Below are 57,671 nucleotides of genomic sequence, written 5' to 3' on the forward strand. Positions count from 1 at the left end.
ACTGCGCGGATTGAACGCAAAGGAAATTCACGCGCCGTGGGAAAAAGAAATCAAAGTAAGCGGTTATCCGGTGAGGCCGATCATCACACGCGATAAGAATCGAACCCTTGCGGCATACGGCGAGTCGAAAGAACGATGGAATGCAAATGGAAAAACTTGAAGTTACATTTCGACAAATGGGAGAAAACGATATCCCAGAAATCGTGCAGGCTTTTCAAGAACTTGGCTGGAATAAACCCGCCCATCAATACGAAGGTTATTTAGTTGAGCAATTTCTCGGTGACCGCATTGTCATTGTCGCTTTCGTCGGCGGGGAATTCGCGGGTTATCTCACCATCTGGGTGGGCTTTCCAGATTATGCGCCTTTCGTTGAAAAGAACATTCCCGAGATCAGCGACTTCAATGTTTTGCCGAAATTCCGCAGGCGTGGAATCGGCACGCAGTTAATGGATCTGGCGGAAGCCGAAGTTGCCAAAGTCAGCCCGATCGCAGGGATCGGCGTGGGACTGACCACTGATTATGGATCAGCCCAACGCATGTATGCCCGCCGCGGCTACATCCCTGATGGGCGTGGACTTTACAAAAAAGGCCATCATCTCAAATACGGTGAAAACGTTATCGTGGATGACGATCTCGTTCTTTACATGACCAAGGATATTTCAAACCTTCAACCATGAATTCAAAAATCACACCTGAACTCGGGCGCGCCGCAATGCGCGCGCTCTTCGAAACAAGATCGCCTCTTGGCCCATTAAAAGTGATGGCCCAACATGTCGGGCGCTTCTTTCAAATTCCGCTTCCAGGCTTTCGTCCCTATGTTGTCTTCGGTCCGGAGGCGGCCCGCAAAGTGCTTGTGACCGAACGGGACAAACTCCTTTGGCGCAACACCGACCCCGTGACCGATCTGCTGGGGCGTGGTGTACTCATCACCGATGGCGAGGAACATGACCGCTATCGTGAACTCATGGAACCGCCGTTGCACCCGTCGAACCTCTCTGGCTATACGCAAATGATGATCGGACAGACCGACCGGGTCACTTCACAATGGAAAAACGGCGATACAGTGGATATGCTCGTCGAAAGTCGCAAGATCGCCCTGCTCATCATCATGCAAACCTTGTTCAGTAAAGATGTCTGGAAAGACTTGCCGCGCATCTGGAATCCGATCCTCAAAGCGATCGATTTCATCTCTCCGGGCGCGTGGATCATCTGGCGAAACATTCCGCGTTTCGGGTTCCGCAAGCCGTTGCGCGAGTTGGATGACTATTTGTTTGAGATCATTAATGAAAGAAGAAAGACGAAAGAAACACACCAAGACCTGTTACAGCATTTAATTGACGCGGGCTTAACGGACAAGGTAATCCGTGACCAAATGTTGACGATGATGATCGCCGGGCACGACACATCCACTGCCCTGTTGGCATGGATCTTTGCCCTGCTAGGTCAGCACCCTGAAACACATGCGCATGTCGTTTCAGAAGTGAACTCAAAAGACAGGTCACCACTGCTTGACCACATCATCAAGGAAAGTTTGCGGCTGTATCCGCCCATTCATATTGGCAATCGCCGCGTGGCAGAGAACATGGAATTTGCAGAAGGCACGGTCCCTGCTGGCGAAAGGATGTTTTATTCCATCTACCTCACCCACCGCGACCCATCTGTTTGGGAGAACGCCGACGATTTCTGCCCTGAGCGTTTCGCCCACGGACGAAAGACCCCGCCGATGAGCTACATCCCCTTTGGCGGCGGCCCACGTGCATGCATCGGCGCGGCCTTCGGTCAGGCTGAAGCGCGGATCGTGATGGCCAGACTATTACAAACCTTTTCATTTGAGCCAATGAACGCAGACAAAATCCACGCGCATATGGGTGCGACCCTCGAACCGCGTCCAGGCGTGATGATGAAAGTGCTACGCATACCCCCTAATTTCTAATCCTTCCACCATGACTTACTTCGGCTTCCTCCTACGTTTTCTCGTCATCCCCATCTTCGTCTTCCTTGCGATCACCTGGTGGGACAATAAAAACAAACGCCCCACCCTCGGTTTCAACAATGGCCGCGCGGTTTGGGTTGCAATCCTCGTCCACATTCTGCTGGCAGTCACCTACACCACGCCGTGGGATAACTATCTCGTCGCCACGGGTGTATGGTTTTACAACCCAGACCTCGTCACAGGCATCGTTTTCGGTTATGTCCCCATCGAAGAATATACTTTCTTCGTGCTTGAAACGATTCTCTCCGGACTGTGGTGGTGGTTCCTCGCGCGAAGAGTTTCGGAACCAACTGGTTTTCAATCTTCAACACCGATCCGAATCATCTCAGCGCTGATCCTGTTCGTTGTTTGGGTCACCTTCACAGCACTCTTCTTCAGTGCAAACGAGTCCATCACCTATCTCTCCATCACGCTTTTCTGGGCGCTTCCCGCCATCCTGCCGCAACTGCTCTACGGTGCAGACATCCTCTGGCATCACCGCAAACTGGTATTCTTGAGCATCCTCGTCCCTGGCACCTACCTCTCACTGATGGATGTTATCGCGCTCAAAGAGACCACCTGGTCCATTTCAAAAGCACAGACCACAGGCATTTTATTCTTCGGCATTCTTCCACTCGAAGAAGTGCTTTTCTTTTTCATCACCAACATCCTCATCACATTCGGCATGACCCTTCTGCTTTCCAACATCGGCAGGCAGCGGTTCAGTGACTGGAAATTCAACAACTACAAAGGTCTCCCATGAAACTCAAGCAATTCGAAAAACAACAATATCTCAGCATCGAATCCCTCCGCAAAAACGGACAAGCCGTCAAAACCCCGGTCTGGTTTGTGCAGGATGGAGAAACGCTTCTTGTCTGGACCCAGGCTGGATCTGGCAAAGCCAGGCGGATTCGCAGGGACGGCAAGATTCGTATCGCGCCATGCACAGGCTCAGGTGAACCCATCGGTGAATGGTCACAAGCATACGCCCAAACAGACGAATCGTCCGAAGCGGTCAAGCATGTGACAACATTGATGAAGAAAAAGTATGGCGCCATGTTTGCCATCTTTGGGTTTATCGGTAGAATGCGTGGCGGCTCAAAATACACCGCGATCAGCATTCAACTACAAAACTAAAACGCGGACCGAAGTCCGCACTCCGAAAAGAGAAGAGGCGGTCACATGATGCGACCGCCTCTTCTCACTTCTTTCCTCTTATTCCCCTTCCCTATCCCATATTCTTTTTCATCACTCGCTTCAACGCAACTCTGTAAATCTCGGTGAGTTTTTCGCTCATTGCCTTGGCTTCGAGGTTTTCCGCGCCTTGCGAATCCATCTGGGCGACAAGGCCGCTCAACGCATCCACGAATTGCTGGTTGACCATGGCGTCGTTCTGCACAAGCATCGCATCCACAGCGGCTTCATCAGGAGCCTGGAGCAATTGCTCAATGAATGCGATCTCTGGCGGGGGTGCACTGGCAGCCTGCAAGACCTGCACCATTTTTTGTAGTTTACCCATGCGGGCATAATCATTTTTCTCGGAAGCTTGTCGCAGCAATTGATTGACTACTTCCACAGAATCCTGGGTGAAGTTATCGATATTTTCTTGTGTGACCTTTTCAATGTCATCCTGTGCCAGCAGCGACTCAACAAAGTCCTGCGCCTGTTTGAAGCGCGCTTCAATCTGCTTATCCACATCGCCGACAAATCCCAGCAGTTTTTCGCGGATGCCTTCCAGCCGTACCTTTTCATCGCCAGAGGCCTTTTCGATTTTGTCCGAAAGATTTTGGAAGAAGACATAATCCATGCCGCCGCGCGCAAGCGAAACATAAGCGCGGATACGGGAATCAGTCTGCGATTCGAGGACGAAATCGAGCAGGGTTTCGCGGGTAAGACTTTGCCCCGCATCCTGCAGGACCTTTTGAGCGGCTTCAAGCTCCGCGACAGATTCCTTCAGCTGACGGCCAAACGCGGTTTCGTCCAGCAATTGTTTTTGCAGGTCGATCAATGCCCGCGCAATGGATTCCTGTCCGCTTTGCATGGCGTTCTGCGCGATGCGGCTGAACAGGGAGAAGAATTGTTCATCGATGGCGGCTTCGTTTTGCTTGATCAACTCAAGGCGCGCATCTGCCGAGGTCATGCGGATCAGCTTCTCGATCAGCATGACGCGGTCCTGCTGAGTCTTGATCATCTCGGATGAAATTCCATCCTTGTTGAGAATGGTCTCGATCATCGATTCATAGGTCAGGTTGGCCTGCGGACTAAGTAAATAGCCTTTTCGTTTTTCAGGCGGAAGACGATCCATCACCTGCTTGATCAAGGGTCCGATCATTTTTTCCTGCTCGTTGACGGGTAAACCCAATTCAAACGGGAAGAAGGTCAGCAGCAGTTCTTTTTCGTTATCGTGATATACGACGGGTGTTGCAAGGCGGCCTTCATAACCACAATACTGACAGCGGGCATGGTTGGACTGTCCGCTCAACAGGCGCTGCTTGGAGGCGGGTTCGTGCGTCACATCGAACAACTGCTCGACGTTCGCGGGAATCATTTGTTTACAACGGGGACATGAAATGGTGGTTTGGGGCATCAGATTTCCGATTTACGATTTGGATTAAAGGTGACAGTCACTTTAGAAGTGACTGTCACCTGCTTTTTATTATCCCAACAATTCTTCCAGACGATCGATATAGCCTTCCATCACGGCAAAGGTTTCTTCGACGGGTTTGGGAGTGGTCAGGTCAACACCGCCCTTCTTAAGAACGTTGAGGGAATAGTCAGAATTACCAGATTTGAGGAAGCCAAGATAATTTTCCACGGCATTCGGTTCGCCGCGCAAAATGCGTCCAGCGAGCGCATGTGCGCCAGAAATGCCCGTGGCATAGGCATAGACGTAATAATCCGCGAAGAGATGCGGGAACGTGCTCCAAGTCATACCGACGCGTTCGCGGTCCATGTCAAAGTGCGGACCAAATCCCTCGGCAAACAGATCAGCCATCAGGTCGATCATAGAATCGGCGGTCAACGGTTCGCCGCGTTCGGCGCGCTGGTGAGTCTCCAACTCAAAACGGGCAAGGGTTGGCATCTGGAAAAAGTAGCGGAACATGTTACTGCCCACCGCTTCGAGGATCAATGCGATCTGGAAATTCTTATCCTTCACAGTGTTGAGCAAATGTCCACGCAACAGGGCTTGATTGAAATTGGAAGCAACCTCAGCGACGAAGAGCGAATAATCGGTGTTGATGAAAGGCTGGGTCTTGTTCGTGAAGTAGGTGTGCATCGAGTGACCGAGTTCATGTGCAAGCGTGCTCATGCTCACCATTTCATCGGTGTAGCTCATCATGATAAACGGATGCGTTCCATATGCGCCTGAAGAAAATGCACCATGCCCCTTGCCTTGATTCGGATACACATCCACCCAACGTTCGGTGGTGCAGGCACGGCGGACAATACTCACATACTCCTTGCCAAGCGGGGCGAGGCCTTCGCAGATCAAATCCACGGCTTTGTCGTATGGAATTTTCACTTTCTTCTTTTCGATGGGAGCCCAGATATCGTAGTAGGCAAACTTCTTCAAGCCAAGCGCCTTGCGGCGAATATTGAAATAGCGATGCCAGACAGGAATGTTCTTTTTGAAGGTGTTGATCAGGTTGTGGAACACATCAGTGCTGATATTGAGGTCGAACAGCGATGCATCCAGCGTGGTCTCATGCTTGCGCACGCGCATATTGAACACGTTGGCTTGAATGTTATGAGCCAGATTGCTCGCCAGTGTATTCTTGTGCTCCACATATTTATCCATGTAATTGGTGTAAGCGGCTTTACGTGCCTTGCGGTCAGCGAGGCCCATCAACTGTGTGTCGTAATTTCCCTGCACCACATCCAGCGTATTGCCCTTGCTGTCTTTAATAGACTTGAATTTGAAGTCGGCATTGGTCAACATGCTGGTGGAGTTATAAAAACCGCCGAGCGGCTCGCTCACCATGCCAAGCACTTCCTCCACTTCCGCCGAACGGACGTGCGCCTGCTTGCGGAAGAGATTCTCAATATAAAACTTATAAGCGCCGAGCTTCGCTTCCTGTTGAATGAATTTATCGAGTTTGGCTTTTCCGATCTCAAGCAATTCAGGCTGAAGGAATGAAACCACAGAGGCCACCTGCCCGTACATGCCGCCAGCCTTGGCGCGCATGCCCGCGGCTTTTTGATCGGTGGTGTCAACCGAATAGGCAAAGCTGGCATACATGAAGGCTTTCTGCGCACGCACTACAAGGTCTTCAAAAGCCTTGAAACCTTTTAGAAGAACCGCCGCGCTTTCACCCAGAGTTCCCTGATATTTTTTCACACTTGGAATATCAGCGATGATCTTTTCAACTTCCTTTTCCCAGGCTTTATCGTTGGGAAAAACGCTTTCGGAATTCCACTTATACTTTTTGTCAATTTTGCTGCGAGGAGGAATGGAGGCCATAGGTTATCCTTTTAATATGATTATATTTTTGATTTTACCATTAGGTCGTAGGGACACCGCCACCTACCGTGGGAGGGAAAAACAGATTCTTGCACCAGATGCGCCCGCCGAAGCGTCAGCCCAAATGCGCCCGCCGTGCGCTTCTACGATGGCGCGCGTGAGATAAAGCCCCAGCCCCGCACCCTTTGTCTGCTTTACGGCATTGGTTGAGCGGTAAAAACGATCGAAGATATGCGGCAGGTCTTTGGCTTCTATCCCCGGCCCTTCATCGCTCACACAAATGATAACCTGCTCGGGCCGCACAGAACCGCTGATCTTGATCTCACCATTCGGTGCATATTTCAAAGAATTGGAAACTAGATTCGAAACCACTTGCTCCAACCGATTTTCATCGCCGAGGATGACTGGGAAATTCGCGGGGAAATCCGTAATAATTCGGTGTTTTGGAGATTGTGATGCAAACCGCTCGCTCACCCTTAACGCAAGGCTGGGTATGGCGACATCGGCATGATTCAAGCTGAGACCACCCGCCTGCAACCGCGAAGCATCCAGCAGGTCATCGATCATCTTCGATAAACGGTCCGCCTCTTCTTCGATGACTGCCAGCGAATCGCTGATGGTGTGCTTGTCCCATTTCGCGTCATCACGCCGCAGTGTGGACGCGTAGCCTTTGATCAATGCGACAGGCGTCCGCAACTCATGGCTGACGATGGAAATGAACGTGGCTTTAATTTCATCGGCCGTGCGGAAATGCGAAATATCACGCACGCTGAGAATGACATTGCGAAGCTTGCCTTCTTCAGAAAGCAATGGCGCGTATGTAATCCCCACCGGAAGCGGCGGAGGCGCAGGTCTTGCGAGGTCGCCTTCTACATATAAGGTGGCATTTGGAGTCAACGGCCAATTCCCGGCAACGGATTCCTCGAGCGTTCTGCCCTGTGGTTCTTTCTTCCATTTAATAATACTGGAATGGTTCTTGCCTGTGATCTCTTCACGGGTTTGCCCAAAGAGTTTTTCGAATGCGCCGTTGCATCTTTCGATATCGAGGTTGGCATCCAGAATCAAAATGCCATCCGCGGCAGATTCGAGCAATGCGGCCAGTCTTTGCTTTTCATAGGAAACCTGTCCATAAAGCTGGGCATTGAACACAGCGATCGCGGCCTGATCTGCGAAGGATTGCAGCAGGGTTCTATCATTGGGCGTGAAAAGATCCGCGTAATTACGGAAAATAAAGATCACGCCGATGACTTGTCCGTGCGCGGCGAGGGGCAGGCCTGTGCCGTTGAGCAGCCCCATACTGGCGGTGTAGGTCAATTCCTTCAACATGCGGTTGAGTTCACGCACGTCCAACTCGCGGACCTTTTCCTCGGCAAGAAGCGGGGTTAAGTAGGAGAGAAATGCCGGGGCGATGCCATGTGCCGCGCTGACGCGCCAGCCGTCGGGTTGTTTGAGTGCGATAAGTCCCGCCTGCCCGGCCAGCATTTCAATCGAGACCCGTAAAATGCGCGCAAGCAGCTTTTCAAGGTCAAGTTCCTCAGTAAGCAGGCGCGAAATCTCAAGCAGATAATCCCGTTGACGAACGCGAAAATCAGGAAGCATGGACGGAATAATGGACATTCCTTTTATTTTATCACTGCGGGCGTTGAAAGACAAAAACCAACAAAGTTTGTACAAATACGCACGATAATTTCTTTCAATATTGAAGGGCAATAATATTGCACGGAAGTTAACATAGTTGTAAAATGATAAGGAAATTAATAGTACTTAAGGATGGATGCTGAGATAAAAGACTTGCGCCCATGCTTTTTATATATTTTTTTGAAAGTCTGTTTCCCGTAGTTATTTTTGCAAGAGGATAATCAAATGGTCAAATCGTTTAAGCTGTTTTTCTCGTCATTAATCCTGTCAATTTCACTAATAATGTCATCAGCCTCTCCTGTTCTGGCTCTGTCATTCCCGGCGGAGATCAACAAGGAATTTACGCCGATCCAGATCGACCCGGGTGAAACATCCATCCTAAGGGTGTATATCTACAACCCAAATTCGTTCCAATTAACAAATGCCGGTTGGACGGATAACCTTGTTGGCGTCCAGCCTGGGATGTATCTTGTGGCTCCCGGTCTGGTATTTAACAACTGCGGCGGGGCAGTGACCGCAGTGCCAGGCCAGACAACCTTTTCCTTGAGTGGCGGGACGGTTCCAGCCCAGTCAGGACCGACGCCGGGCCAGTGTTACGTGGAGGTTGCTGTAAGCTCCATCACACCCGGGAACTTGATCAACACCATCGGCACGGGTTTGGTAAACGGTTTGAATGCCAAAGGCAATGATGGCGGAACCATCGTTGATATTACCAATACAACCCCGGCAAGCGCCACGCTGGTTGTCTCCACAGTTACGCCCCCCACACTGACCAAATCATACTCTTCGACAAATATTTTCGTGGGCCAAACCAGCCGTTTGACCATCACTCTCAACAATAACGATACTACGACAAACCTGAGCGGAGTTTCCTACACGGATAACCTGCCTGTGGGTACACGTTTTGGAAATCAGCTTATCCTCGCAACCCCGGTCAATGCAACCATAACAGGTTGCGGCGGTTACTCGTTGACAGCCAACCCGGGCGGAACCCAGATCGCGCTCACAAATGCCACGGTCACACCAAGCGTCAACTGTGTGGTGGCAGTGGATGTCACCGGCTTAGCGGACCAGTATTCAAATGTGATCCCTGCTGGTCCGGGAGCCCCCGCGATTCAAAGCAATCAGGGTGTAACAAATCCCGCCGCAGCTACTGCTCAATTGAACATTCAACCTGTCAGGATTACCAAATCATTTTCCCCCACCAGCTTCCAGGTCGGCGGAACGACGACACTGACCATCCGAATCCAAAACCCAACTGCATCAGCGTATACCAATGTAACAAACAATGGTGCGGCGCTTGATGCCCTGCCCGCTCCCTTTGTGGTAGCCCCTACACCCGGCGTAACAAACTCCTGCGTAGGAAGCGTTACCGCGGCTGCAGGCAGTTCAAATATCAGCATTTCCGGCCTGACGGTTCCCGGTGGAAGTGTTGGAGCACCGGGTGAATGTCTGATCACAGTTCAAGTGACTGCTACAGCTGCCGCCAGCAATGTTACCAATACGATCGCCTCGGGTACATTGGCTTCACCTGATCACCCAACCCTTACAAATTTTCCAAATTCTACGGCAACCATTTCAGCCTACGCCGTGGGCGTGGGCTTGACCGGTGCCAAATCATTTTCGCCCACCACCATCGACCCGGGGCAAAACACGCGTCTACGCATTGACCTGACCGCCCCCCTCGATACAAATCTGACCAATTTCTCGATTACAGACGACCTCTCGTTGATCGGTTTGACCATCACCAATTCGACCCCTGCCTCAAAGACGGCCAATTGTATTGGTGGAACGCTTACCGCCACTACTGGCACAAATATCATCACCTGGGCCGGCGGCACGATCAACGCCGGACAATTGTGCCGCATCGAAGTCTATGTGACGAGCAACACCGCCGGAGCAGTCACAAATAGAATCACCCCCGCGCAAATTTCAAACACGGAAAACCGTGACCCAGCCGCAGACATCACTGCCGTTCTGAACGTAACCCAGCCCAGCGACCTTTCAGTATCCAAGCTTTTCAGCCCCAACCTGGTCGTCCCCAGTGGAATCACCAGGCTGAGAATAACGATTCAAAACACCAATGCACTTCCCATTACCGGCCTGTCCGTGCTTGATGACCTCGCCAGCATGGGCAGCGGCGGCAACGCTGTGCGTGTTGCACCCACGCCGAATGGATTTACCGATTGCGGAGGCACATTTGCGCCCGTAGCCGGGGCATCGACCGTCTCCCTTACTGGAGGTACAGTTCCACCGCAGAATCGGAGGCGTCCCGGGCATCTGCACCATCGAAGTCAATGTCCGTGCGCAATCCAACACCGGAACGCGAACCAATACGATCACCAATACCAATATCAGCGGACAGGTGCAGGGAAGTGGAACCACGATCTTCGCTCCGATCAATGCGACTGCTACGCTTCAAACCACAGCCTTGAGCCTGGTTATCAATAAGGAATTTGACCCAAATCTTGTTTACGGTGGTGCATCTTCTGAATTAAGGGTGATTCTCGACAACCCAAGCGCAACCGTCGCTCTGACGGGTATTGCTTTCACCGATGACATGACCCTTCTGGGTTCAGGCATGGTCCTCGCCAATCCGGTCAGTCTCAATGAGGGCACCTGCGGAGGGACTCTCACTGGCAACCCAGGTGACACATCCTTCTCATTCAGCGGCGGCACCCTCGCTGCCGGAGCGACATGCACATTGACCTTACGTGCAACATTGACGGTCAATGGAAATATCACCAATCGTATTCCCGCAGGCTCAGTAACCACCCTGCAAGGCGCCACCAATGCCATGCCAGTAGAGGCTTCACTGTCTAATCTTGCAGGTGCCAGTGTAGGCAAGGCATTTTCACCCGGCGTCATCATTGCAGGTTCGGGCGGTGTCTCAACACTCACGATCACCATCAACAACACCACCGGCCTCACCCTGACTCAGGTAGGCTTGGTCGATAACTTGCCAGTTGGGCTGAACATTGCCGCCGCACCTGCGGCAATCAATAACTGTAGCACCGGTTCATTGACCGCCATGGCGGGAACGCAACTTATTGAATTGATCGGCGGAACCCTTGGACCCAATTCGTCTTGTACGCTCGTGGTGCCTGTCACCAGCGATGTTCCGGGCAGTTACACCAATACAATTCCAATAAACACACTTACAAACACAGAGGGTTATACCAACACAGAGCCAGCCGAAGATACACTCATTGTCACTGGCTTCAGCCTCGGTAACCGTGTTTGGGAAGATAACGGCGCGGGCGGCGGTACAGCCGACGACGGTGTTCGCAATGGCACCGAACCCGGCATTGACGGCGTCACGGTCAATCTTTACCGTGACTCAGACGACAACGGCACACCCGATGGCGCAGCGATTGCGACCATGAACACAGCAGGTGGCGGATTCTATCGCTTCGACAACCTGAAAGCTGATACCTACATCGTTGAAGTGGTCACCCCGGCAGGATTCTCCAGCAGCACCGTGGATGCAGGTGACGCCGACGCCGATGTGGATGACGATGACGACAATGGCGTGGTCATCTCCGGTGTCAACGTCCGCAGCAACCCGGTCACACTTGGACCGACTGCCAACGAACCCACGGGCGAAACCAACCCTGCCACCAACCCCGAAGCAGGCGAAGCCGTGGACAATCAATCCAACCGCACCGTGGACTTTGGCTTCGTCACATCCTACAGTCTCGGCAACCGCGTCTGGGACGACAATGGTGCAGGCGGCGGCACAGCCAGTGACGGCCTCCGCAACGGAACTGAACCCGGCCTTGACGGTGTCACCGTCAATCTCTATCGTGACTCAGATGACAACGGCACACCCGATGGCGCGGCAATCGCAACCATGAATACAGCGGGCGGTGGTTTCTATCGCTTCGATGGCCTGCGTGCCGACACCTACATCGTTGAAGTTGTTCCACCCGCTGGTTACACCAGCACTGTGGATGCAGGCGACCCCGACGCCGACGCAGGCGATGACGATGATAACGGCGTGGTCATCTCCGGTGCCAATGTCCGCAGTAACCCCGTCACACTCGGACCCGGAAACAGCGAACCCACCGGTGAAACCAATCCAGCCACCAATCCAGAACCCGGCGAGGCAGTGGACAATCGCTCCAACCGCACCGTGGACTTCGGCTTTATCACTTCCTACAGTCTCGGCAATCGCGTTTGGGATGACAACGGCGCAGGCGGCGGCACAGCCAGTGACGGCCTCCGCAACGGTACCGAACCCGGCATTGACGGCGTCACGGTCAATCTTTACCGTGACTCAGACGACAACGGTACACCCGATGGCGCGGCAATCGCAACCATGAATACAGCAGGCGGCGGTTTCTATCGCTTCGATGGCCTGCGTGCCGACACCTACATCGTTGAAGTTGTCCCACCCGCTGGTTACACAAGCACAGTGGATGCAGGCGACCCGGATACCGACGCAGGCGATGACGATGATAACGGCGTGGTGATCTCCGGAGCAAATATTCGCAGCAACCCCGTCACGCTTGGACCGGGGACAGCTGAACCCACCGGCGAAAATAACCCGGCCACTAATCCAGAAGCTGGCGAAGCAAATGATAATCAATCCAACCGCACTGTCGACTTCGGCTTCGTCACTGCCTATAGTCTTGGCAACCGAGTCTGGATGGACGACGGCACAGGCGGCGGCACCGCCAACGATGGCGTGCGCAACGGAACCGAACCTGGAATTGATGGCGTAACAGTTAATCTATACCGCGACTCAGATAACAACGGAACACCTGACGGTGCAGCCATCGCAACCATGAACACAGCGGGTGGCGGATTCTATCGTTTCGACAACCTGCGGGCTGATACCTACATCGTTGAAGTTGTTACCCCGGCTGGAACCACCAGTACCGTGGATGCTGGCGACCCCGACACTGATGTCGATGATGACGACGATAACGGTGTAGTCATCGTCGGCGCAAATGTCCGCAGCAACCCTGTCACTCTTGGACCCGGAAACACAGAGCCTACCGGCGAAAATAACCCAGCCACAAATCCCGAAGCAGGCGAAGCCGCAGATAACCGATCCAATCGTACCGTGGACTTCGGCTTTATTACATCCTACTCTCTCGGTAATCGCGTTTGGGAAGATACAGGTGTAGGCGGCGGCACTGCCAACGACGGTCTCCGCAATGGCACCGAACCTGGTATCGATGGTGTTACCGTCAACCTGTACCGCGACTCAGATAACAACAACACACCCGATGGCGCAGCCATTGCCACAACCACAACTGCAGGCGGCGGATTCTATCGCTTCGACAACCTGACAGCTGACACTTACATCGTTGAAGTCATCGCCCCGACGGGTTATACCAGCAGCACCGTGGATGCAGGCGACGCTGACGCCGACGTAGATGATGACGATGACAACGGCGTGGTAATCTCCGGCAGCAGTGTCCGCAGCAACCCCGTCACACTTGGACCGGGCGCTGTCGAACCCACCGGTGAAACCAATCCGGCCGTCAACCCAGAGGCGGGCGAAGCGGTTGACAATCAATCCAACCGCACCGTGGACTTCGGCTTCTACTTCATCCCCTACTCCCTCGGTAACCGTGTCTGGATGGACGACGGCACAGGCGGCGGCACCGCCAGCGATGGCGTCCGCAACGGCACCGAACCTGGAATTGATGGCGTAACGGTTAATCTATACCGCGACTCAGATAACAACGGCACACCCGATGGTGCCGCGATCGCAACCATGAACACAGCGGGTGGCGGATTCTATCGCTTCGATAACCTGCGGGCTGATACATACATCGTCGAAGTTGTTATCCCAACGGGAACCACCAGCACGGTCGACGCCGGTGACCCCGACACCGATGTGGACGATGATGATGACAATGGCGTGGTCATCGTCGGCGCAAACGTCCGCAGCAACCCGGTCACACTCGGACCTGGAAACAGCGAGCCCACTGGTGAAACCAATCCAGCCATCAATCCCGAGGTTGGCGAAGCAACAGACGATCATTCCAACCGTACCGTAGACTTCGGCTTTATTACATCCTACAGCCTCGGCAACCGCGTTTGGGCTGACACAGGCTCGGGCGGCGGTACTGCCAATGACGGCCTCCGCAACGGCGGTGAACCCGGTATCAATGGTGTCACGGTCAACCTATACCGCGACTCAGATAACAACAGCACACCGGACGGCGCAGCCATTGCCACAACCACAACTGCTGGCGGCGGATTCTATCGCTTCGATAACCTGACAGCTGACACTTACATCGTTGAAGTCATCGCCCCGACAGGTTACACCAGCAGCACAGTGGACGCTGGCGACCCTGACGCCGACGTAGATGACGACGATGACAACGGCGTGGTCATCTCCGGCAGCAGTGTCCGCAGCAACCCCGTCACACTTGGACCGGGCGCTGTCGAACCTACTGGCGAGAACAACCCTGTAACCAATCCTGAAACGGGCGAATCGGTTGATAGTCAATCCAACCGCACCGTAGACTTCGGCTTCTACTTCATCCCCTACTCTCTCGGCAACCGTGTCTGGATGGACGACGGCACAGGCGGCGGCACAGCCAACGATGGCGTCCGCAACGGAACCGAGCCCGGCATTGACGGTGTGGCAGTCAACCTCTATCGTGACTCAGACAACAACAGCACACCCGATGGCGCGGCCATTAATACCACCACAACTTCCGGCGGTGGCTTCTATCGCTTCGACGATCTGATTGCCGACACTTACATCGTCGAAGTTGTTATCCCAACGGGAACCACCAGCACGGTCGACGCCGGTGACCCCGACACTGATGTGGATGACGATGACGACAATGGCGTGATCGTTTCCGGCGCCAACATGCGCAGCAACCCGGTTACCCTTGGGCCGGGATCCAGCGAACCCACCGGCGAAACCAATCCCGCCATCAACCCCGAAGCGGGCGAGGCAACCGATGACCACTCCAACCGCACCGTAGATTTCGGCTTCGTAACAGGCTATAGTCTCGGCAACCGTGTTTGGTTGGACGACGGCGCAGGCGGCGGCACAGCCAATGACGGCCTCCGCAATGGCACCGAGCCCGGTATTGACAACGTCACAGTTCGCCTCTATCGCGACTCAGATGACAACGGCACACCGGACGGCGCAGCCATCGCAACCATGAACACTTCTGGTGGCGGCTTTTATCGCTTTGACGGTCTCAGAGCCGACACCTATATTGTTGAAGTCATCCCGCCGACAGGCTATAACAGCACGGTGGATGCGGGCGACCCGGACGTCGACACCAATGACGATGATGACAACGGCGTGGTTATTTCCGGCAGCAACATCCGCAGTAACCCGGTCACACTTGGACCGGGAGCCAGTGAACCCACCGGCGAAACCAACCCGACGGTCAACCCTGAAGCTGGTGAAGCGGCCGATAATCAATCCAACCGCACCGTGGACTTTGGCTTCGTCCAGCAAACAACACCTCCACCAACGTCATCTGCCATCCAGATCGTGAAAACCCCGAGCGTCACAGTAGTCAATCCTGGTGATAGTGTTACATATTCATATGTAGTCACCAACATCGGCAAGACTCCGCTGTCATCCGTTATCGTGACAGATGACAAATGCTCACCTGTGCTTTATGTTAGCGGTGATCTCAACACAAACAACATCCTCGAAACCACGGAAATCTGGAACTACACCTGTACGACAACACTGACCGTAACCACCATCAACATTGCCACAGTCACCGGCACGGATCCGGGTAGAGTGGTTGTCACAGACACAGATACTGCCACCGTCACCGTTGCAGACACCGGCCTTTCCAAGGTCATCACCGGCACCAGCGAAACCTTCACCAGCGGAAACGATGTAGCAATCGGCGAAATCGTAACCTACAAAGTCACCATGACCCTGCCCGCCGGACTACCATACAACAACGTGGTCGTCACTGATCGCATGGATAAAGGCCTCGCCTTCGTAGACTGTGTATCAGTCACCCTTGGTGGAACAGACATCACCAGCATCGTCTGCCCGCCAACCGTTTCTGCAATCGACTCCCCCTCGAATCCGGCCAATGCGGGTCGTCAGGCGCAATTCAACATCGGCAACATCCCCGCCTCTACAACCCCGACAGCACTTGTCATCACCTACCGCGCCATCGTGCTTGACATCATCGAGAACCAGGAATATGACAAGCTGAATAACAGCGTCACCCTCACTTGGGATGGCGGTTCATTCACCACGAGTGCACCGGAAGTCATAATCCTTGAACCCGATATTGATATCGAAAAGGACGCCGACCCAACCACCGTAACGGCTGGCACATCCATTAAATTCACCCTCTTCATCACCCACACTTCCCTAAGCCTCACTGATGCCTTCGATGTGGTGGTGACCGATATCCTGCCGAAGGGCCTCGAATATGTGGCTTGTACACCGATCACCTACAGCGGTGTTGTTCCAAGCGTCCAACCCGACCCATGTAACATTCCGAACGGTAACACGCTTCAATTCTCGTGGGATGTCCTCCCGCTTGGGCAAAATGCCACTGTCACCTTCTTTGCCCGTTACGATGGCACCAAGACCAGTGTCATGAACAGCGCATCGGTGGCATGGACCTCTCTTCCGATTGATTTCATCAACGGCAAACCGCCGCGCCTCTCTGATTACAACGACACATCCACCGAACGTTGGTACGATCCTGAGGATCTCGTCAACATCTACCAGATCGGCGATAACGTCTGGATCAACCCGCCGACCTTGGAAGAGCCTGTTGAGGATGTGGAGGATCTGCCGACCAGCCTCCCTGCTACAGGCTTCGCTCCGAATATCATCACCACCCTGCCAGCTCAGCCTGCCAATAAGGCCTACACAAACACTGACGTTTGGGTGGAGATTCCAAGCATCGGCGTGAATATGCCGATCGTGGGCGTTCCCTTGGTGGAAGATGAGTGGGATGTCTCCTGGCTGTGGAATGAAGCAGGCTGGTTGAACGGAACAGCCTTCCCGGGTTGGCAGGGCAACAGCGCCTTGACCGGTCATATCACACTGCCCAACGGCAGACCCGGCCCGTTTGCCATGCTTGGCAATCTGCAATGGGGCGACAAGATCATTGTCCACGCCTATGGAACGGTCTACACCTATGAGGTTCGCGAAACCCGCACGGTCAGCCCAGACAACGTATCCATCCTCAAACACGAGGAAGATTCTTGGATTACCTTGATCACATGCAAGACTTACGACAAAGCGACGAACACATATTCCCGCCGTACTGCTGTGCGCGCCATATTGGTCAGCACCACTACCGATAAGCAAACGAAAGAAGCCAGAGGCGGCAGATAGATTTAGCAGCAAAAAACTTCCGGGCTTGTCAGCCCGGAAGTTTTTAATTTAACTCGATCTGTTTTACTTCTAACCTTTTTCAGCTACAGTCAACGCTTCCTCGAAGATCCTCAAACCTTCATCCATTTCAGACTTGCTGATCGAAAGCGGAGGCGCAATGCGGATCACACTCTTGCCACAGGAAAGCATCAACAATCCGCGCTCAAAGCCGAGGTCCACAACGCGTTCGGTCAGGTCGTGATCGGGTTCCTTCGTTTCACGATCCTTCACGAATTCAACACCGATCATTAAACCTTTTCCACGGACATCTCCAATGCTGGGATGGCGCGTCTTGATCTCTTCCAGCGCATCCAGCGCGTACTGACCAACCACTTCGGCATTCTTCATGAACTCTTTTTCGATGAGGTCAATTGTCGCAAGCGAAGCCGCGCATGAAATGGGATTGCCACCGTATGTATTCCCGTGAGTGCCGATCTCCCAATCCATCACAGACTTACGAGCAATGCATGCACCGAGCGGCATACCCGAAGCAATACCCTTGGCTGAGGTGATCATATCCGGTTCCACGCCAAAGTGCTCTATTGCCCACCACTTCCCTGTACGCCCCATGCCGCACTGCACTTCATCCAGAATCATCAGGATGCCATGCTTGTCACACAATTTTCGCAATGCAGGGTAAAAACCTTCCGGCGGGACGATGTACCCGCCTTCACCCTGAATCGTTTCCACCAAAATTCCTGCCACATCCTTGGGCGGAAGAATCTGATTGAGGATTTCCTCTTCGATGTAGCGCACGACCGCCTCGCCGTAATCCTCACCTTTGCGACGCTCCAACACTGGGCGGTATGGATTCGGAAATGGCGCATGTGTTACGCCATTCATCAACGGATAAAACCCGCCATGATATTTTGCCTTGCTCGCCGTGAACGTCACCGCACCCATCGTGCGCCCATGAAAGGCGCCCGTGAAACCAATGAAATTCGTACGTTTGGTGTGATATCGCGCCAGCTTAATGGCGGTTTCCACAGCTTCGGTCCCCGAATTGGTCATAAAGGTCAACGCATCTTCCTTGAACGGCGCGATCTCACTCAGTTTCTCGCCAAGCTGAATCCAATTTTCGTGATAGAAATCCGATGAAATATGAATGAACTTTTCGGCCTGTTCCTGAATGGCCTTCACCACTTTCGGATGCGAATATCCAGTGGAAACTACTGCAATACCGCCCATAAAATCCAAAAAGCGATTGCCGTCCACATCCCATACTTCACTGCCTTTTCCGTGATCCATCACAAATGGATATCCACGCGGGTAGGAAGGTGAGATCACCTTCCGATCCCGTTCGATCATTGCCTTGGCTTTCGGCCCGGGTAAATTAGGTTTTGTCATACATTCTCCTTGTTTCAATTAAGCCGTTTTTTAGGCGCACTCAAACCAGGCAATCCCCAACACGATGGAAAATTGCAATTTGGAAAGAGCACTCCTCTCAACGACATTATTTCCCAAGTTTCAACTCAGTCAGCGCGTCAGGCTGCCCCGAGTCATCCCCCAATTCCGCATCTTTTTTGGCATTATATTGTAAATATGCAGGGCAATTATACCGTATGGAGCTTAAGCAGGCACTCAACCGCCTATAAAAGCGGCAACACAAAAAGGAGTAAAAAATCTCCCTTCTTAGAGGGTTTGACTCATATATTCAACCCTGCTATCATCTTTTTTATGCGAAAAAATTTTCTTGCAGGTCTTTGGCAGGCATTGCGCGATATTCCCCGCTGGTTGCGGCCAGGGCTGGGTGTGAAACGATGGTTTACTCTGGTCTTGATCGGCATCACAATGCTGGGACTGGGTCTCGCCGTCATACTAATCGACCTGTATCGCACTGATTCAGAAAACCCGATCCTGCTCACATTTCTTTCTTATGCCTCCCTGCGTTTCATCCCACGTATTTGGCGTGCCGTCATTTTTGGTGGATTGGGAATCGGTATTGTTATTTACGGTATCTTGCAGCTCAACCGTTCCCTGTTAAAACCATTTATCCGCCCCGGATCCGATGTGTTCGACCAGCTCACAGAATTTCGCCGCCGCGAACGCGGCCCGCGCATCGTCACTGTCGGCGGCGGGCATGGACTCGCCACCTTATTGCGCGGATTAAAAGTTCACACAAGGAATCTCACTGCTGTGGTCACGGTTGCAGATGATGGTGGTTCCTCGGGAAGGCTTCGCGAAAGTCACGGCATCCTTCCACCAGGGGATATCCGCAACTGTCTCGCCGCGCTTTCCAACGACGAAGCCATGCTCACGCAGCTTTTTCAATATCGTTTCAGCGGCTCTGCCGGACTGGAGGGGCATTCCTTTGGAAACCTTTTCATTACAGCCATGGCTGATATCACAGGCAGCTTCGAGGAAGCGGTGGCTGAATCAGGTCGCGTGCTTTCGGTAAACGGACGCGTACTTCCCTCCACATTGCATGATGTAAAACTGGTCGCAAGCATGGAACTGCCGCACTCATTGAACGAAATCCGAGTGGAAGGTGAAAGCAAAATTCCGACAATGGCTGGCAGGGTTCGTCGTGTATGGCTCGAGCCCGATGATGCCCCTGCATTTCCACCCGTCATCAAGGCCATTCTCAATGCAGATGTGATTGTGGTTGGACCAGGCAGCCTTTACACAAGCCTTTTGCCCAACCTGCTCGTCAATGATCTACTGGCCGCCATGCATGCCAGCCGCGCCATCAAGATGTATGTGTGCAATATTGCTACCCAATCCGGTGAGACGGATTCTTACACCTGCTTCGACCACGTCCGTGCACTTGAAGGGCACGTGGGTGAAGACCTATTCGATATCATTCTTTGTAATGACAATTACCGTGGCACGATCAGCCCGGACTCAAAATGGGTACAGGCCGATGAAAAGATCCTGTCTGACGCGCGAACTTATTGCACCGACCTTGTAGATGATGACCATCCATGGCGACACGATTCGGAGAAACTGGCAAGGGAAATCATACAGATTTACTCCGAAAAGACTGGGCCATTGATCTAGCCAAAGGCGTATTTTCGAAAAGGTAAACGATTACATTCATCCTATTAATTATGGACGTACGAAAATTCACAAATTTTGCTTAAAGAAGTAAAATTCAGGTTGTATGAAAGCTCATACCAGAGCAGGCACAAATTAAGTTGTCACGTGTCCTCTGTTGCAAACAAACCAAATTGGAGGATTTTCTCATGTCAGTAAAAGTTGGTATTAATGGCTTCGGCCGTATCGGACGCCTCGCCTTCCGCACTTTGAAGGCTCGTTACCCGGAACTTGAAGTAGTGGCGGTCAATGACTTGTTCGACTCTGCGACAAACGCGCACCTGCTCAAGCATGATTCAACCTATGGAAATTTTGACAAGAGTGTTGAAGTCAAAGATGGCAATTTGGTCGTCGACGGCAAAACAGTCAAAGTCACAGCCGAAAAGGACCCGGCTGCGATCAAGTGGGCCGAAATGGGCGTGGATATCGTTATCGAATCCACTGGCTTCTTCACCGATGCCACCAAGGCAAAGGTTCATATCGAATCAGGCGGCGCGAAAAAAGTGATTATTTCAGCGCCCGCCAAGAACGAAGACATCACCATTGTTCTGGGCGTGAACGACGATAAATATGATGCCAAGAAACACAACATTGTTTCCAACGCATCCTGCACCACCAATGGCCTTGCGCCAGTAGCTAAAGTGCTTAATGACAAGTTTGGAATTGAACGGGGTCTGCTCACCACAGTCCATGCCTACACAGGCTCACAGAAATTACAGGATGTCGGTGCAAAAGACCTGCGTGATGCCCGCGGTGCTGCACAGAACATTGTCCCTTCTTCGACTGGCGCAGCAAAGGCCGTTGGTTTGGTCATTCCTGAACTCAAGGGTAAATTTGGCGGCATGGCTTTCCGCGTGCCCACCCCTACAGTTTCAGTCGTTGACTTCACTGCCATCTTAAACAAGGAAGCCTCCATCGAAGAGATCCGCGCTGCGATGCTTGAGTATGCCAATGGTTCGATGAAGGGCATTCTCGATGTCACCGATGAGCCGCTCGTTTCCACCGATTTGCGCGGCACCACATTCTCCAGCGTCTTCAGCGCCATGGATACCCTCGTGCTTGGCAACATGATCAAAGTTGTAGCCTGGTATGACAACGAATGGGGTTATGCCTGCCGCACTGCCGACCTCGTCGCGATGATGGCGAAGAGCCTGTAGGAGTAAATACGTAGACAAGCAGACAGGTACACAAGTCGCTTCAAGACCTGTGTACCTGTTTTTCATGTTTACAAAATTTGGAGCAATCATGAACAAGAAGACAGTCAAAGACATTGATCTAAAAAACAAACGCGTTCTCATGCGTGTCGACTTCAACGTACCAATGGCAGATGGCAAAGTCACCGACGATAAACGCATCAAAGCCGCACTGCCGACCATCAAATATGTTTTGGAACAAGGCGCATCATTGCTTTTGATGAGTCATCTCGGGCGACCAAAAGGCGGTCCAGACCCTGAGTTTAGCCTGCGTGCTGCTTCAGAGGCATTGGCAGCCCTGTTAGGGACTCCTGTCAAAATGGCGCCCGATTGTGTTGGTCCCGAAGTTGAAAAGATGGCCAAGGAATTGAAGGCAGGTGAAGTGCTGATGCTCGAAAACACACGCTTCCACAAAGGCGAGGAAAAGAACGATCTCGACCTTGCCAAGCAGATGGCCGCTTTAGGCGACGTATACGTCAACGATGCATTTGGCTCCGCTCATCGCGCCCACTCCTCCACCGAAGGGATCGCACGTTTCCTGCCTGCCGTTTCTGGCTTTTTGATGGAGCAGGAACTCGAATATCTCGGGCGCGCGGTTGCCAACCCCGAACATCCCTACATTGCCATTCTCGGCGGCGCAAAGATCAGCGATAAGATTCTGGTCGTTGAAACCCTCGCCGCAAAATGTGACAAGCTCATCATCGGCGGCGGCATGGCAAACACCTTCCTCTCTGCAAAGGGACTGAACATGCAGGATAGTCTCGTCGAAGCAGAAGCGCTTGAAACCGCAAAGACGTTGCTCGGCAAACTCGGCGATAAACTCGTCTTGCCCGTGGATGCCATCATCGCAGACAAGTTCGATGCCGAAGCCAACACCCAAACCGTGGATGTGGACAAAATTCCCGCAGGCTGGCGCATGCTGGATGTAGGGCCGAAAACCGTCAGCTTGTATCAGGCTACTTTAGACGGAGCCAAATTAATCGTTTGGAATGGACCCGTTGGCGTCTTCGAAATGCCAAAATTTGCCGAAGGCACATTCGCCCTTGCGCGCATGTTGGCTGAATCCAAAGCCATCACAGTCATCGGCGGCGGCGACTCGGCCAGCGCGGTCAAGAAGGCTGGCGTTGCAAAGCAGATGACGCATGTTTCCACAGGCGGCGGTGCATCGTTGGAATTTCTTGAAGGAAAAGAATTGCCCGGCGTGGCAGCATTGCTTGATAAATAACGTAGGCAATCGACCAAATTCTACATATCAGTTTACAAACAATTTACATGGGCGCAACCTAAATTAAGGACACTCGGCTATAATCTAAAAAAATGCAATCGGAGATAGTGTATGTCGTTCAACATCGGTGAAAACGTCGGTCCATATCGGATTCTTGAACAACTTGGGCAGGGCGGTATGGCTACGGTTTTCAAAGCCTACCATGCCTCGCTTGACCGTTATGTGGCTTTAAAAGTTTTGCACCCGGCGTTTAATCAGGACCAGTCCTTCATCTCCCGTTTTCAACGTGAAGCACGGGTGGTCGCAAAGCTGGAACACCCGAACATCGTTCCCATTTACGATTATTCCGAACACGAAGCGCGTCCTTATTTGGTGATGAAATACATCGAGGGCGATACGCTCAAGGCGCGTTTGAACAAAGGCCCGTTGACCTCGACAGAGATCGAGAGTGTGGTGAATTCCATCGGCTATGCCCTGGCATACGCACACAGACAGGGCATCCTTCATCGCGATGTAAAACCATCCAATGTAATGATCGCCGCGGATGGAATGATCTATCTGGCTGATTTCGGCCTCGCCCGTATCGCGCAGGCTGGCGAATCGACCATGTCATCTGATTCGATCATGGGAACACCGCAGTATATTTCGCCCGAGCAGGCCATGGGTAAGAAAGACCTCGACTCTGGTACTGATATTTATTCTTTCGGCGTGATGCTTTATGAAATGGTCGTGGGGCAGGTCCCATTCAGTGCGGATACCCCCTTCTCGATCATTCACGACCATATCTATACCCCTCTGCCCCTGCCAAGAAAAGTAAATCCAAGCGTACCAGAACCTGTTCAAAGGGTGTTATTAAAGGCGCTTGCAAAAGACCGCATTGACCGCTACGAAACAGCCGAGGAATTGGTTCAGGCATTCAAAGACGCGTGGACAGAAGCTGGCGTTCCCATGCAGGGTACAGCCATCGCCATACAATCCACAAATTTGCGGAAGCAGGTTGAGCAGACCGCATCCAAACCAGCCATGCCAACCGCCGTGGCGGAAAAACCATCAGAAAAAGAACCCGCCAAAAAGAAAGGTTTCGCGTGGATATGGGTAGGCGTCGGCGTGGTTGGCTTTCTCTGCCTCATCGTTGCCTTCCTCGCGATCCGCAACAGCAATCGCGCCACGCGCTTGTCTAATCAGGCAAATTCTGAAGCACCCACTTTGGCCGCTGGGCTCCCTGCAGCCACCCAAGTTGTACCGCCGACATTGCCCGCACAAAACCCAGGAAATGGTGGCCCCGGCAACGGGCTTCCTCCCCTTAACCCGCAAGGCACAACTCCTGAGATCACAGCCGCGAAGGACGCGGTTGTAAAAAATCCACAGGACCCCAATGCGCACCTTCAACTTGCCTTCGCCTACTGGGAAGCAAAACAGGTACGCCAATCAACAGATTCGATGAAAGAAGCCCTGACACTCGCTGGCCCTGATAACAAGGAATTTCTTCAACAAGCCGCTGAAGGTTTCAAACAACGCGAGGCCTGGGTGGCGTCAGCCGCTGTTTATGTTCGGCTTTGTTTTAGCTATGGAAATCAGCAGGTACCGTTTGATGTTCGAGCGGAAATGCATCAGGCAGTTTACAAAGCATCTGACCATAAGGATATGCCGCTTGTTCTCCAATTCGAACAGATCGAAACCATCGACCCGCTCATCGCCGCTGTGGCACGCAGTCGTTACGCACTCTACAACGGCAGTCTGACAGATGCAAAAACCTATTTATCAGAAGCGGAAAAGATCGATCAAAACCTGCCAGAAATTACCCTGCTCAAAGCCGAAATCGCCATGAAGGATGGAAACCCCACGGAAACAAAAGCCATCCTGCTTTCAATTACAACCAATCCCAACATGCCAGAATGGATCGTCTTCATGGCAAACAACTATCTTCTCACAATGCAATAAGGAAAAAACACAATGCGAAAACCACTCGTAGCTGGCAATTGGAAAATGAACAAAACCATCGCAGAAACACGCGACCTGGTATTCACAATGAGCATGAAACTGCGCAAGATCGAAGGCGTGGAAAAGGTTATCTGTCCGCCGTTCATGTCACTCATGGCCGCCTCCGCTTTGCTTGAAGGCTCAGGCATCGGCCTCGGCGCACAGAACATGCACTGGGAGGAAAAAGGCGCCTTCACCGGCGAAGTTTCTCCCGCCATGGTCAAGGAATTATGCGGATACGTCATCCTCGGTCACTCGGAGCGGCGCTCCTATTTTGGAGAAACCGACCAGACTGTGAATCGGAAACTACTCGCCGCCCAAGCCATGGATTTGGTGCCGATCGTTTGCGTCGGCGAGACTTTGGAACAGTACGAATCCAAACTTACCCGTGAAATTGTCTCTGCTCAAACGAGCCAGAGTCTCAGGGACGTAGCTCCCGCCTATGCCCCACGCATGATCGTAGCTTACGAACCCGTCTGGGCCATTGGCACAGGCAAAGCCTCCAACGGACCTGAAGCGAACGACGTCGTCAAAGATGTCATTCGCCCCGCGCTGGCGGAATTGTTTGGAAACGAAACCGCACAAGCCATCCGCGTGTTATACGGCGGATCGGTTACTTCTGCGAATGCCGATGAATTCTTCAGCCAACCCGATATCGATGGCGCACTCGTCGGCGGCGCCAGCCTGAAGATTGATGAATTCGTGGCGATCACAAAGGCCGCCGCAAGCACAGAGGCCTAAAAACGAAGGATCAAGGAAATCTCCCCTTCCTCTTTCACATCCTTTTCCTCCATGCCCTTCACTGGCTTTCTGCTATTCATTCTGTTAATCCTGCCGCTGGTATTTCTCCAGCGGCTTTTACATCGTGAGATTCAAGCGGTTCTGATCATTCTTACCCGCAACTCGCAATTGACCATTGGTTTGTTCTCGGTTCTTTTTTTCCCCGGTATATTCCTGCATGAGTTAAGCCATTTTCTTATGGCAAAACTACTGCGGGTGCGGACAGGAAATTTTTCGCTCATCCCAGCCACCCTGCCGAACGGCCGCCTGCAAATGGGCTATGTGGAAACCGAAGAAACGGACGTGGTCCGCGATTCGTTGATCGGGTTGGCGCCTCTGATCGCAGGCTCGCTCTTCATCGCCTATGCAGGGCTAAACCGCCTCGGGTTTGGCATACTTATGGATTTGCTTGCAAACGGTCAAATTGAGTTGTTTTGGACGGCGGTGGGTTATCTGCCGCAGGTGAATGATTTCTTCCTGTGGTTCTATCTCGTGTTCGTGGTTTCCAGTACCATGATGCCCTCTGAATCAGACCGCCACGCCTGGCTCCCACTCGGTCTGTGGACAGCGGTGCTGTTTACCCTGGCTACCTTCGCCGGTGCAGGCACATGGATGCTTGAAAATCTGGCTCCATCGTTGAACGATTTTCTCGGTACAGTCGCAACCCTGTTCGGGTTAAGCGTTACCGTGCATGTGATTCTTCTGCTTCCCACCATGCTTCTGCACCGCGCAGTTTCAAGGATCACCGGGCTGGATATAAAAAAATAACAATGGGAACACATTCGATCACGAAAACGGGAACCACCATTTGGGTCTGCTTTCCTTCTGCAGCTTCTTCAACGCTTCGGGACTACCCATCTGAATCAACACGTTCTTTGCCATGTTTCTGACAACCTCGCTATCATCCTGCAGCATGGCAGCAATGGCGTTGATCGTTCCCTTGTCGCCAAACTTTCCCAGCGCATCCACAACCCAAAAGCGGACGGGGATTTCCTTATCGCCAAGGGCCGAAAGCAGGCATGGTATTGCCCGCTCATCTCCGATATCACCAAGAATTTGCGCGGCACCATAACGGGCATCAGGGTCTTCACTGGTCAGCAGTTGAATCAGGGACTCAACCGCTTCTTTTCCAAAAATGCGTATTCCTGCAATGGCTTCAGGATGGTTTTCGGGTTCGTTCAATTTCAGCAACAATCTGTTCAAATAATCTTTGTGCTCCTGTTCGGCCTTTTCCAGCGCCTGTTTCCGTTCGCTGGCATGTTTTTCCCTTTGAGCAAGCCATGATTGTTGCCGTCTCCATGCCTTTTGCAGGTCAATGCCACAGTTCTTGCAATGCAGGTCGGTGAGGCTGTTTTGGGTATAGCACATGGGGCACCCAGCCTGCAACAAAGCATCGCAGGCATCGCAATATTTATTGAATTCAGAGTTGAGTGTATTGCAACTGGAACAGATGATCTTTCCGCTTTTTGTCCAATTGGTCAGGACAATAGCCGAACCGCAGGCAGGGCAGCGAAATGGCTGATTTGGATTGAACTTAACATCCACGGGTGAACCGCAGGCGGGACAATTGAGCAGGTCAATTTTCATGGAGTAGACAACTCCCCTCCAAAGCACTTAGTGAACAGGCGGCATTTCTGATTTTTTATTGAATGTATTCCATGCAATCGAGTGCAGGGCTTTCTTTCGAGCAGGAATAGCTTCCACACGCTTGAGCCAGTCTGCTTCGGCTTGTGCGGCTTCATCGAAGCATTGTACCAAGAATTCCGCGCGTTCCTTTGCGGAGGCTTTGGCAAGTCTGCGCGATTCCTGGATGAATTTCTTTTCAAGTTCATCGCGGTCGCCAGCGTAGGTTTTGATGCGTTCGGGGTAATTCAGTAATGTAGCGCGGTGCAAACGTTCATGAGCCCAATATGTCGATGCTGAGTCGTATTTCGAAGCGGGAGCAGGCCCAAGGTTAAGAGAGGACGCGGTGTCCATCCACATCGGTTTGAAAATGCTGGTGCAGGGGGCGGATGTGCCGGTGGCGTAAATGAGCGGGGTGTTGCCATCCAGAAGCACAACGAGGGAGGCAGTGCTTTGGCTTCCGCGAATGGGGCCGAACCCCGCATGCATGCAGACGTCCATGACGGCAACACTGTTTTGGGGGTCGTAATGTTCATCGTCGTGATGGCGGAGAATGCCCATCATGGATTCGAGCGTGACATTGCCTTTTTTCGTTTCAAGCAAAGAGGTGGTGGTGGCACGGCGGACACGGCCTTTACCGAAGTTGGTATAAATAAAATCGGAATAATTTCCCGCATAATCGAATTGCGCGGCAGATTTCACCCAGCCTTTTTGCACAGCGTTTTCAACCAACTCCGTCGAGGCGATATCAAACTGACCGCCAAGCGTAAAACAGTTGGAAATGGAATACACATCTGTGATCTGTTTTGCGGCCCACTGCCTGTCAACTGTTTCAAGCAGCCAGGTCTCGTTTGCATCTGCGATCAAAAAGCTATTGTGATAGTACATGGTTTCGCCATGCGATGCCGAGTTTCCGCCCTGACCAAATTGTTCGAGCAGATCAATGATGACCTGCACGGCTTCACGCGGTGTGACTGCGCGTTCGAGCCCGGCGCGAAGCATATCCATGCCAAGCAAGGCGGGCGTTTTGTTCGCAGGCACTTTCGAATACACCGCTTCGTTGCCGATCACGAGCCCGTGTTCATTCACGCCCATTTCCGCGCCCCACATCCAAAACGGTTTGGATAACAGAACTGCGTGAGTCTTTTCAACCTGCGGAATTTCAATATAGGTGCACTTCAACCTGCTCCCCACCGCGTGAGATTGCGCGGGGACATAAACAATATGCTGGCCTTCGTTCGGGGGTCGGTCTGAATTCTTTGCGAAGATGGCGATATTGTCAGAGGTTGCTTGCTTGCTGGCGATGAGAGTGTCACACATGTTTGTTAATGCCGAAGTATAGCATATTCATTTTTGATTCGGACAGGCCTTGTCTTATTATTTCAGGGCGCGAGCCTCAAGCGCACAATGAATGTCGTTCCCTGATTCAACTCACTCACCACATCGATCTTCCCACCCAGTTCATCCACGATGGATTTCACGATATACAACCCAATCCCCGTACCGGGGATCTCGGCGACGGTGACGTTCTTTGCGCGATAAAAACGCTCAAACAGATGCGGGATAGATTCGGGCGGAATACCAAGCCCATGATCTGTGATGGAAATACGCGCTTCACGCTCCGCGCCGCTCTGAGTTGCCACCACATCGACAGTGCTGCCTTCGGGTGAGAATTTCACAGCGTTATTGATGAGATTGATGAAGACCTGCGACAGTCCGCCCGTATCACCGAATATCGTGCACAATTCGGAATCAACTTTTAATTCAATGGTGATATTGCGCATCCTTGCAATCGATTTGACTGCCCGTACCGATTCATGAAGGATGGGCAGCAGGTCCATAGGAACGGCATCCAGTTTCATCTTTCCGCTTTCCAAACGTCCTGCGATCAGCAATTCATTGATCAGGTTTTTCTGGCGGTTCAATTCACTGGTGAGCGTGTGCCAGTATTCACTTACCTGCTCTTCCGTGCCGCCTTGCTGTAATAATTCAGTCATCATAATGGCGGCGGTCAACGGGGTACGCAATTCATGCGAGGCGCGATTGATAAAATCAGATTTCATTTGGTCGAGCCGCGCCTGCTCGGAAATATCGCGCACGATGATCAATGCCTCTTCCGCGCTGATGGGATGCAGGCGCGCTTCGAAGGTTTGCTCGTGATTAGGCAGGTTGAATCCGTACACCCAATGAGAAGAGAGAAAGGCATCCTGGTCATCCGTTTCGATGATCATGCGCACAACATCGGCAGGCCAAAGTTGGTCGAGCCTTTTTCCAACCACCGATTCGCGCGGCGCGTACAGCGGGTGGCTGGGATGTGCGTTGTAATCCAATATTTGACCAGTCAGGTCTGTGCGCAAGAGCAGATCGGGCAGGGCATCAACAATGATACGGTTGCGCATCTCGCTCAGGCGAATGGTCTTCTCGTAATGCAGACGTTCCAGCGCAGCGCCGATCAAGTTAACTGTCGTCTGCACAGTATCAAACTCGGCGGTCAGCCAGGAGAGATGGGTCTCCTTATCAAAGAGAGCCAGAAATCCCCACGACCCCAGTGTGCCCTGAACAGGAATCACGAGAATGGATACAGAGGAAATTTCTGGATTCTGAAGTTTTACATCGGTTACAGAAAACACACTTTTTGGATTTTCGGCAATCGAATCGAGGAAAGGCTCAAGGGCTGAAAACACGTCAAAACTGGCAGCATCGAAACTCTTCCACTGAAATTGCACCTTCATGGAGGTTGATGTGATATCGAATAATGCACAGCAAAACACATCTACGGCGTATCCCAGCGACTCCAATACCTCGGGAATTTTTGTCTCAATGTTCGACGAGCGGAAAAGCCCAGCCGATGCCTCGCCGATGACGGAAAGCGAAAGCATATGCCGTTTTAAATTAACTTCGGATTGTTTGCGGTCTGAAATATCGCGCGCCAGCATTTGAATATAGGCGGGCATTTCATGCTCGTTGTGAACCACCGAGATGCTTAATTCAACAGGCAGCATTGAGCCGCCCTTCTTTCGAAGGGTATGTTCAGACAGATTCAAACGCTTTTCGAGAAACGCCTCCCGTCCCTGGGAATCTTCGAGCAGCATGATCTCTTCCACAGGAAGACCCATTAATTGGTGCTCTTCATAGCCAAGCAACTTTAAAGCCTGGCGGTTGGCAGTGATGATCCTGAAATCAAGGCCAATGATGAATACACACTCCCCCGTCTGCTCAAATAGCGCACGATAATCGAGATCCGCTCCCAGCTTGTTTCTCCCTGCGAGATGCACTTTCACATCAACAGGAAGCCTGCTGAGAGGAACGGTTTTTTCATCCATATTCAATGTCTTCTGGCCGCATGTCTGGCAGAGTGGCCACCACACAACATCCTTTTTCAGAATCTACAATCTTTACTTCGCCGCCCAATCTGGAGAAAACCGCCCGGGCAACCGTGAGCCCAACACCAAGTCCCTGGAATTCGCGCTGGTCGCCTTTGCTGACTTGATAGAAGCGCTCGAAAACTTTTTCGCGCAAGGCAACTGGAATCCCAATGCCTTCGTCTTGAATCGTGATCGTCGCGCCGCCGTTCTCGCCGGAGCGGACTTTTAGACTCACCTGCCCATGTTCCGGGCTAAATTTGAAGGCGTTGTCTGCAAGGTGTGCAAGTGCCTGTGAAAATTCACGGCGCGGCGCCTTGACAGGGTTCGCCAGCTTGATGTCATAAACGAAATTGATTCTTTTAATCGGGTAGCGGTGAAGCCGCTTTTGGATCGGGGCGAGAATATGATGTTCAACATCGATCAGCTGTCGGGTTGCGTTAAGATCGTGCTGATCCAGATCCGATAACAAAATGATATCCGCAACAAGCGCATCCAGACGATCGACACTGGAAAGCGCGATATGGATAAATTCCGCCTGTTCATCGGGATCTTCGTATTTTGTATTAACCGCCATCTCCAGCGACATGATCACGTTGCTGAGCGGTGTACGCAATTCATGGCGAAAATTCTGCAGGATCTCCCTGCGGAGTTTGTCCATTTCCTCGTTTGCGGCCTGTTGCACCTGCTCGCGACCACGTGCCTGTTCAGTTTGAACACGGCGCAAAACTGCTTCTATACGCGCCATTAATTCCTCCGTTACGAATGGTTTTGTTACATAATCATCCGCCCCTCCGCGGATGCCCGCCACACGGTCCTCACTGGCCGTGCGCGCCGTAAGAAAAATAAAGGGAATGGACGCCAGCTGCGGGTCTGTGCTCATTTGCTTTTTCATTTCAAAGCCATTCACAATGGGCATCATCACATCCGAGACAATCAGCACAGGCGGAGATTTCTTCGCCTTGACAATGGCATCACTGCCATTCACAGCGGTCACAACACCATAGCCATGTCGTTCGATCGTGGCGGCCAGCCCCATGCGAATGGCGGGTTCATCGTCTACTACTAAAATTACTGGTTTATTTTCCATGGATCGTCTCTTGGTTGGGGCATACAGAACTGCATCCTCTTACTGTCCCTGATTATCATCACATCACACCGAAATATCATTGTAAGGACATAACAGTTTTAGGCAGTGTTTTTCCACACTTTCCCGGGAAAAGAGGAAATTCGTCCGTTTACAGGGTTTATGCAAGCCAGACCCGTTCCAGCCAGTCCACCCGTTATAATAGGAGCATGTTTATAGATCACGTAACAATCCACGTAAAATCAGGCAAGGGCGGCGATGGCATGGTACATTTCCGCCGCGAGAAATTTGTCCCGCTGGGCGGTCCCGATGGCGGCGACGGCGGTAGAGGCGGTAATGTCATTTTTGAAGTGAAGGCCACACTTAATACTCTTTCTGCATTTCGACCGAACGAGAAGTTTGCCGCAGACCCAGGGAAAAATGGGGGCGGCTCGCAAATGACGGGGCGCGGCGGCAAGGACCTCATCATTTATGTCCCTCCCGGCACGATCCTGTATGATGCCGAAACGGGCGATCTACTTGGCGACCTCACGACGCCGGGCCAGCAGCTTCAGGTATGCAAAGGCGGCCGCGGCGGACTCGGCAACCAGCATTACGCCACATCGCGTAATCAGGCGCCGCGCACAGCGGAACGGGGCGAACCGCACGAAGAAAAAATGATCCGTCTCGAACTCAAACTTATTGCCGATATTGGAATCATCGGTCTGCCTAATGCGGGAAAATCCACCCTGCTTGCGGCGCTCACCAATGCAAAGCCGAAGATCGGTGATTATCCATTCACCACGCTTGAACCCAACCTCGGCGTGGCAAAGATCGACGAGGATACAACCGTCGTAATGGCAGACATCCCAGGCTTGATCGAAGGCGCGGCAGAAGGCGCAGGACTGGGCCACGACTTTTTACGTCACATTCAACGCACACGCGTGCTCATTCATATGATTGATGGGCAGTCTGAAGATCCGCTTGCAGACTTTACGCAGATCAACAATGAGCTGGCGCTTTTTGACCCCAACCTTGCCAAGAAACCGCAGATTGTGGCTCTGAACAAAATCGATCAGCCCGATGTGCAGGAACGATTGAAAACCATCAAGGCCAGTTTCAAAAAGAAGAAGATCGAGTTATTCACCCTCTCCGCCATGGCGCGTACGAACACCCGCGATATCCTGATCGCTGCGCACCAAAAACTGGCTGATATGCCCATTGAAGAAGTGGAAGAAACGCTGCCCGTGTACAAACCCGATGTCGACCCGAATGTATTCGAGGTCACGCGTGAAGACGACGGAAACTGGCGTGTCACAGGCGTCGCCATCGAGCGTTCCGCAAAGATGACCTATTTTGAACACGATGGTTCCCTGCGCCGCTTCCAAAAACTTTTGGAAAGGCTCGGCGTGGATAACGCCCTGCGCGAGGCAGGCATCGAAGAAGGCGATACGGTTTTCATCGGCAGTTTTGAACTGGAGTGGAAGGATTAATCATCCATGGCGGCAAATACGAATCCAAAACAAAAAGCGCTGGTTATTGGACTCATCATTCTCGGCGTACTGTTTACCGCTTTCTTTGGAATGCGTGTCGCACGTGCCTTCAGGAAATTCGACGGTCATCGTCCTCCTCCCCGCGGTGAAGTGGAAACCGATGTCGAACTGATCCGTGATTGGATGACCGTTAAATTTATTTCACATACCTACGCTGTCCCTGAAAGAATCCTCTTTGAAGCACTGGATATTTCTCCGAATTCGAATTTCGAAAAAAGCCTCAAGGATATAAACGAGGAATATTTCCCAGATCAGGATGGATACGTCCTCGATCTGATTAAGGCGACCGTACAAACGAATCTTCCCCAGCCGCCAACTGGTCCCACACCACCGGCAGCGCCTTAGCAGTTCATCATGTCTGAATTTTTTCTTACACAAGTTATTAATTTCGGCACGCCACTCGTCGGGTTGATCCTCTTCCTCGGCGCGCTGGGATTTCCCGTTGGCGCGTCGGTTGTGGTCATTGCAGCAGGCGCCTTCAGCCAGCAGGGAATTCTCCCCTGGGCCACCACAGCCGTTATCGGGCTCGTGGGCGCACTTGCCGGAGACACCCTCAGTTTCAGCATAGGACATTACGCAAAAGACTGGGCTCAAAAACGTTTTGAGAATTCAACCCTCTGGTTCAATGCGAAGAACTCCTTCCAACAGCATGCAGGCTTGACGATCTTCCTGACACGCTGGCTCATTACCGCCGTTGCCATTCCCACAAACCTGATCGCAGGCGGCAGTGGATACAAATTCTCACACTTCATGGCCTACGATATCGCAGGTGAATCAGTTTGGATTCTGTTGTATGGCGGCCTGGGCTACATGTTCGGCAGTCAATGGGAATTGGTCAACGATTTCCTGTCAAACTTTGGCGGTTTGGTATTGGGGTTGGTGATCATCGGGTTTGGCATCAGGCAGGTCATCATCATGCAAAAAGCAGGCAAAAAGGAAGCATACAAAAACGCTGAAGCCTAGGCTTCAGCGTTTTTATTTCTAACCGACTTAGTGGTGATCGTGTCCCTCTTCGTGAACATGACCATGATCCAGCTCTTCTTCCGTAGGATCGCGCAGCGCAACCACCTTCACATAGAAGGATAATTCCGCGCCTGCCAGCGGGTGATTGAAATCAAGGCGAACAGATTCCTTATCAAAGCTGGCAACGTAGGCGGCCTGATGATTCCCATCCTCATCCGTCACGTGCAACTCCATGCCTTCTTCAAGCTGCATATCACCGGGGAATTCGCTGCGGGGCACATCCATGAAGGCCTCTTCGTCAAATTCACCGTAGCCATCCTCGGGCTGCACCACCACATCCTTGCTGTCGCCGATCTTCATCCCCATCATTTCCTTCTCAAGGCCTGGGATGATATTCCCATAGCCCACAAGAAATTGCAAGGGACCCGCCTGGTCGGACGAATCCAACACGTCGCCATCCACGGTTAATTTGTAGTCCATCGAAACAACCAGACCGTCCTGCACTGTATCTTTGCTCATTTAGTTTGTCCTTTTCGAGAATTAATGCGCTCATTTTACCAGTGAAATATGCGGTTAAAAGACCAAAGGTAAAAAGTCGAATGTCCTTCGACAAGCCAGAAACAACCCCTTATAATTCCCTCTCTATGCGCTACGATTTATGTCTGCCCTGGTATTGGGAATATGACGATGTCTTTGTCGGAATGGTGGAACGAGCCTGTATTGAAGAAGGCATCTCGTTCTGGCAGATCAAGCCCGACAACCTGCTCGAATCCATCACAGCTTTGTACAAGGGTGTGACCACCTTTAAAACCCTGCTCCATCGCGGGCAGGGAGAGGCGATCTTTGACCCGATTCCCCGCTGGGCACGGGAATTTGGCGTACGTCGCATCAATCCCGCCGAGGTATCCGCGTGGTCTGAGGACAAAGCCACCATGCACCTCGAGTTGATTAACGCCGGGCTGCACACGCCCTACACAATTCTGCTGGCGCCATTTCTCGAACAACCTGTCATTCCGCAAATCGACCTCACGCCGCTGGGCGAAAATTTTGTCATCAAGCCCTCGAATGGCGGCGGCGGCGAGGGAGTCATTATCGGCGCAAATTCAATAGAACAGATACTGCATGCGCGCATGGAATTCCCCGAACAAAAATATTTAATTCAGGCGCACGTCACGCCGCGCATCCTCGATGGTACGCCCGCATGGTTTCGCATCTTTTACGCCAATGGCGAGACCCACCCATGCTGGTGGGATACGGAAACACACATCTACTCCCATGTCACGGCGCAGGATGAGTCTCAGCATCGCCTGGGCAGGCTGCGGGAAATTACGAAGCGCATCGCGTCCATCTGCAAACTGGATTGGTTTTCAACAGAGATCGCTCTCGCTGACGAATTCATCGTCGTGGATTATGTCAACGATGAGATCGACACCCGCGTTCAAAGTCAGGCAATGGATGGCGTACCCGACGAGATCATGGAAAGCATCACCAGGCAACTGGTAAAAATCGCAAAGGAGAATGTATGACAAAACCACGAGCAAGAGATCTGGGGATTCCGTTTGAGGGAGTTACAGGAGAAAATAACGCGATCACAGACGTTTCAGGCGTGACCGTTGGGTATGCCACCGTGATCGAAGGCCCCTCCGCGCGGACAGGTGTGACCATCATCCACCCGCGCGGAAATAAAGACCATACCCCTGTTTACGCAGGTGTCCATTCGTTTAACGGAAACGGTGAGATGACAGGCGCAGCATGGATCGAAGAAGGCGGTATGCTCGAAGGCCCGATCGGGATTACAAATACCCACAGCGTCGGTGTTGTGCGCGATGCCATTGTGGCATGGCAGGTAAAAAACGACGCCTTATATCAGAAGTGGTCCTGCCCCGTGGTTGCAGAAACCGCTGACGGTTGGCTGAACGATATGAACGGATTTCATGTAAATGAAAAGCACGTGATGCAAGCCTTGGATTCCTCAAAAGGCGGCGCGATCGAAGAAGGCAACGTGGGCGGCGGAACGGGGATGCTGTGCTACGAATTCAAGGGTGGAACGGGCACGTCCTCACGCAAACTGCCTGCAAAACTTGGCGGCTGGACAGTGGGTGTACTGGTGCAGGCCAACTTCGGCAGGCGCTATCAACTGACGATTGCAGGAACGCCCATGGGACAATATTTCAAAGACGGTGCGCCATTCACGAACGGAGAAAATCCATTCAAGCAGGATGACGGTTCATTGATCGTCATTGTCGCAACCGATGCGCCTGTGCTGCCGCATCAACTGAAACGCCTGGCAAAACGCGCCACCATCGGCATGGCGCGGACAGGCAGTTTGGGCGGTAACGGTTCTGGCGATATTTTTCTGGCCTTTTCCACCGCCAACCCACAGGCCGCGCATGAGGGTGAAATGGGTGTATCAGATATTCAGGCTTTATCGAACAACAACATCGACCCGATTCTCTCTGCAACGGCATACGCGACCGAAGAAGCCATTATCAATGCCATGGTTGCCGCGAAAGACATGAAAGGTCACAACGAAGTGGATGCCAAGGCATTGCCGCACGATGGAGTGCGAGAAGTGCTTAAACGTTACAATAGAATCGATTAAGAAGCTTACCTTGCTGTTCTACTTTGTTTTCAGGAGGCATCATGCCTAATATTCTCGAAGTAAAAAACCTCGTCAAAAACTACGGCGATTTTCAAGCCGTAAAAGGCGTTTCATTTGAGATCGCAGAGGGTGAAATCTTCAGCCTGCTTGGCCCCAACGGTGCAGGGAAAACGACCACCATCTCGATGCTCTCCACTTTATACACGCCCACTTCAGGAGATGCCACCATCGGCGGGCATTCCATCAGTAAAGACCCAATGGGCGTTCGCAACATCATCGGTGTGGTGCCGCAAGACCTCGCCCTATATGAAGACCTGACCGCGAAAGAAAATCTCATCTTTTGGGGGCAAATGTACGGGTTAAGCGGCAAGTCCCTTGCCAGCCGCGTGGATGAAGTGCTGGGGCAGATCGGCCTGACCGACAAAGCGAAGGACCGCGTCAAAACCTACTCAGGCGGGATGAAACGCCGCGTCAACATCGGCGTTGGATTGCTCCACAAACCCAGGCTGCTCTTCATGGACGAACCCACCGTAGGCATTGACCCACAATCCCGCCGCGCGATTCTGGATACGGTGAAGGATTTGAACAAACAGGGCATGACTGTGCTCTACACCACGCATTACATGGAAGAGGCCGAAGAACTTTCTGACCGAGTGGGCATCATTGACCACGGCCAACTTATTGCCATCGGCACCCAAAAAGAACTGACCAAACAGGTCGGCGAAACGGAGACCCTCATTTTGCACATCAGCGAAAATGACGACCCAGAAGCGTTGGCAAAGGCATTTCGAGATATCAAGGAAGTGCTTGAGGCCAATGTAGTCAACACTGAGATATCAGTCATCACGCCTTCCGCAAAAGATGTGCTTGCCGCTGTGGTGACCAAAGCCAACGAGCGCGGAATCAAGATCCACTCCATTGATATCCGCGAGCCGAATCTGGAAGCTGTGTTTTTGCATCTGACGGGACGCGCACTGCGAGATTGACGATAAACCACAGACCGAACAAAACGGTCCATTGTCCACCGTCAAAACGGAGTATTCATGCTCAAAACATTTATCATCGGTATCAAAGACCTGCGGCTCGCCTTCCGCGACCGCGCCGCGTTGATCTTCATGCTCGCCGCACCGTTCGCGCTCACGCTCGGGCTGGGACTCGTCACCGGGCGTTTCAGCGGGAATAGCAGCGGAATTTCTGATATTCCCGTAATCATCGTTAATTTAGATAAAAAGGAATTGGGAAACGCGCTGGAGGATCTATTCAGTTCGCAGGACCTTGCCGAATTGGTCGAACCAGTTTCAGGGTCCAGCCCCGAAGCGGCACGTCAATCGGTAGACGAAGACAAATCCGCCGCTGCCATCATCATCCCGGAAGGATTCACAAATAGCATCATTCCATCCCAGGCAGATTTCGCAAATGGCAATGAGCCCGAGGCGATACAGATCGAAGTGTACGCCAACCCATCACGTCCCACCAGCGCGGGCATCATCAAAGCTATTGTGGATGAATTCATCAGCCGCGTGGAGGAAGGCCAAGTAAGTGCACAAACTTCCATTCTGCAAATGATTCTCAGCGGCCGCATCACACCCGAACAAGCAGAGCAGGCTGGGATCGAAATGGGGCAGCGTCTGCAAAATTCATCCAATGTTGACACGCTGGCAATTAAACTCAACTCCACCACCGCAGACGGCGAAGCGGTGCAGTTCGACATCCTCGCTTATCTTGCGCCTGGCATGGCGTTGATGTTTTTGATGTACACCGTCAGCCATGGCGGGCGTTCCATTCTCGCAGAAAAAGCACAAGGCACATTGCCGCGCATGCTGGTTACACCAACGAATTCCATGCAGATCCTTGGAGGTAAAGTGTTTGGCATCTTCCTCACGGGTGCGGCGCAAATGCTCATTCTCATCGGCGCGACAACTCTTCTCTTTCAACTGAAATGGGGCGATGGCTTTGGTGTAGTCATGCTCGTGTTTGCCGCGGTGTTTGCGGCAACGGGCTGGGGCATGCTCATCACCGCGCTTGCACGCACGACCGCGCAGGTGGCCAATATTGGATCGGCCATCATGTTGATCTTTGGGATTCTGGGAGGCAGTTTCATCAGCCTCGAACAAATGCCGCTCGCCGTGCAGGTCTTTAGCAAGATCACGCCCAACGCCTGGGCATTGGATGGATTTACCACATTGGGACTCGGCGGGACGCTCGCCGATCTTTTCGCGCCGATCACTGCCCTGCTGACGATGGGCATTATCTTGTTCCTGACCTCGGTCGTGCTCTTCGGCAAAAAGAATTTGGTGCAGAAATGAAAAAGATTTTCGCCATCGCATGGAAGGACGCTGTTATCCGCTTTGCAACTTCAGCGGAGTTGATATTCTTCATCATTCTGCCCATAATCTTTACGTTGCTGCTGGCAGGTGGAACCCCATCAGGAGATGATGACAATCGCATTCGCCTCGTTGTCGTAGACCAGGCGAACACCCCGATTTCACAAGAGATCGTCGCCGAATTGGACAGGTCCTCTGCGGTGAATCCTGAAGTATTGTCGCTCGAAGAAGCCGAAAGTGAATTCGATGCGCGCCGCGCAACCGTGGTCTTGATTATCCCCGCTGGGTTGGATTTGAAATCCATTCAAGATGGAACCGCTCAATTGGATTTCCGTCAGCAGCCCAATAACCTGAATGCCTCAGTTGCAGAGCGTGCCGTACAAACCGCCATTCGGCGGGTTAGCAGTGCGGTCAATGCAGCAAATACAGCTGTGGAAGAAGCTAAATCCCGAGGGACGTTTGAATCCCTCGAAGATGAGCAGGCTTACTTCAATGAAGCGCTGCAATTGGCAAAATCCATTCAAGAGGATGCACCTGAAAGAGTCACCATCGTTGAAGGCAACACGCCCGACGACGTTGAGTATGACCCGCGCGCAAATCAATCTGCGGGACAGTTGATCACCTGGGTGTTCATTCCGCTTTTCGGCATCTCGGCTTTATTCGCCTACGAACGCGAGCAAGGGACTCTGCGCCGCATCCTCACCACGCCGACCAGCAAAGCTACCTTTTTGCTTGGTACCATCTCAGGGCAGGTGGTGATGGCGTTAATTCAAATGTCCCTGCTTATTCTGTTCGGCATGTTCGCGCTTGATCTGAATTGGGGCCGTGAGCCGCTGGCGCTCTTCGTCCTTCTCACCAGCGCAGCCCTCGCGGCTGGCGCCATCGGGACCACGATGGGCACCTTCATTAAAACGGAAAGTCAAGCCAGCGGACTGAGCATAATGATGGGCATGGTAATGTCGTTGCTGGGCGGCTGTTGGTATCCGCTGGAGTTATTCCCCGCTTTGGTTCAGAACATTGTCAAGATCCTGCCAACCACCTGGGCCATGCAAGGTCTTTTGGATTTGATCTTGCGCAACGGCGGTCTCATGCAAATCCTCCCTGAGGCGGGCGTTTTGCTTGGTTTTGCGGCGATATTTTTCACAGTTGGTGTAATGAGGTTTCGATACGAGTAGATGGAAAACGAAAAGATAAAAAGAAAGAGGCGGATGGCATTGGCTGCCATCCGCCTCTTTTACTGATTTAATTTATTTCACCAATCCTACAGTCACATTCACGTTCAATTTATCGCCGATCTCTTCCAGCTCATCGCTCCAGGCATGGAAATTCAACTTCGGCGGAGCAAGGACCACGCCTTTCATTGTGAATAGCGGCGTCCCGCTCATCGGCGCGGGGTTGGAGCTGGTATCCATATTCTCGATATTGATCCCGCGTGAAGCAAGATAATGAGCAATATCGTGGATGATGCCTTCGTGGTCAGCACCCGTCACTTCGATCTCATACGGCAGCCAACCCTCGTACTTCTTCGAATCTTCGGTCTGGACAATGGAAACTTGATATCCCTCACCGCGCAGCGGCTGAAAATCCTGGTCAATGACGCCTATTTCGCTTTCAGGCAAGGCAATCAGCATCAGCATGGCAAATTCCCCTCCGAGGTGCGCCATGCGGCTGGCTCCCACGTTGCCGCCGCGTTTCACCACCAAACTGGTGACATGGTCAACAAGCCCGATCCTATCCCTGCCCGTCAGGGTCAATACGATGTTTTTTGGCATGGCAGACTCCCTTTTGCAACTGGTTTGTGAAATATATTACCGAGTATAGCATAAGCCCCTGCAACAAAAAAGCCTGCGATTTTCGGATACACAAATTTTTATGCTATGATTTGGCATCTTCGCCAAAGGATAGCCATGCAAACGCTCCTCAAATTCTCCCAACGGATCGACGACATCACCGAATATTTCGGCAAAGCCTCCGCCTTCTGCGTTCTACTGACGATAGCCATCGGCTTCTATAACGTGATCGCGCGTTATCTTGGCAGATTTCTCGGCATCAAGTTCACATCGAACATGCTGATCGAACTGCAATGGTATTTATTCTCGCTCACATTCCTGCTGGGATTTGCCTATATTCTTAAACACGGTGAGAACGTCCGCGTGGATTTTCTCTACACAAACTGGTCTCCAAAAATAAAAGCATGGGTGGATTTGATCGGCCATTCGCTTTTCCTCATTACGTTTTGCGTCATCGGCTTATACGTCACGATACATCCCGTACTGCAATCGTGGGGACGATTACCCGATGGCACATTCGGCACCTGGGAACTCTCCCCCGACCCCGACGGTCTGCCGCGCGCGCCCATCAAAAGCATGATCCTCGTCGGCTTTGGAATGCTTTTGATGCAAACCTTCTCAGAGATCATCAAGAACGTAAAAGTCATCCAGGAAAATTAATCACAATTTTCCAATTACGGACCTTTCCATGACCCACTTTGAATGGCTTGCCATCGTTATGTTCGTCGGCTTTTTTATCTTCATCATGAGCGGATATCCCGTCGGATATTCTTTCGCCGCAACGGCGATCCTCTTTGGCGGCATCGGCTATGCCCTCGGCGCATTCGACCTCAATCTGCTCAAACTTCTGCCAAGCCGCTGGTTTGGCACCATGTCCGATTTCACGCTGCTGGCGATTCCATTTTTTATTTTCATGGGCGCGGTTTTCGAAAGGTCGGGGTTGGCTGAAGAACTTCTCGAAACAGTCGGCAGGCTCATGGGTAGGGTCAGAGGCGGGCTCGCGTTGGCGGTCATCCTGGTTGGCACACTTCTCGCCGCCACAACGGGCGTCGTCGCCGCAACCATCATCATGATGGGCATGCTCGCCCTTCCCACCATGCTGCGTCACGGCTACGATAAACAACTCGCCACGGGCGTCATCACCGCCTCGGGTACACTGGCACAAATGATCCCACCCAGTCTGGTGCTGGTCGTATTAAGTGATCAGATCGGTGTGCCTGTTGGGGACTTGTTCCTCGGGGCAGTGATCCCTGGATTGTTGTTATCCTCGCTGTATGCATTATATGTCATCATTATCACCCGCATCAAACCCGACCTCGCGCCTGCTCTGCCACCCGAAGCATTTTCCGTCACTGGGGCAGACTTGCTCCGCAAATCCGTGCGCGTCATCATTCCTCCAGGCTTGTTGGTGTTTTCCGTTTTAGGAAGCATCTTCTTTGGGCTGGCCTCACCCACCGAAGCAGGCAGCGTGGGAGCGGTCGGCGCCTGTCTGCTGGCGTTGATGAACAAGCGCCTCACCATGAAACTCATTCAAGATGCCGCCATGTCCACTGCGCGGTTGACCGCACTCGTCATCACGATTCTGTTCTGCTCCACCTTTTTCAGCCTCGTCTTCGACGGCCTCGGCGGACAACGCCTCATCACCGAGCTACTGGTCAACCTGCCCGGCGGATTCTGGGGATTTATTATCGTGGCCAATATTGCCATCTTTTTATTGGGTGTCTTTCTCGAGTTTGTCGAAATCTGTTTCATTGCCATGCCACTTTTTGTCCCTGCCGCACACGCGCTCGGTATTGACATGGCCTGGCTGGCAATCGTCTTCGCCATCAATCTGCAAACTGCATTCATCTCCCCGCCTGTAGGATTTTCGTTGTTTTACCTGCAAACCACCGCCCCCAAAGAAGTGCCCACTTCTGATATTCACAAAGGCGCGCTGCCCTTCATGGCTTTGCAAGTGCTGGCACTCATCATCGTCATCATCTTCCCCCAAACCGTCACCTGGCTGATCGATCTCTCTGCAAAAAGCCTGCCATAAAACAAAACTGGCACAAAAGCATTTTCACTTTTGTGCCAGTTGAATTACGATTTACTATTTACCAATCTCTACCCCGCCATAAATTTCAGCAAGGCAAATTCATTCGTGAAACTCCATTTTTGAATTCGGGCGCGGAATTCCATCCATTTTTCATAAATCGCCTTGAATTCGGCATCTTCCACAGACTTGGCATCATAGAGTTCAAAAGCCTTTTCCTGCGCGGCCCGCATGATCTCATCGCTGTAAGCCGACAATTTCACCCCACCCGCCAGCAAACGCTCCAACGCTTCCCCATTGACCGCATCGTAGTGTGCCGCCATGGCTACATTAGCTTCATAGCTCGCGGCTTTAATCGCTTCCTGATACAAGGCAGGGAGTTTGTTCCACTCATCCAGATTGATCTGCAATTCAAGTGATGGACCTGGCTCCCACCAACCCGGGAAATAATAAAAGCCTGTAGCTTTGTGTAAGCCGAGTTTTTCATCATCATACGGACCCACCCATTCCGCCGCATCAATCGCGCCTGTTTCCAATGCCTGGAAAATTTCGCCGCCGGGGATATTCTGCACCTGCACACCCAAAGCCGACATCACCTGTCCGCCCAGTCCGGGGATGCGCATTTTCAATCCCTGCAGGTCGGCGAGAGTGTTGATCTCTTTGCGAAACCAACCGCCCATTTGTGTGCTCGTATTGCCAGCGGGGAATTGAATCACATTGAATTTCTTTGCGTAAAACTCCTGTAATAATTCAAGTCCGCCGCCATTGTAGAGCCACGCATTTTGCTGAGACGCGGTCAAGCCAAACGGCAGACTGGTGCCAAAGGCCATCACCCAGCTTTTGCCAATGTAATAATAAGAAGCCGTGTGACCGATCGGCACTGCGCCCGACGATACCACGTCCAGTACTTCGGTGGCTTTTGCCAACTCACCACCCGCACGCGGCGTGATGGTGAACTTGCCGCCCGTCAATGCTTTGACACGCTCAGCAAATTTCTGCGTCGCACCGAACAAAATGTCCAAGCCTGTGCTCCAACTGGTCGCCATCTGCCAGTCGAGCACAGGCAGGTCTTCGGCGGCAGCATTCCCTGCAGCCGGGGCGGGTTCCGCACAGGCGGCGAGCGCCGAGGCGGCAACGCCCAATCCAGCTACTTTTAAGAAGTCTCTTCGGTTCATGTCACTCTCTCCTTTGTTTTTGTTTCGCCCGATTGTATCGTATGAGTTGGTGAAGATTAAGTCCCCCAAAGGGGCGAAGGAAGGCGCTTTTGCTTTATTTCTACTCTACAAATAAGATGCTCCATGCGCTGAGAACGGCGCATGGAGCAAGTAGGGCGGAGAAAGATGATCCGATTCTATTTCCCCTTGACTTCAAGGTAATCGCTATATCCGCCTTGATACTCGCCCAGTTGGCCATTTTCAATGACCAGCAATCTTTCTACAGTACGGTCGAGAAAATAACGGTCGTGCGAGATAACCAGCACCGTGCCTTCGAAATCTTCAAGCGCCTGCTCTAAAACTTCAGCAGAGGCGATATCAAGGTTGTTTGTAGGCTCATCAAGAAGCAGAAAATTCGCACCAGAGAGGACGACCAACGCCAATTGCAGGCGGCTTCGTTCACCGCCCGAGAGTTCGCCGATCTTTTGCGAGACCTGCTTATATGTGAATAAATAACGCAAAAGAAACGCTGTTGCCCGCGATTCGCTCATCTCACCTGCATAGCGGACAGCATCCACAACGGTCTGATTGAAATCGAGAGTTTCATGCTCCTGAGCATAGTGCCCAATGGAAATACTTGGGCCGATCTTGATTTCGCCCGTATCGGGCATCTCTTTACCGAGAATCATGCGCAACAGCACAGACTTTCCTGCGCCGTTCGGACCGATCAGCCCTACACGTTCGCCATGCCAGATGGTTTCATTGAGATTCGAAAATACCTGCTTCGAGCCAAAGGATTTTGAAACCTCGGCAAGCTCGAGCACTTTGTTCGAGCCGCGCCAGCCGTTGAGACGTAATTCCATGCGTTTGCGATCAAGAACAGGCTTTTCGATCTTATCCATTTTATCGAGCCGTTTTTGCATGGTCTTGGCTTTGGCGGCGAATTTTTCGTTGTCGTAGATCTTGCCCCAAATGGCAAAACGTTTGATGGCAATTTGCATACGGGTGATCTCATGCTGTTGCGCGCGGAAAAGTTCCTCCTGCCGTGCCATGCGCATTTCCTTGTCTGCGATGAAGGAGGAATAATCGCCCTCGAAGACAGTCAGTTTGCCATCTTCTAATTCGGCGATGTGCGTCACAGCGGCATCCAGCAAATAGCGGTCATGCGAGATCAAAACAACCGTCCCTTCATATTCGCGGATGAGTTTTTCAAGGAACATCTTGCCAGGCAGGTCAAGATGATTATCAGGTTCATCCAACAACAAAATATCGGGGCGGACCAAAAGCAGGCGCGCCAGCCCAACCAGTTTCTTCTGCCCTCCGCTCAAAACGGACAAAGGCTTGTTCAGCTCGCTTTCAGCGAGTCCCAGCCCAAGCAGAAGGCTGCGCACGCGCGCGGGATATGAGTCACCACCGAGGGCGTGGTATTCCTCGATGAGTTTATGCTGCAATTCAAGCGCGTGCTGAAGTTTGCGCTCATTGCCATAGATATCGGCATCACCTAAACTGGTTTCCACGCGCTCCAACTCAGCATGGACTTCTGCCACACGCGGGTTGCCCGCAAGCGCGGCATCAAGCGCCGTCAGCGTAAGATCAAGCTCGGGTTGTTGTGACAGGTATCCCGTTGTAATGAGGCGGGCGCGGGTGATCGATCCGCCCAATTCGGGGGAATGTTCCCCTTCGATTAATTTGAAGAGGGAGGATTTCCCCGCGCCATTCGCGCCGATGAGACCGATTTTCTGGCCATTTTGAATCTCCCAATTGAGATTTTCAAAAATGCGTTTTGCGCCGAGGACAAGAGTGATATTTGCGAGTTGAAGTTGGATCATGATATTTTCCATTTATTGTAGGATGGCAGGCCGCCCTACGCTGTTGGAAATAAAAAACGCCGCAGGGCAACCTGCGGCGTTGAAGAGTTGACGAGATCTTTCAGCGTACAGGCGCGATTCGATAAGGTCCTGCGAAAATGAAGCCACGCACACCGATCACAAGAGGAGACTTGCCCGAACTGAAATCGTAAATCATGTTCGCGATTATAACTGAAAACTGTGGCAAAATATAGTCATGTCCGATCAACTCAACACCCTCAGCCAATCCTCGCTCCAGGATTATCACGATTGTCCGCGCCGATTCGAATTGCGTTATCTTCAACATCTGGCATATCCCGCCATTGAAACCGAGCCCGCGCTCGAAAACGAAAAACATCAACAGGAAGGTGAATATTTTCATCGTCTTGTGCAGCAGCATCTTATCGGCATCCCCGCGGAACAGGTCGGCAAACTTGCAAACACACCCAACCTACAACGATGGTGGGAAAATTATTTGAGCGCAAAAGACCTGATGGGTCTCAGAGATCAGTCGAAGTTATATGCCGAGACCACACTCTCCGCACCGCTCGGGAAGTTTCGTCTCGTTGCAAAATATGATCTCATCGCGGTGAGCGGTGACCGGGTAGTCATCTACGATTGGAAGACTTATCGTAAACGCCCGAAGAGTGACTGGCTCAATGTCCGCTGGCAGACGCGGGTATATCGCGCCCTGCTCGTGCAGGCTGGCGCGCATTTGAACGGCGGAAAATCTTTTGCGCCTGAACAGATCGAAATGATCTACTGGTTTGCAGATTTTCCCAACGACCCCGCTCGATTTGCTTACAAAGCGGATCAATTCAAACGCGATTGGGATGCACTTACAAAAATTTCGGATGAAATAAAGACCGCGTCAGACTTCCCGAAAACTGATGACACATCGAAATGCAATTACTGCCCCTATAGATCGTATTGCAACCGCGGCATCCGCGCAGGTGACGCCGCTGATGCAGAACTGGAAACCGAAGCCGAGGAATTATTCGATATCAATTTCGAACAGATCGGAGAGATCGCGTTTTGAGGTAAGACCCTCTCTCGAAAGGAGAGGGGGTAATCGCTATGGTAAAATTTCTCTCGCCCGCCCCCGTAGCTCAGTGGACAGAGTGTCGGCCTCCGGAGCCGAAGAGCGCAGTTCGAGTCTGCGCGGGGGCGCCTGTTTTTTTGCACGCAGTGGGATTTATCAGGTGAGGGCGTGCTATTTGATCTTCTGGACACCTTAACGTGGCTCACAGAAATATTTTCCTTTTTATCTCTGCAATGCTCGTATGCGCAGGCTGCAGTGTGAAAATTGCTGACAACAGCAGTCCCACGGCAGCACCCGATTTTGTTACCTCAACCTTGCCGCCCACGGCGGTACCACAGTCAACACAAACCCCATTTCCACCCACAGCCATTCCAACCAACTCCCCCATTGAAGGGACGACAAATACGCAACTGAATGTCCGCGCAGGGACATCCACTGCGAGCGCATCGCTGGGCATGGTCGGCGCTTTTGAGCAGGTACAGGTTATCGGCAAGGATGCAAGTGGAAGCTGGTATCAGATCGTCTACGCAGGGTCAGCGAGTGGGAATGGCTGGGTACGGGCGGAATATGTGCAGGTAAATGACACGGGGCAGATTCTGCCGGTTGGAGGCCTCGCAGGCAGCGGGTCGGGAGTGAGCGGGCTTGTCCTCGAAAATATAAATATCCGCAGCGGCCCAGGCGCAGACTTTGAGTCACTCGCTGTGTTGAGTCCAAAAGATGCCGTGCTTATCACGGGCAAAGATACAAGCGGCGCATGGGCACAAATCGAAGTGGCGGGCGTGGAAGATCTAAAGGGCTGGGTGACGGTCAAATTCCTGCAAGCTGAAAATTTGGATGCTGTGCCCGTCATCGGAGGAACCGTTAGCGAAACGGCAGTTCCTGTAGATGCGGTCTCAATCTCCATCCCACCAGCCATGCAGGATGGAGATTCCATGCAAGCGCCGCTGACAGTGGCACGCTTCTCCCCAACAGGCTCGCAGGCTATACAGATACAGGGAAACGTCTCTGCGCCCGCTGGAGACACGGAGGATTGGGTACAATTCACGACAACTGGTAACGGTGTCGTAATTCAAGTGATTTGCACCAGTGATACACTAGCGCTGGAATTGTGGAACGACGGAAAAAATGTAAACAGCTTTCCACAAGGATGCGGTGAAGGTCAATTCGCATCCATCACACCGAACGGGATTTATTTTTTGCGAATTCTCGAAACAAGCACAAGCGAGCTTCGAAGCACAGATTACATTTTGACCATAGAGGATATTCATTGACAATGAAAAGTTTACCAAGCATCGACACCATGAGCGCGCGCCCCGATATCATTCGGAGCAAGCGCATCTTCGGAATGATCTACGGCACCATGGCAGGAATTGCCTTTGCGGGTTCCTCCTGGGGTTGGGACGGCTACTCGCTGAGTCAGGCGCATGCATATTTTCCGTGGAATGTGCTGATCACAGGCGCAGTCCTGTGCGGAATTGTCGGCGGCATCATCGGCTGGCTGACCGCACGCATGGAAAGCAGTTTTGTGGGCATTTTATTTTGGTTGATGGGCGCAGTGTTCTTTGCATGGCTCACCGTTGCATTACCTTTGCAGATCGCACCGATGATCGCTTCAAAATTCGACCCGCAGTTGAGTACGCTGCTGAACTATAACGGTGACATCGAGTTTGCCTCCCGCTTCGGAGTGGCATTGGTTTGGATATTGCCCTTCACCGTGATCGTGGGTATTGCGCAGATTCCCGTCACCGAGCCTGCGGTGTTTTCCATATCGTTTTTCGGGAAGATCGCCCCGCTCCTGTTCGGCATGCTTGTGATCAGTGTCGGCGGCGTCATTACAGACAGCTTGATCAACGCCCAGTTTAGAAGCGCCATCATTGCCCTCGATAAGACAACTCAATTTGTGCTGGATAACAAGGGAAACGAAGACGTTGATCCGATCCTTGCACGGGAACTACATGCCAGAGCATTCGTGGCCGTGGAAGAGGAAATGACCGCAGCCCGCTATCTCATGGTTGGCAATTTCGATGAAACCCTTGGAGACATCAATGTTTTGATAAAGTTCGACAAAGCATGGGTGACGTGTGAAGTTCTCTATAATCAACCAATTTCCTGCGAGACGGTTTCTCCATAATCGTGAGGAAAACAAAAAATGGAAAATGAGCCAAAGCCATTCAATTTGCGCCTCGTTTTGCTGCTGGGAACGGTCGTCGCGCTGCTGCTGATCCAGATCGCGGCGCTCCTGCCCAACATCACCACACCTGTTGAACGCATCGAATATTCCACACGGGATGTGCTGATGCGTCTGCGGGGAGCACAGGAGCCCTCCGATAATATCGTGATCGTGGAAATCGATGATTTCTCCTTCAATTGGACGGGATATCAATGGCCGTGGCCCAGGTCATATTTTGCCGAGATCGCAAATCAGGTCAATCAGGGCGGCGGCAAAGTGATTGGTGTGGATATTTTCCTTTCCGAACCCGATGAAGACCCTGCAAACGATCTGGCATTCGCCAAGGCGCTCGAAAATGCACCTGCCGCTGTCGGCGTGGTTCAAATATTCGAAAGCCCCGTTGACACTTTTTCGATCTCCACTCTGCTGCAAGCCCAACCCGCATATAAAAATGCTCTGGATGCAAACGGAATCACAGCATTTACCCGCGATGAAGATGCAATTGTCCGCAGTGTGCAGGCATATGACATTTATAAAGACAAAATCTACTATCACTGGGCATTCGAGGTTGCGAGACTTTATCTCGATGTCGAACCACCGACCCAGCCCACGGATACGAGTATCCAGTTCAACGGTCAGGCTGTGCCGCTGCGTGGCAAGCAGGTACTGGTCAATTTTGCAGGGCCGTCTCAAACTTACACGACTTATCGCGCGGCAGACGTCCATGATGGAATCACGCTTGAAGAAAATCCAGATGCATTTCGCGGCAAGATCGTTTTGATCGGTGCAACGACGGTCACTTTGCAAGACATGTACCCCACACCCTTTTCGACCCAGATCCCAACAGCGGGTGTAGAGATCGTGGCCAGCACCATTGACACTTTGATCACGGGTCAATACCTTACCGAAGCGCCGCCCTGGGTGGCATTGGCAATGACCATCGCTGCAGCATTAGTGGCAACGTTCATTTCACGCTCCAACCGCCCCACAATGACGATCGTGTTGCTGATTTTGGTGATGGGCGGCTACGCGATCGGTGGGATTATTTTGTTTTTGCGCCAACGTTACATCCTGCCATTCGTGGTACCGCAGGTCATGCTCTTTTTGGGAATCGTGCTGCCCACACTGGAACAGGCAGTCTCGCAGGAATTGGAGAAGCGTCGCGTCCGCAATCTGTTCAGCCGTTTCATTTCGCCCGAGATGGTTGACCAAATGATGTCAACGCAGGACCTGAACTCACTCAACAAACGCTCTGACATCAGCATTATCTTTTCAGATATTCGCGGATTCACAACGCTCTCGGAAAAGCTCGCGCCTGAAGACGTGGTGGCCTTGCTCAACCCATATCTGGAAGCCATGTCGAAGGTGATCTACAAGCACGGCGGCACCGTAGACAAGTACGAAGGCGATGCCATCATTGCATTCTTTGGGGAACCTGTCCCATTCAAGGATCATGCCATCCGCGCCCTGCGCGCCTCACTGGATATGCGAATTGCGCTGGAAGAATTGAAACAGCAATGGGAAAAGGATGGCCGCCCTACCCAGATCGAGATGGGTATTGGCATCAATTCGGGCGATGTATTTGTAGGGTTGCTTGGCTCGGCACAGCGCATCAACTACACAGTAATCGGCGACAATGCAAACCTCGCCTCCCGCCTGCAAGACCTCACTAAAACCTACGCCTGGCCGATCCTTATCAGTGAAAGCACCTATCAACAGATCAAAGATGAATTCGACACAGAGTTTGCAGATGCGGTCACTGTAAAGGGAAAAACCAAGCCTGTGAACGTCTACAAAGTGATCGGGCGAAAGGGTGCTCCAAAATCAGAGCAACTGCAATCCTGGCAAAAGTAAACGAAAAAGCGACAGATCCATAACCAAGCTGTCGCTTTTTCGTTTGTACGGTACTTGTGTGGAATTGTACAAAACATTATTTTATGGTAGAGTTATGGCGAATTTCACAAATGCGAGGGCATACATGAAAGCTGAAAAAATACCTGATATTATCGTAGGTCGCCTCCCCATTTACCTGCGCGCATTACAACGCATGGCAGATAATGGACTCAAGACAACTTCATCACAGGAGCTCGGGGAACATGTAGGCATATCCGCCGCCCAGATCCGCAAGGACATTTCACAATTTGGCGATTTTGGCAAACAGGGTACAGGCTACTCTATTGCCTACCTGCTCGACAAATTGCGTGAGATCCTCAAAGTGGACCGTATTTGGGAAGTGGCGCTTATCGGCGCAGGGGATATGGGGCACGCGCTCGCCCGCTATCAGGGCTTCACCAATCGCGGCTTTCACATTGTCATGGTTTTTGACAACGACAAGGAAAAGGTCGGAGAAAAGATCAACGGCTTCATTATTGAAGATACCGAAAAAATGGTCGAACGATTGAAATCTGCAGGGATCAAAATGGCCATGCTTACAGTCCCTGCGCAAGCCGCACAGGGTGTGACGGATAAACTCGTGCAGGCGGGTGTCAAAGCCATTCTCAACTACGCTCCGATCAACCTAAATGTCCCTCCCAGTGTCAAGGTGCAATACATCGACCCATCCACACATTTGCAGAGAATGACATACTATCTATAAAAACAAATAATCTGACAAACACCACGCCGCGAGATAACCCTCGCGGCGTTTTTTATTATTCAGGCGTGGCACAACTCGCCACAAACGCTTTACCAATTCTTCACATTTCCTTTGTAAAGCCTAAACACAAATTATTTACACTTTGCTCAATATAAAGCACACAAGGAGATTATGATGAAATTGTTTGGTAAACGCCTTTTCCGCCCTCGCAGCATTTGGATCCGAAAAATCGTGCAATGGTTTTTCTTCCTGCTTATTGCACTTATCTCTGTCAACCACACACTTGTGGAGAACGGTGGCGGCATTCCTTTCCTTTCAACCGCATCCCTGCATGCACTCTGTCCATTTGGCGGTGTGGTTACCATCTATCAATATGCCACCGTTGGAACCTTCGTGCAGAAGATCCACGAATCGGCCTTTGTTCTCATGATCATCGGTTTTGTGCTGGCCTTCCTTTTCGGTCCCGTCTTTTGTGGATGGGTCTGCCCGCTCGGCACCGTACAGGAATGGGTCGCCAAACTGGGTCATAAATTCTTCAAGCGGAAATACAACCACTTCATCCCAGCAAAACTCGATTCCGTCCTGCGCTATGCGCGTTACATCGTATTGGCCTGGGTGGTGTACGTCACCGCCACCAGCGGAACGCTCATCTTCGCCGAATACGACCCTTACTTCGCCCTCTTCAACTTCTGGAGCACCGAAGTCGCCATCGGCGGCTTGATCATCCTCGGCGCCACGCTCGTACTCTCGCTCTTCATTGAACGCCCATGGTGCAAGTATGCCTGTCCATACGGCGCAGTACTCGGCATCACCAACCTTTTCCGTGTCTTCCAGATCAAACGCGCTGAATCCACCTGCAAAGCTGATGGCGCCTGCTCCATCATGTGCCCGATGAATATCGCCGTGGATACGGTCAAGACCGTGCGCGATCATCAGTGCATCTCATGCCTTGAATGCACATCCGAAGCCATCTGCCCTGTTGCAAAAACAGTCGTCTTCACCACAGGAGCCGTAAAATGAATCTCACATCCAAACCGCTTGCCGCGATCATTCTCATCATCCTTCTCGGCGGCATTTCCCTCAGCACCGCCATGGGCTGGTGGCAGACCGAGAGCACCAAAGTCGCCGCCACCTATACCGAAGGAGAATTTGCGGGGCAGGCCAATCCCGCCGACATCCGCGGATCTTACACCTTCGGCGATGTAGAAAAGAATTTCGGCATCCCTGCCGTTGTGCTGGCCCAAGCCTTCAATATTCAAACGGAAAATCCCGCCACCTTCGCCGCAAAGGAACTCGAAACCATCTATGCTGAAAGCGAGTTTGAAGTTGGCACTGCATCTGTGAGATTGTTCGTCGCTTTCTACAACGGTTTGCCAATCGACATCAGCACCGACATGTACCTTCCACAAAATGCGGCGGACCTGCTCAAAAACAGAAATCTCACTGCAGAACAATCGGCTTATCTGGAATCTCATACCGTCTCGAACCCCGCCGCCGCGTCAGACTCACCCGAGGTTGATCCTGCCCAAACGGCAGAGTCAGCACCCGAGGCAGAGGCAACTCAAGGCACAGTCACGACCGAAGCATCCACCGAAAGACTCGTCAAAGGCAAGACATCCTTCCAGGAGATTTTGGATTGGGGCGTGAGTCAGGAGGTTATTGAGCAGATCATGGGCATGCCCATGCCCAATCCGCTGACAAAGGTCAAAGATTATTGCGCTGAAAAGGGATTGGATTTTGAGACCATCAAAGCGGCACTACAGATCGAAGTAGATAAAGCAGGGCAGTAAAGTTTGTTCACAAACAAATGCAGGCGGTTCGGAAACGGACCGCCTGTTTGTTTTCAAAAAAGTGAATTAAAGATACAATCGCCCGCTATGAGCAAAATTTGGAACGCCTCTGAATACGACCTTTCACGCCGCCGCCTCATCCCCTGCTATGACCTGTTCTATTCCACCGCTGCGGAACTCGCTGCACGCTCGATCAAGGTTTCATCTCCTGCCATTCTCGATCTCGGTGCGGGGACGGGCCTGCTTAGTGAGTTCGTGCTCAATAAAATCGGCCCTGCTTCTCTACATCTGCTGGATGAATCGCCTGAAATGCTAGCAAAAGCGCAACAAAGACTCGCGGAATACAACCCTCAGGTTTTCATTCAGCAAATGACTGAGCCTCTACCGTCCATAAAATTCCATGCGGTTATTTCATCGCTGGCGATCCATCACCTCACAGACGGAGACAAGCGCAATCTTTTCAGACGCATCCATAAATCTCTACTACCTGGCGGGGTGTTTATCAATGCTGAACAAATTCTAGGCATTAACGAATGGCAGGAACAACTGTTTGACGACATGCATCTCAACGGTGCGCGCGCCCTCGGCAGTGACGAGAATGAGATCCGCGCCGCGCAGAAGCGCATGAAGTTCGACAAGTGTGCAATGCTTTCAGACCAGGTTTCATGGCTCAGCGAAATCGGTTTCAAAAACACTGGTACATTCTTTCAACACTTCCGTTTTGCAGTCTATGCGGGCTGGAAGGAATAGGCAAATTTCCATTACCAGTTCGTGCAGGATTGGGTAAAATCGAACAGGCAGTAAAAAATTATTAAATTAAAAAGGAGTTTTACAAAGATGCGAAAAAGAAATTGGAGATTGGTCGGCTTTGCGGTTTTTCTACTTATTCTTGCCATTGGATTTTATTTCTTCATGTTAACCATCGCCCCCACATCGCTCGACCCCGTAGCCATGATGGAAACCGTCGGTTCCGCCTCGGGTACAGTTGGCGGTCTCAGCATCGCATTGATCATTATCGGGCTGATCGGAAAAAAAGCCTGAGCCAGATCGCAAATAAAAAAAATGGCTCCCCAATTGGGGAGCCATTCTCATTTTTACACCTGCGGCAGGTTTCTGCGGATCACATTCAACATTCCAAAACTCTTGACTGCGCCTTGCACCACACATGTCAGCGGGTTATCCACCAGATAAGCTGGGATGCCCAAGGACTTGGTCAACAACTTGTCTACGCCGCGCAGGAGCGCGCCGCCGCCGCATAAAGCCACACCGCGGTCGATAATATCGGAAACCAGCTCAGGCGGGGTCTTTTCCAGCACTTTCCGTCCTGATTCGACGATCTGCTTCAATGGTTCCTGCAAGGCTTCCACGATTTCGCCTGTGGTCAAAGTGACGGGTCTGGGCAGGCCTGTGACCTGATCCTGTCCCTGCACTTCCATGCTGTTTTCGGTATCCTGCGGCACCGCCGCACCAATACGGATCTTCAATTGCTCGGCAGTCGCCTGCCCGATCACCACGCCGTATTTGCGGCGCACATAATTGACAATGGCTTCGTCCAGATCCATGCCGCCAGCGCGGAGCGTATCCGCTGCGACAATGCCGTACATGGCCATTACAGCCGTCTCGGTGCAACCGCCGCCGAGGCTGATCAACATATTGCCTGATGGCGAATTGATCGGCAAATCAATGCCAATGGCGGCCGCCAGGGGCTGCTGAATCAGGAACGCTTCACGGCTCCCCGCTTCCATCACAGCTTCGTAAACAGCACGCCGTTCAACGCTGGTTACGCCGTATGGGACGGAGATCATCACACGCGGACGGAAAATGCGCATTGAGCCGCTTACGCGCTGCAACAGGTACTGAAGCAAGGTCTCACTAATCTCATAATCAGCGATCACACCGTTGCGAAGCGGACGGGCAACTTCTATGCTCTCCGGGACCTTGCCAAACATATCGCGGGCTTCCATGCCAACAGCAACCATTTTCTGGTCGTCCACCTCAATGGCGACGATGGTTGGTTCTTCCAACAGCACTTGCGCGCTATCGGCAATGCGGGTGAACATGGTCCCCAGATCAATGCCAAGGTCTTTGGAAAAGAGTGCCACTATATTTATTGTTCCGACGAATAGGGTGAACGTGAATTCTTACGATAACGGCGTACCGCATCCAGGCGCAGGTTAGACTTGCGTAATGCAGCCTCCATGGCAAGATAGGCATCGTTATCAGCTGGTACGCCCTTCTTAAGCGCTTCCTCCGCGCGTTTGCGCGCAGCATCGGCGCGGGCTTCATCGATCTCATCAACATTTTCAGCCGCATCGGCAAGGACGGTCACGATATCGGGCTGCACTTCAGCAACACCGCCTGCAACCGTAAAGACCTCCTCTTTACCGCCTTTGCGAACCTTGATAAGTCCATACTTCAAGGTGGTGAGGACGGGCGCGTGTTTGGGAAGCACCCCCATCTCACCGCCCGCGCCAGGTAGGACGACAATGTCCACATCGCCTGTAAACACAGTACGGTCTTGAGAGACAATTTCACAACGAATGGTCATAGGAATTCTCCAGTGTCATGCGGCAGGCAAATGCCTGCCGCCTAAACACCTGACACTGATTAAGAGTTCGCGAGTTTCTCAGCGCGTTCGCGCACGTCTTCGATGGTACCAGCCATCATAAAGGCCTGCTCGGGAAGGTCGTCGCATTTGCCATCAAGAATCTCACGGAAACCGCGGACGGTGTCTTTAAGTGGCACATAACGCCCGGGGATGCCTGTAAAGCGTTCAGCCACATAGAACGGCTGTGAGAAGAAACGTTCGATCTTGCGGGCGCGGGCTACGATGAGTTTGTCATCTTCGGAGAGTTCATCGATACCGAGAATGGCGATGATGTCCTGCAAGTCTTTGTAACGCTGCAAGATACGCTGAACTTCACGCGCTGTTCGGTAGTGTTCCTCTCCCACGATGTTGGGATCAAGAATACGGGAGGTGGAAGCGAGCGGATCCACGGCAGGGTAAATACCCTTTTCCACGATGGAGCGTTCGAGCGCAATGGTCGCATCCAAGTGGGTAAAGGTCGCCACAGGAGCGGGATCGGAATAGTCATCCGCGGGCACGTATACGGCCTGCATGGACGTGATGGAACCGGTACGGGTGGAGGTAATGCGTTCCTGTAATTCACCCATTTCGGTCGCGAGAGTCGGCTGGTAACCTACAGCGGAGGGCATACGGCCGAGCAACGCGGACACTTCGGAACCAGACATGGAGAAGCGGAAGATGTTATCCACGAAGAGCAACACATCCTTGCCCTGATCGCGGAAATATTCGGCCATTGAAAGCGCGGAAAGAGCTACACGAAGACGCACGCCGGAAGGCTCATTCATCTGGCCATACACCATGACGGTGTCTTTCATAACACCGGATTCGAGCATTTCACGATACAACTGCGTACCTTCACGGGTTCGTTCACCCACGCCTGCAAAAACAGAATTGCCTTCATGTTCGGTCGCAACGGAACGGATAAGTTCCATGATGATAACGGTCTTGCCTGTACCCGCGCCGCCGAAGATGCCTGTCTTACCACCTTTGGTGAACGGAGCGATCAAGTCCACGACTTTTACGCCAGTTTCGAAAACTTCCACACGAGTAGACTGTTCTTCGAAAGAAGGCGCAGGGCGGTGAATGGGATAATAAGTAGCGGCATTGACGGGGCCTTTTTCATCCACAGGCTGGCCAAGCACGTTGAAAATACGGCCAAGAGTGGAAGGTCCTACCGGAACCATGATCGGTGCGCCAGTGGCTACAGCAGGAATTCCGCGCTGAAGACCATCGGTCGAGTCCATGGATACGGTACGCACCCAGCTATGACCCAAATGTTTTTGTACTTCAAGAACGAGTGGTGATTTTCCTTCGCGCTCTACAGTAATCGCTTCGAAAAGATCGGGGATGTTTCCTTCGGAGAATTCAACATCCACCACACCACCAAGAATTTGCACAACACGGCCTGTTGATTTTGCCATGATTTCCTCCAGTTATTTCGCAGCCAGCGCTTCCGCGCCGCCCACAATGTCTAAGATATCGTTCGTGATGCCTTGCTGACGAACTTTATTGTATGCCAGTTGCAAAGC

Annotated in this window: 48 protein-coding genes and 1 tRNA gene (2 of these 49 only partly in view); 33 read left to right on the plus strand and 16 right to left on the minus strand. The window is 52.1% G+C overall.

The features are described from left to right. The 5 genes in view from IPI86_RS23545 to IPI86_RS23565 are tightly spaced (at most 10 nt apart) and all read left to right on the plus strand, a layout consistent with a single transcriptional unit that may run on beyond the window. A protein-coding gene (locus IPI86_RS23545) for a deoxyribodipyrimidine photo-lyase (RefSeq protein WP_345300474.1) crosses the window boundary here: on the plus strand, positions 1-160 show its 3' portion. The gene continues 665 nt to the left of window position 1, outside the view; only the last 160 of its 825 coding nucleotides appear in the window; the start codon falls outside the window, past its left edge; the stop codon is at positions 158-160. Beyond that, a complete protein-coding gene (locus tag IPI86_RS23550; protein WP_345300475.1) occupies positions 147-677 on the plus strand; it encodes a GNAT family N-acetyltransferase in 531 nt (176 codons plus the stop codon). Before IPI86_RS23545 ends, IPI86_RS23550 begins: the two co-directional genes overlap by 14 nt. After that, complete coding sequence (locus IPI86_RS23555; protein ID WP_345300476.1) at positions 674-1,933, plus strand: cytochrome P450; 1,260 nt, start codon at positions 674-676, stop codon at positions 1,931-1,933. The genes IPI86_RS23550 and IPI86_RS23555 overlap by 4 nt, the downstream gene beginning before the upstream one ends. A gap of 10 nt (positions 1,934-1,943) precedes the next feature. Beyond that, a complete protein-coding gene (locus IPI86_RS23560; protein WP_345300477.1) occupies positions 1,944-2,735 on the plus strand; it encodes a lycopene cyclase domain-containing protein in 792 nt (263 codons plus the stop codon). Beyond that, complete coding sequence (locus tag IPI86_RS23565) at positions 2,732-3,109, plus strand: PPOX class F420-dependent oxidoreductase (protein WP_345300478.1); 378 nt, start codon at positions 2,732-2,734, stop codon at positions 3,107-3,109. The genes IPI86_RS23560 and IPI86_RS23565 overlap by 4 nt, the downstream gene beginning before the upstream one ends. Positions 3,110-3,200: 91 nt before the next feature. Here IPI86_RS23565 and IPI86_RS23570 read toward each other — a convergent pair whose 3' ends face one another. From IPI86_RS23570 to IPI86_RS23580, 3 genes are all read right to left on the minus strand, one after another. After that, complete coding sequence (locus IPI86_RS23570) at positions 3,201-4,559, minus strand: CpXC domain-containing protein (protein WP_345300479.1); 1,359 nt, start codon at positions 4,557-4,559, stop codon at positions 3,201-3,203. 69 nt (positions 4,560-4,628) lie between these two features. Continuing rightward, the gene (gene pepF / locus IPI86_RS23575) at positions 4,629-6,434 is read right to left on the minus strand and encodes an oligoendopeptidase F (RefSeq protein WP_345300480.1); all 1,806 of its coding nucleotides are present in this window, start codon (positions 6,432-6,434) and stop codon (positions 4,629-4,631) included. Positions 6,435-6,497: 63 nt separating this feature from the next. Next, complete coding sequence (locus tag IPI86_RS23580) at positions 6,498-8,051, minus strand: ATP-binding protein (RefSeq protein WP_345300481.1); 1,554 nt, start codon at positions 8,049-8,051, stop codon at positions 6,498-6,500. A gap of 303 nt (positions 8,052-8,354) precedes the next feature. Between IPI86_RS23580 and IPI86_RS23585 the strand changes: the two genes are divergently transcribed. Together IPI86_RS23585 and IPI86_RS23590 are read left to right on the plus strand one after the other, a co-directional pair. Continuing rightward, on the plus strand, positions 8,355-10,523 hold the full coding sequence (locus tag IPI86_RS23585) for a hypothetical protein (RefSeq protein WP_345300482.1): 2,169 nt from the start codon (positions 8,355-8,357) through the stop codon (positions 10,521-10,523). Then, the gene (locus IPI86_RS23590) at positions 10,438-17,388 is read left to right on the plus strand and encodes a sortase (RefSeq protein ID WP_345300483.1); all 6,951 of its coding nucleotides are present in this window, start codon (positions 10,438-10,440) and stop codon (positions 17,386-17,388) included. Before IPI86_RS23585 ends, IPI86_RS23590 begins: the two co-directional genes overlap by 86 nt. A 69-nt stretch (positions 17,389-17,457) precedes the next feature. Here IPI86_RS23590 and IPI86_RS23595 read toward each other — a convergent pair whose 3' ends face one another. Continuing rightward, complete coding sequence (locus tag IPI86_RS23595; protein WP_345300484.1) at positions 17,458-18,774, minus strand: acetyl ornithine aminotransferase family protein; 1,317 nt, start codon at positions 18,772-18,774, stop codon at positions 17,458-17,460. A 330-nt stretch (positions 18,775-19,104) separates the two neighbouring features. On the opposite strand from IPI86_RS23595, the gene IPI86_RS23600 reads away from it, so the two are divergent. From IPI86_RS23600 to IPI86_RS23625, 6 genes are all read left to right on the plus strand, one after another. Further along, positions 19,105-20,427, plus strand: coding sequence for a gluconeogenesis factor YvcK family protein (locus IPI86_RS23600; RefSeq protein ID WP_345300485.1), 1,323 nt, complete (start codon positions 19,105-19,107; stop codon positions 20,425-20,427). A 185-nt stretch (positions 20,428-20,612) separates the two neighbouring features. Continuing rightward, a complete protein-coding gene (gene gap, locus IPI86_RS23605) occupies positions 20,613-21,620 on the plus strand; it encodes a type I glyceraldehyde-3-phosphate dehydrogenase (protein WP_345300486.1) in 1,008 nt (335 codons plus the stop codon). Between the two features lie 88 nt (positions 21,621-21,708). Continuing rightward, positions 21,709-22,881, plus strand: a complete 1,173-nt coding sequence (locus IPI86_RS23610) for a phosphoglycerate kinase (RefSeq protein ID WP_345300487.1) — start codon at positions 21,709-21,711, stop codon at positions 22,879-22,881. 111 nt (positions 22,882-22,992) lie between these two features. Continuing rightward, complete coding sequence (locus IPI86_RS23615; protein WP_345300488.1) at positions 22,993-24,822, plus strand: serine/threonine-protein kinase; 1,830 nt, start codon at positions 22,993-22,995, stop codon at positions 24,820-24,822. A 12-nt stretch (positions 24,823-24,834) separates the two neighbouring features. Then, positions 24,835-25,602 (plus strand): triose-phosphate isomerase, encoded by a 768-nt coding sequence (gene tpiA, locus IPI86_RS23620; RefSeq protein WP_345300489.1) that lies wholly within the window; start codon positions 24,835-24,837, stop codon positions 25,600-25,602. A 51-nt stretch (positions 25,603-25,653) separates the two neighbouring features. Continuing rightward, on the plus strand, positions 25,654-26,409 hold the full coding sequence (locus tag IPI86_RS23625; protein WP_345300490.1) for a hypothetical protein: 756 nt from the start codon (positions 25,654-25,656) through the stop codon (positions 26,407-26,409). Positions 26,410-26,427: 18 nt separating this feature from the next. On the opposite strand, the gene IPI86_RS23630 is transcribed toward IPI86_RS23625, so the two are convergent. The 4 genes from IPI86_RS23630 to IPI86_RS23645 form a co-directional block, all read right to left on the minus strand. Further along, the gene (locus IPI86_RS23630; RefSeq protein WP_345300491.1) at positions 26,428-27,228 is read right to left on the minus strand and encodes a HEAT repeat domain-containing protein; all 801 of its coding nucleotides are present in this window, start codon (positions 27,226-27,228) and stop codon (positions 26,428-26,430) included. Positions 27,229-27,255: 27 nt separating this feature from the next. Beyond that, positions 27,256-28,584: a C69 family dipeptidase gene (locus IPI86_RS23635; protein ID WP_345300492.1), complete on the minus strand. Its 1,329-nt coding sequence runs from the start codon at positions 28,582-28,584 to the stop codon at positions 27,256-27,258. Positions 28,585-28,646: 62 nt separating this feature from the next. Beyond that, positions 28,647-30,587 carry an ATP-binding protein gene (locus IPI86_RS23640; RefSeq protein WP_345300493.1) on the minus strand — a complete coding sequence of 647 codons (1,941 nt, stop codon included), beginning with the start codon at positions 30,585-30,587 and terminating at the stop codon, positions 28,647-28,649. Next, on the minus strand, positions 30,580-31,716 hold the full coding sequence (locus tag IPI86_RS23645; protein WP_345300494.1) for a response regulator: 1,137 nt from the start codon (positions 31,714-31,716) through the stop codon (positions 30,580-30,582). The genes IPI86_RS23640 and IPI86_RS23645 overlap by 8 nt, the downstream gene beginning before the upstream one ends. 206 nt (positions 31,717-31,922) lie before the next feature. On the opposite strand from IPI86_RS23645, the gene obgE reads away from it, so the two are divergent. From obgE to IPI86_RS23660, 3 genes are read left to right on the plus strand one after another with little or no spacing between them, the layout of a single operon-like run. After that, positions 31,923-33,185: a GTPase ObgE gene (gene obgE, locus IPI86_RS23650; protein WP_345300495.1), complete on the plus strand. Its 1,263-nt coding sequence runs from the start codon at positions 31,923-31,925 to the stop codon at positions 33,183-33,185. Positions 33,186-33,191: 6 nt separating this feature from the next. Next, entirely contained in the window at positions 33,192-33,590 is a 399-nt protein-coding gene (locus IPI86_RS23655) for a hypothetical protein (protein WP_345300496.1), read from the plus strand. 9 nt (positions 33,591-33,599) lie between these two features. Then, complete coding sequence (locus IPI86_RS23660; RefSeq protein WP_345300497.1) at positions 33,600-34,208, plus strand: DedA family protein; 609 nt, start codon at positions 33,600-33,602, stop codon at positions 34,206-34,208. A 27-nt stretch (positions 34,209-34,235) separates the two neighbouring features. Here IPI86_RS23660 and IPI86_RS23665 read toward each other — a convergent pair whose 3' ends face one another. Further along, complete coding sequence (locus tag IPI86_RS23665; protein ID WP_345300498.1) at positions 34,236-34,727, minus strand: peptidylprolyl isomerase; 492 nt, start codon at positions 34,725-34,727, stop codon at positions 34,236-34,238. A gap of 80 nt (positions 34,728-34,807) precedes the next feature. Here IPI86_RS23665 and IPI86_RS23670 point away from each other — a divergent pair, with 80 nt between their 5' ends. From IPI86_RS23670 to IPI86_RS23690, 5 genes are read left to right on the plus strand one after another with little or no spacing between them, the layout of a single operon-like run. Then, on the plus strand, positions 34,808-35,734 hold the full coding sequence (locus IPI86_RS23670) for a hypothetical protein (RefSeq protein WP_345300499.1): 927 nt from the start codon (positions 34,808-34,810) through the stop codon (positions 35,732-35,734). Then, positions 35,731-36,810 carry a P1 family peptidase gene (locus IPI86_RS23675; protein WP_345300500.1) on the plus strand — a complete coding sequence of 360 codons (1,080 nt, stop codon included), beginning with the start codon at positions 35,731-35,733 and terminating at the stop codon, positions 36,808-36,810. Before IPI86_RS23670 ends, IPI86_RS23675 begins: the two co-directional genes overlap by 4 nt. A 50-nt stretch (positions 36,811-36,860) precedes the next feature. Continuing rightward, positions 36,861-37,796, plus strand: coding sequence for an ATP-binding cassette domain-containing protein (locus tag IPI86_RS23680; RefSeq protein WP_345300591.1), 936 nt, complete (start codon positions 36,861-36,863; stop codon positions 37,794-37,796). A 57-nt stretch (positions 37,797-37,853) separates the two neighbouring features. Next, on the plus strand, positions 37,854-39,116 hold the full coding sequence (locus IPI86_RS23685; protein WP_345300501.1) for an ABC transporter permease: 1,263 nt from the start codon (positions 37,854-37,856) through the stop codon (positions 39,114-39,116). After that, positions 39,113-40,309 carry an ABC transporter permease gene (locus IPI86_RS23690; RefSeq protein WP_345300502.1) on the plus strand — a complete coding sequence of 399 codons (1,197 nt, stop codon included), beginning with the start codon at positions 39,113-39,115 and terminating at the stop codon, positions 40,307-40,309. The genes IPI86_RS23685 and IPI86_RS23690 overlap by 4 nt, the downstream gene beginning before the upstream one ends. Positions 40,310-40,381: 72 nt before the next feature. On the opposite strand, the gene IPI86_RS23695 is transcribed toward IPI86_RS23690, so the two are convergent. Further along, positions 40,382-40,906, minus strand: coding sequence for an ACT domain-containing protein (locus IPI86_RS23695; protein WP_345300503.1), 525 nt, complete (start codon positions 40,904-40,906; stop codon positions 40,382-40,384). A gap of 135 nt (positions 40,907-41,041) precedes the next feature. Between IPI86_RS23695 and IPI86_RS23700 the strand changes: the two genes are divergently transcribed. Further along, positions 41,042-41,584: a TRAP transporter small permease subunit gene (locus IPI86_RS23700; protein WP_345300504.1), complete on the plus strand. Its 543-nt coding sequence runs from the start codon at positions 41,042-41,044 to the stop codon at positions 41,582-41,584. A gap of 28 nt (positions 41,585-41,612) precedes the next feature. Continuing rightward, positions 41,613-42,959 carry a TRAP transporter large permease subunit gene (locus tag IPI86_RS23705; RefSeq protein WP_345300505.1) on the plus strand — a complete coding sequence of 449 codons (1,347 nt, stop codon included), beginning with the start codon at positions 41,613-41,615 and terminating at the stop codon, positions 42,957-42,959. Positions 42,960-43,027: 68 nt separating this feature from the next. On the opposite strand, the gene dctP is transcribed toward IPI86_RS23705, so the two are convergent. Together dctP and abc-f are read right to left on the minus strand one after the other, a co-directional pair. Further along, entirely contained in the window at positions 43,028-44,131 is a 1,104-nt protein-coding gene (gene dctP, locus IPI86_RS23710; RefSeq protein ID WP_345300506.1) for a TRAP transporter substrate-binding protein DctP, read from the minus strand. 176 nt (positions 44,132-44,307) lie between these two features. Beyond that, on the minus strand, positions 44,308-45,939 hold the full coding sequence (gene abc-f, locus IPI86_RS23715) for a ribosomal protection-like ABC-F family protein (RefSeq protein WP_345300507.1): 1,632 nt from the start codon (positions 45,937-45,939) through the stop codon (positions 44,308-44,310). 235 nt (positions 45,940-46,174) lie between these two features. Here abc-f and IPI86_RS23720 point away from each other — a divergent pair, with 235 nt between their 5' ends. The 10 genes from IPI86_RS23720 (at position 46,175) to IPI86_RS23765 (ending at position 54,596) form a co-directional block, all read left to right on the plus strand. Beyond that, on the plus strand, positions 46,175-46,996 hold the full coding sequence (locus IPI86_RS23720; protein WP_345300508.1) for a PD-(D/E)XK nuclease family protein: 822 nt from the start codon (positions 46,175-46,177) through the stop codon (positions 46,994-46,996). A gap of 59 nt (positions 46,997-47,055) precedes the next feature. Next, positions 47,056-47,127 (plus strand) — tRNA-Arg (locus IPI86_RS23725). A gap of 129 nt (positions 47,128-47,256) precedes the next feature. Next, positions 47,257-48,270: an SH3 domain-containing protein gene (locus IPI86_RS23730; RefSeq protein ID WP_345300509.1), complete on the plus strand. Its 1,014-nt coding sequence runs from the start codon at positions 47,257-47,259 to the stop codon at positions 48,268-48,270. Positions 48,271-48,272: 2 nt separating this feature from the next. Then, positions 48,273-49,130: a hypothetical protein gene (locus tag IPI86_RS23735; protein ID WP_345300510.1), complete on the plus strand. Its 858-nt coding sequence runs from the start codon at positions 48,273-48,275 to the stop codon at positions 49,128-49,130. An 18-nt stretch (positions 49,131-49,148) separates the two neighbouring features. Then, on the plus strand, positions 49,149-51,023 hold the full coding sequence (locus tag IPI86_RS23740) for an adenylate/guanylate cyclase domain-containing protein (RefSeq protein WP_345300511.1): 1,875 nt from the start codon (positions 49,149-49,151) through the stop codon (positions 51,021-51,023). A gap of 94 nt (positions 51,024-51,117) precedes the next feature. Next, positions 51,118-51,765: a redox-sensing transcriptional repressor Rex gene (locus IPI86_RS23745; RefSeq protein ID WP_345300512.1), complete on the plus strand. Its 648-nt coding sequence runs from the start codon at positions 51,118-51,120 to the stop codon at positions 51,763-51,765. A gap of 171 nt (positions 51,766-51,936) precedes the next feature. Next, positions 51,937-52,785 (plus strand): 4Fe-4S binding protein, encoded by an 849-nt coding sequence (locus tag IPI86_RS23750; RefSeq protein WP_345300513.1) that lies wholly within the window; start codon positions 51,937-51,939, stop codon positions 52,783-52,785. Beyond that, the gene (locus IPI86_RS23755) at positions 52,782-53,555 is read left to right on the plus strand and encodes a hypothetical protein (RefSeq protein ID WP_345300514.1); all 774 of its coding nucleotides are present in this window, start codon (positions 52,782-52,784) and stop codon (positions 53,553-53,555) included. The genes IPI86_RS23750 and IPI86_RS23755 overlap by 4 nt, the downstream gene beginning before the upstream one ends. 87 nt (positions 53,556-53,642) lie before the next feature. After that, the gene (locus IPI86_RS23760) at positions 53,643-54,305 is read left to right on the plus strand and encodes a class I SAM-dependent methyltransferase (RefSeq protein ID WP_345300515.1); all 663 of its coding nucleotides are present in this window, start codon (positions 53,643-53,645) and stop codon (positions 54,303-54,305) included. A gap of 87 nt (positions 54,306-54,392) precedes the next feature. Continuing rightward, complete coding sequence (locus IPI86_RS23765) at positions 54,393-54,596, plus strand: hypothetical protein (protein ID WP_345300516.1); 204 nt, start codon at positions 54,393-54,395, stop codon at positions 54,594-54,596. A 53-nt stretch (positions 54,597-54,649) separates the two neighbouring features. Here the strand turns inward: IPI86_RS23765 and IPI86_RS23770 are convergent, their stop codons facing one another. The 4 genes in view from IPI86_RS23770 to atpG are tightly spaced (at most 59 nt apart) and all read right to left on the minus strand, a layout consistent with a single transcriptional unit that may run on beyond the window. Next, the gene (locus tag IPI86_RS23770; protein ID WP_345300517.1) at positions 54,650-55,657 is read right to left on the minus strand and encodes a rod shape-determining protein; all 1,008 of its coding nucleotides are present in this window, start codon (positions 55,655-55,657) and stop codon (positions 54,650-54,652) included. Between the two features lie 5 nt (positions 55,658-55,662). Further along, positions 55,663-56,103, minus strand: a complete 441-nt coding sequence (locus IPI86_RS23775) for a F0F1 ATP synthase subunit epsilon (RefSeq protein WP_345300518.1) — start codon at positions 56,101-56,103, stop codon at positions 55,663-55,665. Between the two features lie 59 nt (positions 56,104-56,162). Beyond that, entirely contained in the window at positions 56,163-57,563 is a 1,401-nt protein-coding gene (gene atpD, locus IPI86_RS23780; protein ID WP_345300519.1) for a F0F1 ATP synthase subunit beta, read from the minus strand. A gap of 12 nt (positions 57,564-57,575) precedes the next feature. Continuing rightward, positions 57,576-57,671: the final stretch of an ATP synthase F1 subunit gamma gene (gene atpG / locus IPI86_RS23785; protein ID WP_345300520.1), read on the minus strand. Its footprint extends 795 nt past the window's final position; 96 of the gene's 891 nt are visible here — the last part of the coding sequence; the start codon falls outside the window, past its right edge; the stop codon is at positions 57,576-57,578.

The sequence above is a fragment of the Candidatus Villigracilis affinis genome (assembly GCF_016705895.1).
Lineage (GTDB): Bacteria > Chloroflexota > Anaerolineae > Anaerolineales > Villigracilaceae > Villigracilis > Villigracilis affinis.

Excerpts from the sequence above, each read along its gene's own strand:
- IPI86_RS23550 (WP_345300475.1), top strand. The coding sequence starts at position 147 with ATGGAAAAACTTGAAGTTACATTTCGACAAATGGGAGAAAACGATATC.
- IPI86_RS23555 (WP_345300476.1), top strand. The coding sequence starts at position 674 with ATGAATTCAAAAATCACACCTGAACTCGGGCGCGCCGCAATGCGCGCG.
- IPI86_RS23560 (WP_345300477.1), top strand. The coding sequence starts at position 1,944 with ATGACTTACTTCGGCTTCCTCCTACGTTTTCTCGTCATCCCCATCTTC.
- IPI86_RS23565 (WP_345300478.1), top strand. The coding sequence starts at position 2,732 with ATGAAACTCAAGCAATTCGAAAAACAACAATATCTCAGCATCGAATCC.
- IPI86_RS23570 (WP_345300479.1), bottom strand. The coding sequence starts at position 4,559 with ATGCCCCAAACCACCATTTCATGTCCCCGTTGTAAACAAATGATTCCC.
- pepF (WP_345300480.1), bottom strand. The coding sequence starts at position 6,434 with ATGGCCTCCATTCCTCCTCGCAGCAAAATTGACAAAAAGTATAAGTGG.
- IPI86_RS23580 (WP_345300481.1), bottom strand. The coding sequence starts at position 8,051 with ATGTCCATTATTCCGTCCATGCTTCCTGATTTTCGCGTTCGTCAACGG.
- IPI86_RS23585 (WP_345300482.1), top strand. The coding sequence starts at position 8,355 with ATGTCATCAGCCTCTCCTGTTCTGGCTCTGTCATTCCCGGCGGAGATC.
- IPI86_RS23595 (WP_345300484.1), bottom strand. The coding sequence starts at position 18,774 with ATGACAAAACCTAATTTACCCGGGCCGAAAGCCAAGGCAATGATCGAA.
- IPI86_RS23600 (WP_345300485.1), top strand. The coding sequence starts at position 19,105 with ATGCGAAAAAATTTTCTTGCAGGTCTTTGGCAGGCATTGCGCGATATT.
- gap (WP_345300486.1), top strand. The coding sequence starts at position 20,613 with ATGTCAGTAAAAGTTGGTATTAATGGCTTCGGCCGTATCGGACGCCTC.
- IPI86_RS23610 (WP_345300487.1), top strand. The coding sequence starts at position 21,709 with ATGAACAAGAAGACAGTCAAAGACATTGATCTAAAAAACAAACGCGTT.
- IPI86_RS23615 (WP_345300488.1), top strand. The coding sequence starts at position 22,993 with ATGTCGTTCAACATCGGTGAAAACGTCGGTCCATATCGGATTCTTGAA.
- tpiA (WP_345300489.1), top strand. The coding sequence starts at position 24,835 with ATGCGAAAACCACTCGTAGCTGGCAATTGGAAAATGAACAAAACCATC.
- IPI86_RS23625 (WP_345300490.1), top strand. The coding sequence starts at position 25,654 with ATGCCCTTCACTGGCTTTCTGCTATTCATTCTGTTAATCCTGCCGCTG.
- IPI86_RS23630 (WP_345300491.1), bottom strand. The coding sequence starts at position 27,228 with ATGAAAATTGACCTGCTCAATTGTCCCGCCTGCGGTTCACCCGTGGAT.
- IPI86_RS23635 (WP_345300492.1), bottom strand. The coding sequence starts at position 28,584 with ATGTGTGACACTCTCATCGCCAGCAAGCAAGCAACCTCTGACAATATC.
- IPI86_RS23640 (WP_345300493.1), bottom strand. The coding sequence starts at position 30,587 with ATGGATGAAAAAACCGTTCCTCTCAGCAGGCTTCCTGTTGATGTGAAA.
- IPI86_RS23645 (WP_345300494.1), bottom strand. The coding sequence starts at position 31,716 with ATGGAAAATAAACCAGTAATTTTAGTAGTAGACGATGAACCCGCCATT.
- obgE (WP_345300495.1), top strand. The coding sequence starts at position 31,923 with ATGTTTATAGATCACGTAACAATCCACGTAAAATCAGGCAAGGGCGGC.
- IPI86_RS23655 (WP_345300496.1), top strand. The coding sequence starts at position 33,192 with ATGGCGGCAAATACGAATCCAAAACAAAAAGCGCTGGTTATTGGACTC.
- IPI86_RS23660 (WP_345300497.1), top strand. The coding sequence starts at position 33,600 with ATGTCTGAATTTTTTCTTACACAAGTTATTAATTTCGGCACGCCACTC.
- IPI86_RS23665 (WP_345300498.1), bottom strand. The coding sequence starts at position 34,727 with ATGAGCAAAGATACAGTGCAGGACGGTCTGGTTGTTTCGATGGACTAC.
- IPI86_RS23670 (WP_345300499.1), top strand. The coding sequence starts at position 34,808 with ATGTCCTTCGACAAGCCAGAAACAACCCCTTATAATTCCCTCTCTATG.
- IPI86_RS23675 (WP_345300500.1), top strand. The coding sequence starts at position 35,731 with ATGACAAAACCACGAGCAAGAGATCTGGGGATTCCGTTTGAGGGAGTT.
- IPI86_RS23685 (WP_345300501.1), top strand. The coding sequence starts at position 37,854 with ATGCTCAAAACATTTATCATCGGTATCAAAGACCTGCGGCTCGCCTTC.
- IPI86_RS23690 (WP_345300502.1), top strand. The coding sequence starts at position 39,113 with ATGAAAAAGATTTTCGCCATCGCATGGAAGGACGCTGTTATCCGCTTT.
- IPI86_RS23695 (WP_345300503.1), bottom strand. The coding sequence starts at position 40,906 with ATGCCAAAAAACATCGTATTGACCCTGACGGGCAGGGATAGGATCGGG.
- IPI86_RS23700 (WP_345300504.1), top strand. The coding sequence starts at position 41,042 with ATGCAAACGCTCCTCAAATTCTCCCAACGGATCGACGACATCACCGAA.
- IPI86_RS23705 (WP_345300505.1), top strand. The coding sequence starts at position 41,613 with ATGACCCACTTTGAATGGCTTGCCATCGTTATGTTCGTCGGCTTTTTT.
- dctP (WP_345300506.1), bottom strand. The coding sequence starts at position 44,131 with ATGAACCGAAGAGACTTCTTAAAAGTAGCTGGATTGGGCGTTGCCGCC.
- abc-f (WP_345300507.1), bottom strand. The coding sequence starts at position 45,939 with ATGATCCAACTTCAACTCGCAAATATCACTCTTGTCCTCGGCGCAAAA.
- IPI86_RS23720 (WP_345300508.1), top strand. The coding sequence starts at position 46,175 with ATGTCCGATCAACTCAACACCCTCAGCCAATCCTCGCTCCAGGATTAT.
- IPI86_RS23735 (WP_345300510.1), top strand. The coding sequence starts at position 48,273 with ATGAAAAGTTTACCAAGCATCGACACCATGAGCGCGCGCCCCGATATC.
- IPI86_RS23740 (WP_345300511.1), top strand. The coding sequence starts at position 49,149 with ATGGAAAATGAGCCAAAGCCATTCAATTTGCGCCTCGTTTTGCTGCTG.
- IPI86_RS23745 (WP_345300512.1), top strand. The coding sequence starts at position 51,118 with ATGGCGAATTTCACAAATGCGAGGGCATACATGAAAGCTGAAAAAATA.
- IPI86_RS23750 (WP_345300513.1), top strand. The coding sequence starts at position 51,937 with ATGATGAAATTGTTTGGTAAACGCCTTTTCCGCCCTCGCAGCATTTGG.
- IPI86_RS23755 (WP_345300514.1), top strand. The coding sequence starts at position 52,782 with ATGAATCTCACATCCAAACCGCTTGCCGCGATCATTCTCATCATCCTT.
- IPI86_RS23760 (WP_345300515.1), top strand. The coding sequence starts at position 53,643 with ATGAGCAAAATTTGGAACGCCTCTGAATACGACCTTTCACGCCGCCGC.
- IPI86_RS23765 (WP_345300516.1), top strand. The coding sequence starts at position 54,393 with ATGCGAAAAAGAAATTGGAGATTGGTCGGCTTTGCGGTTTTTCTACTT.
- IPI86_RS23775 (WP_345300518.1), bottom strand. The coding sequence starts at position 56,103 with ATGACCATTCGTTGTGAAATTGTCTCTCAAGACCGTACTGTGTTTACA.
- atpD (WP_345300519.1), bottom strand. The coding sequence starts at position 57,563 with ATGGCAAAATCAACAGGCCGTGTTGTGCAAATTCTTGGTGGTGTGGTG.